This window comes from Nocardia sp. NPDC059180 (assembly GCF_042754945.1).
Classification (GTDB): Bacteria; Actinomycetota; Actinomycetes; order Mycobacteriales; family Mycobacteriaceae; genus Nocardia.
Genome location: NZ_JBHZBU010000011.1, coordinates 56,398 through 112,498 on the forward strand (window position 1 = coordinate 56,398; position 56,101 = coordinate 112,498).

Here is a 56,101-nt window from a genome sequence, read left to right on the forward strand (position 1 = left end):
CGTTCTCCGCCGTGTCGCCGACGTCGCCGCCGGAGATGAACCGCTTGACTCCCTCGATATGCCAGGAGCCGTCCTGCTGCTCGATCGCCTTGGTGCGGCCGGCGCCGACGTCGGAGCCCGCATCGGGCTCGGTGAGGACCATGGTGCCCTGCCAGCCCTTCTCGAATCCGCGGGTGGCCCAATGCTGCTGCTGCTCGGTGCCGATGTTGTAGAGCACAGCTCCCATGACCGGACCCATGTTGAAGAACGAGGCGGACGGATTCGCGCAGGTGATCATCTCGTTGACCGCCCACACCAGCGCTGACGGCGCGGGGGTACCGCCCATCCCTTCGGGTAGGCCGAGCCTGCTCCAGTCGGCCTCGCGCACCGTCTCCAACGTCTGCCGCAGCGCGTCGGGCACGGTGACGCTGTGGTCGGCGGCGTCGAAGCCCACCGGGTCGCGATCGGCGGCCGCGAACGATTCGGCCACCGGACCCTCCGCCAGGCGCTTGACCTCGGCCAGGATCTCGCGGACGGTGTCGGAGTCCAGGTCACCGTAGGCCCCGGTGTCGAGCAGTTTGTCCAGGCCGAACACCTCGAACAGGTTGAACTCGATATCGCGCAGGTTCGCCTTGTAATGCCCCACCGCGTCCTCCTCGACTTACCGCCCCGCGGTCGCACGACCGTGAAGGGGTTTCCGGCTGCTGACAACTACGAATCGAAGCTTTCCGCACCCCTGAGAGCTACGCAACCGTAGGCGCGGGGCGACCTCACCGCGCCTACCCGGGACGGTGTGCGCAAGGTTTCACCTCACGGCAACGCACGAAACCGACTGGTCATCGAGAGATATTCCGGCGCAACAACTTCTGTCTAACGTTTCGCAGCACGAATACAGGCTCTGTATACAACCCGGTCGACGTTCGTGACCGGCGCGAACAGCAGGTATTCGGTGCGGCACCCCTGCGGAGCCGCCGCCACAACTGATGAGTGAGAAGGGTTCGCGCATGTCCGATTCCTCCCGATCCGGCCGACATCGCGGCTCCGTCCGATCCCGCACGCTCGAGGCGCTGGTGGTGCCGACCGCATTGGCGTTGACCGGTGTGCTGCTGAGCGCGTGCGGCGCCAGGGACGACGCCACCGTCGACGGCGCGAACGCCGTCTCCTGCGTCGACACCACCAAGGACTCGATCAAGATCGGTTCGCTGCATTCGCTGTCGGGCACCATGGCCATCAGCGAGGTCACCGTCGCCAATTCGACCAAGCTGGCCGTCGACCAGATCAATGCCGCAGGCGGTGTGCTCGGCAAGCGGATCGAGCTGGTGCCCGAAGACGGTGCATCGGATCCGAAGACCTTCGCCGAGAAGGCGGAAAAGCTCATCAGCGCCGACTGTGTCGCGGCCGTGTTCGGCGGCTGGACCTCGTCGAGCCGCAAGGCGATGAAACCGAAGTTCGAGAGCCTGAATTCGCTGCTCTACTACCCCGTCCAGTACGAGGGACTGGAGGACAGCAAGAACATTTTCTACACCGGCGCAACCACCAATCAGCAGATCGTGCCCGCGCTGGACTACCTGAAGCAGAAGGGCGTCGGGTCGCTGTACCTGGCCGGCAGCGACTATGTGTTCCCGCAGACGGCCAACCGCGAGATCAAGGCATATGCGGCGGCCAACGGGATCGAGATCAAGGGTGAGGATTACACCCCGCTGGGCTCCACCGATTTCTCCACAATCATCAACAAGGTGCGCGCAGCCGACGCGGACGCGATCTTCAACACCCTCAACGGTGATTCCAACGTCGCGTTTTTCCGCGAGTACACCAATGCGGGCCTGACCGCGGCCGATATGCCGGTGGTTTCGGTGTCGATCGCCGAGGAGGAGGTGGCCGGTATCGGCGCGCAGAACATCGCGGGCCAGCTCACCGCCTGGAATTACTACCAGACCGTCGACACCCCGCAGAACAAGGCCTTCGTCGACGCCTACAAGGCCGCCTTCGGCGCAAGCAAACCCACCTCCGACCCGATGGAGGCCGCCTACACCTCGGTGTACCTGTGGAAGAACACCGTGGAGAAGGCGAACTCGTTCGCGGTAGCCGATATTCAGGCCGCCGCCGACGGCGTGAGTTTCGAAGCCCCCGAGGGCCTGGTCACCATCGACGGGACCAACCACCACATCACCAAGACCGCCCGCATCGGTGAGATCCGCCCGGACGGCCTCATCTACACGGTGTGGGATTCCGGTCAGCCCATCGAGCCCGACCCCTACCTCGACACCTACACCTGGGCCGAGGGCCTGAAGTAGACCGACGACTGCGGCGGCGGATGCCGACCGCCGCCGCAGTTCCGCAGGAAATGGTTCGCGGCCTGGTCTTTCCCGATGCTCACGCCTGATTCGACGAGGCATCCGGCGACAGCGTTCGGAAAAGACCCATGAGGGGGCCGCGAACCCACCGACGAGATACGGAGCTCTTGATGGAAGTCGTTGTAGGCCAGCTCTTCACCGGGCTGAGCCTCGGGTCGATCCTGTTGCTCGCCGCGCTGGGTCTCGCACTGACCTTCGGTCAGATGGGCGTGATCAATATGGCGCACGGCGAGTTCATTATGGCCGGTTGTTACACCACCTACGTTGTCCAGCAGGTGTTTTCCTCGGCCGGTGTGTCGTTGCTGGTCGGGTTCCTTGTCGGCGGCGCGTTGGGGGCGGCGCTGGAGATGGGGCTGATCCGCTGGATGTATCACCGCCCGCTGGACACCTTGCTGGTCACCTTCGGTGTCGGCCTGGTGTTACAGCAGCTGGCGCGCGATATCTTCGGTGCGCCGGCCAAGAACGTGCTGGTGCCGGAATGGCTCAGCGGTGGCGTCACGATTCTGGACGCCGTGGTCCCCAAGACCAGGATCTTCATTCTTGTCCTCGCGGTCGTCGCGGTGACGGTGCTGGCGATCGTGTTGAAGACGACACCGCTCGGGCGCCGGATTCGCGCGGTTGTGCAGAACCGCGATCTCGCCGAAACAAGCGGGGTGTCCTCGCGTTTCACCGATATCAGCACCTTCTTCATCGGTTCCGGCCTGGCCGGTGTTGCCGGTGTCGCGCTGACGTTGATCGGTTCGACCAGCCCCACCATCGGACAGAGCTATCTGATCGATGCGTTCCTGGTGGTGGTGATCGGCGGGCTCGGCCAGATCAAGGGCACGGTGATCGCGGCGTTCGCGCTCGGCCTGCTCAATTCCTTCATCGAGTACTCCACGACTGCCTCGATCGCGAAGGTGATCGTCTTCGTGATCATCGTGATCTTCCTGCAGGTCCGCCCGCAGGGCCTGTTCACGGTCCGGACAAGGAGTTTGGCATGACCATGTCCTCACCACGATGGTTCGCGAATTCCTCGGTGCGCGTCTGGGGCGGTTTCGCGATTGCCGCGATCCTGCTGTTCGCGGTGGCTCCGGCGATACTCAGCGATTTCCGGCTGAACCTGCTCGCGAAATTCCTGTGCTTCGCCATCGTGGCGGCGGGCATCGGATTGGCTTGGGGCCGGGGCGGAATGCTCACTCTCGGCCAGGGCGTGTTCTTCGGTCTCGGCGCCTACATCATGGCGATGCATCTACAGATGGCGGACGCGACGCGTCTGGGAAACGATGTCCCCGACTTCATGGATATCGCGGGCATCCGTGAACTTCCCGCATACTGGCAGCCTTTCGCGTCGGCGCCGGTGGCGATCATCGCGATTCTGGTCCTGCCCGGGGTGGTCGCGGCGGTGCTCGGCTACGGCGTGTTCAAGCGGCGGGTCAAGGGCGCGTACTTCGCGATTCTGAGTCAGGCGCTGGCCGCGGCGCTGGCGATTCTGCTGACGGGCCAGCAGACCATCGGCGGGTTCACCGGGCTCTCGGATTTCCGGGCGTTCTTCGGGTTCAAACTGTCCGATCCGCTCAACCGCCAGATGCTGTTCTTCATCGCGGCGGGCACTCTGCTCGCGGTGGTCGCGGTGGTGCGTCAGCTCATGCGCAGCCGGTACGGGGAGCTACTGGTCGCGGTGCGTGACCAGGAGGAACGGGTACGTTTCCTCGGCTACGACCCGGCCAACGTCAAGATCGTGGCGTATGTGGTCGCGGCGTTCTTCGCGGGAATCGCGGGCGCGTTGTTCACCCCGATCGTCGGCATCATCTCCCCCGCCGACATCGGGGTCGTGCCCTCGATCGCCTTCCTGATCGGCGTGGCCATCGGCGGCCGGACCACTCTGCTCGGTCCGGTACTCGGCGCGATCGGTGTGGCATGGGCACAGACGGCGCTGTCGGAGCAGTTCCCTTCGGGCTGGACGTACCTGCAGGGCGTGCTGTTCATCGTGGTGGTCGGGTTCGTGCCCGCCGGGCTGGCGGGATTGTGGCCGATGCTGGGGCGGTTCGTCCGCGAGCGCAGGCCGAAACGCGAGGACAGCGTGTCGGCACCAACAGATCTGCCTGCGCAACCGTTGCCAGTGCGCACCGAGGAGAAGGTGGAGTCGCGATGATCGAGCACGAACCAAAACGCGGCGGCAATGCGGGAATGTCCAGCGAATACCTCGAGGTTCGCGGCCTCTCGGTGAGTTTCGATGGGTTCAAGGCAGTCACCGATGTCGATCTCACCGTTTTACAAGGCGATCTGCGATTCCTCATCGGCCCGAACGGCGCCGGAAAGACAACACTGATCGACGCCATCACCGGCCTCACCCCCGCGACCGGATCGGCGCAGAAGACGGGTGTCGAGCTGCTTGGCAAGAAGGTGCATCAGATCGCACGCCTGGGCGTCGGGCGCACCTTTCAGACCGCGAGTGTCTTCGAGCAATTGAGCGTCTTGCAGAACCTCGACATCGCCGCCGGTGCAGGACGTTCCGCGCTGACATTGCTGCGGCGGCGCAAGTCGGTGCTGCCGAGCATCGAAGAGGCGCTGGAGATCACCGGCCTCGGCGCGCTCCGTGACCAGCCTGCGGGCATCCTCGCGCACGGCCAGAAGCAGTGGCTCGAGATCGGCATGCTGCTGGTGCAGAACGCCTCGGTGCTACTGCTGGACGAACCCGTCGCAGGCATGAGCGCGCAGGAACGCGAGGAGACCGGAAAGCTGCTGCACCGTATCGGCGGTGAACGAGTCGTCATTGTGGTCGAGCACGATATGGACTTCATGCGCTCGTTCGCCACCTCGGTGACGGTGCTCGCCGGTGGGCGGGTTCTGAGCGAGGGAACTGTGGAGCAGGTGCAGGCCGATCCGAAGGTGCAGGAGGTCTACCTCGGCACCGCCACGGCCGCTACCGAATCGAACGACGAGGAGAGCGCCGATGCTCGAATTGGCTGATATCCATTCCGGTTATGGCCGGACCGAGGTGATCCACGGCGCCTCATTGACGGTGCCCGACGACAGTGTCGTCGCCATCATGGGACATAACGGCGCGGGGAAGACGACCCTGCTTCGCACGGCTGTCGGCCTGCTGACCAGCAAATCCGGCACCATCACGTTCAATGGTGAGGTGATCACCAGACTCTCCCCGTCGCGCCGGGTGCGTCGCGGAATCGCCTATGTCCCGCAGGGGCAACAGAGTTTTCCACAGTTGTCCACAGCGGAGAACCTCCAGGTGGTGGCCGATGGCCGCACACGCGGCAAGGCGTTGATCGACGAATCACTCGATCTGTTCCCCGCCTTGCGGGAGCTGCTCACCCGCAAGGCGGGCCTGCTGTCGGGCGGACAACGTCAGCAGCTCGCCATCGCCCGGGCGCTGATCACCGAACCGAAACTGCTCATCCTGGACGAGCCGACCGAGGGGATCCAGCCGTCGGTGGTCGCGGAAATCGAACGCACCATCATCGAGCTGACCAGGCGCGGCGGGTTGAGCGTGCTGCTGGTCGAACAGCACATCGGGTTCGCTTTGCAAGCGGCCCAACGCTATTACGTGCTGGAATCGGGCCGGATCACCTCCTCCGGCGAGGGTGGCGCGGGCGCGGAGAGCGTCGTCCGTTCAGCGATGGCGATCTGAGTCGCCGTGACGCGACGGGGGCGGGTCCCGCTGAGTGCGCAGGTATATGAGGCGGTGCGGCGCGATCTGGCCGAGGGCGCGCTGGTCTCGACCGAACGGCTGGGCGAGGAACGCCTCGCGGACAGTTACGGGGTCTCACGCACCCCCGTCCGCGAAGCGCTCGCGCGGCTGCTCGCCGACGGTCTGGTGGAGCGGCGCACCGACGGGATGTACCCGTTCCGTCCGCGCCTGGACGAACTCGATCAGCTCTATGAGCTGCGCAATGTGCTGGAATCCAGGGGTATCCAACGTGCGCTCGGGGAACCGACGCATGACCTCGGCATGGTCGGCGCCGAACTCGAACACTGGCGTCAGCTGGCCGAACAACCGCCCGAACCCGGGCCCGCGCTCATCGCCGCCGACGACCGGTTCCACATCGTGCTGCTGCGATCGGCGGGCAACGCCGCCCTCGCCGACGCGCTGGCCTCGGTGCAGGTCCGGGTCCGGCCGGTCCGGACCATGGATATGCCGACACCCGACCGGATCGCCGCCATGACCGCCGAGCACATCACCATCGCCGAACAGCTCCTGGCAGGAGATCGCGCCGCAGCGCTGGAAACGCTGACCACACATATCGATTCGTCGCGCGCGCATGTCATTGCGCGGGCGAAGACGGCACTGCATCTGACGAGGTTGGCGCAGGTCGTGCGCGACTGACCGAGAGCGCGGCTGCACTCGGGCCGCTCACGCCGCCGACGGCGCTCGGCCGACGCGCCGTCTACAGGCCCGGCCTGATCGCCGCCACGACGAGCCAGACCGACGGCGGTGGTGCGGGCGCGAGGGTGGCATCGCGGGCGTCGAGGGCATCCCTGTCGACCGGCTCAGCAGTCCGCCTGGAACGGCCAGCATTCCACCCGAGCTCGCGGCACCATCCGGTCATTCGGCGGCAGTGACGGCACTGTCGCCCGGCTGTGGGGCGTGGCAGTCGCCACGGACGTCGTGGTGGCAGTCGGTTCGACGTCGGGTCGGTCGGTGAGCACCGCCCGCACGATGACGCCGAGCACCACGAGCATCCCGAGCACGGCGGCGGTGAATACCACCCACGCGGTCGCGGTCTGCCTGCCGCTGGCTTCCGGTTTCCGCTCCCGGGGAGGAGCCGGGCGCGCGGGTATGGGCACCGGTTTCGGGGCGGCGGCGTCGAAGCCTGCGGCGAGCAGTTCGTCGCGAGTCGGGCAGATATCGCTGCCCGAGGATCGAGTCAGCGCCGAGGCCGCCGCGTGCACTCGATCCGCGGTCCATGTGCGTGGGGCGGCGGCGAAATTCTCCAGGTAGATCCGGAACTCGGTGGTGTCGGTGGTGTTCGCGACCACCACGTCCAGACCAGGACGCAGGGTGGTGCGCGCGGGCCGGACCACCGCACCGCGAAACGGCACCAGCACTACGGCGCCGCAGAGGTGGCCTGGATCTTGTAGCGAACGTTCCAGCGCCGTCTTCACCTCGTGCACCGCGTTTTCCAGCTGGTCGGAAACGCTGACACCGTCGGGTTGATCGAGATCGACGGGCTGGGAGCTGATGGTCCACGGCCCGACGGTGCCGATCTCGAGAATGCCGCTCTGTCTGCGCCGGAACCCGCGCGCCTCGAGCACGGTGACCCCGCGCGGCGTCCAGACGACCGCGTCCACCTGCCGCTTCCCGCGCTCGGCGCCCACCTGTAGATCGATCAGCGCCAGACCGGTGCTCGGCAACCTGCGCAGGCATTCGACGAATTCCCGTTCGGGCGCGGAGAGTTCCGCCCCCGTCTCGATCTTCACCAGCATCGTGCACAACCCCTGACGCGCGTCCCGATCCAGTCACCGCCATGCCCCACTCGAGTAGATAATGACGCGCAACCCCCACCAGCACCACCCCAACGGGAAACAACGGCCGCGAGTGGCACCTCAGCGCGGGGCGTTCTCGCAGTTCGCCGCTGCCAGGTGCCACTCGCGGGCGTTCAGACCCACTGGACGAGTTGGAAGATGATGCCGTTGGGGTCGGCCATCTGGAAGTAGCGTTCGCCCCACTCCTCGGTCTCGATCGGGGTGACGATCGGGACGCCTTCGGACTGGAGGCGGGCGTACTCGGCGTCGATGTCCTCGACGACGAACGCGACGAGCAGTCCTTCGCCCGCGCTACCTGCCGCGCTGGCCGGCTTGAAACTCTTCAAGCCGGTGCGCAGGAAGACGATGTTCATTCCTGCGTCGGGGTGGGCGAGGGAGACGAATCCGTCGGCCGACATCTGCTCGGCGAACCCGAGGTGGTCGATGACGAACGTCGCCGAGGCCTGCGGATCGGCGACGTTGAGCGAGATGACGGAATCGGTGATGCGCATGAGGTGCTCCTTCGGTTCATTTCTCTCTACTAAGTACGTTATACTTTGTAGAGAAATTTCCAGGCAGGCGCATTGTGATGTAACTCACATCAGAGGAGGTGGCGGTGCCGAACGAGCGGAGCAGTGCGGGTGATCCGGTGCGGACACTGGAGCTGCTGTGGCGGGTCCCCAACGCGTCCGCCCGCGGACCCAAGCAGCGCAGCAGTGTCGACGAGGTGGTCGCGGCGGCCATCGAGATCGCGGACGCCGACGGGATCGGCGCGGTCACCATGCGCGCGGTGGCCACCCACCTCGGACTCACCCCCATGGCCACCTACACCTACGTGCCCGGCAAGGCCGAGCTGATCGATCTCATGCTCGACGCCGTCTACCTGGCAATGCCGCGCGCCGACCTGAGCGAGCTGCCCTGGCGTGAGCGGGTCGCCGCCATCGCGGCCGAGAACCGCACCATGCTGACCGAGCATCCGTGGGTGGCCTACATCCCCACCACCCGCCCCGCGCTCGGCCCCGGCCAAACCGCCAAGTACGACCACGAACTCCGGGCCTTCGACGAGCTCGGTCTCGACGACGTCCAGATGGACGCTGCCCTGACCTACCTGCTCGGCTTCGTCACCTCGGTCGCGCGCATCGCGAGCGACACCGCCCGCGCCGCCGCCGACAGCGACCGAACCGACACCAAATGGTGGGAACGCACCGCACCCCTACTCGAAACCCTCATCCACCCCGAGCGATACCCGCTGGCCACACGCGTCGGAGCCGCGGCGGGGCAGGCGCACGATGCCGCCTACAGCGCAGATCATGCGTATGAATTCGGGCTCGCGCGAGTGCTGGACGGCCTGGCCGAACTGATCGAGCGCACCTGACAAAAAGAGCGTTCAGCGACTGCCTCGCCGGGAAGAACCTCGCTGCGACTACATCTGGTCGCGTTGAATCCGCAGCGCGGTGATCGTCGAGGCCAGCCCCTCGTATTGGTTTGTCAGCAGGACGATTTCGATGAGGCGGCGGTCGTCGTAATAGGTGGACAGTTGTTCCCACGCCGCGTCATCGATATCGCGGGTGGTGACCAGTTGGTCGACGACGGTGAGCAGAGCACGGTGCTTATCGGACCATCCATCCGCGCTCGGACCGGTGCGCACTCGATCCAGGATCTCCGGGGTGACGCCCGCACGCTTGCCGAGCTTGATGTGGTGGTCCATCTCGTAGTCGCACGCGCGCAGCTGAGCCACCCGCAGGATGACGAGCTCGGACTCGTGCCTGGTCAGCTTGCCGCCCGGCATGAGCTTGCCGGAATAGTGCAACCAGCCGCGGAACAGTCCACCGGTGCGGCCGAGCGTGCTGAACAGGTGTGCGTCGGCCGTGCCCGCGGCCCGCGAGAGCACCTGCCAGACCACCCAATTGATCGGCCCCAGCTGACGCAATCGTCCCGGGGAAACACGTGGTTGCGACGTCGAAACCATCCTGCTCGCCTCTTTCGCGAAATGGGCGCACCTTGTCGCGGCATCGGCACGACCGGGCACGCTGGCCGTGGCCGAGCCTACCCGTGCCGAGCGAAACACTCCGGTGTCGTCCGGCGCGCACGCGGCGCGTCGGACGACACCGGATCTCACTCAGCGGGGCTGTGTCGCGTTGAAGAACTGGATAGCGGCGGCGACACCGACCGGAACACCGATCGCGATCATCCCAGCGGCCGCACCCAACGTGATCCCCACTGCGGCACCACCGATACACAGACCGACCGGGCCCGCGAAGAACGTCGGCACCACCAACGGCGCGCCGATGATCGCGCCCGCCACACACCCGAGCACGCCACCGATCAACGAACCGAGCAACGTACCGACCGCCGTCGCCAAACCGAACTGCGTCGCCGCCGTGCCCAACGCGGTGTTGAAATCGACCGGCTCATCCGCGACCGTCGCGAGCATTGCCGCGGGCCGGGCCTGCGCGGGATCGGTACTGGGCGTGAAGGTGGCCGTATTCCCTTCCACCCGAGCGGCGATCGGCCATTCCATACCGTCTTTCAGGTAGGTCAGCGGCATACCCGCGACCAGACGGCCCTGATCGTCGAGCACTTGGAACTGGGCCCCCTGCGTGGTCAACGATCCGGCTTCGGTCCGCAGCACCACGGAGTTGTCCACGACACTGGCCGTGTACTTGATACCTGGCAGCACATCGGTCTGCACCACGGTGCCCGGCTCGGGTGCGGGGGCGGGTACCGCACCCGCACTCGCTCCGGTCGCCACCACAGCAGCGACAGCCAGAGCGGAGACAGCTAGTACCGACTTAATCGACATGGTTCGAACGCTTTCCCTCGGTGAATCCCCAAAACTCTGCGGACAGAGAATCGGTCGTGGCCTCGACCGGGCCGGAACACATGACAACATTCGGATTGATTCCCTTTGTTTACACGATGCTAAATCGGTGTCAACGTATGTGTCCGGCAGGTGAACTCGCAGGAAACGGAGAAAGTGCGGCAACCTGGATCCCGCACCACCGAGCAGTTGTGGAATCGCGACCGGCACCGAGCACGAGCACCTGAGAACGACCGCGAACAGCAGCAATTCCGGCGGGTGCGATTCGCGCACCGGACGACAGCTGTTCACCGAGCACCGAAGAGCGCTGCGCGCAATGCGAAACACCGGCCATGCCCGAGGCAACCGCCTCGCGCGTGCGGTCCGCGGCGTCTGGACGCTTGCCGGTGTCACAGGCGGCGCGGCAGCACCGGTACGCGCGATAGCACCATCGTGTCCGCGACCGCCGACAGCCACTGCACTGGCCGCCGCCGATAGTGCGCGCGGGCCCTACTGCCCGAGCAGTTCCGATACCGAGACGAACCGGTACCCGTCGCTCCGCAGCGCCGCGACAATTCCGGGGATCGCAGCCAGCGAATTCGCGCGGTTCCCATACATGACGTGCAGCAGGATGATCGAGCCAGGACGCACCTCGGCCACGGTTCGCTCGACGATTTGCTCGGAGCTCGGCCCACCGGCCGAGTCCGGCTCGACGTCCCACATCACCGTCGTCCGATCCCGGTCGGAGAGGTATTTCGGCAGCGTCCACAGCTTCTTGCCGTAGGGCGGGCGAAAGGTGATCGGTCCCTGATACCCGGTCTTGCGGATCTCGTCATCGGTGCGGCCCACCTCCTCGGCAACGGTGCCCGGCGAGACGAAAACCATGCGCCGATGCGAGTAGGTGTGGTTGCCGATCTCGTGGCCGGACATCGCGATCGCCGCACCGAACTCCGGGTGCGCGGCGAGATCGCGGCCGAGGAGGTAGAAGGTGGCCCGCACGTCGGCCTCGGCTAGCACCTTCAGCACTTCCGGCGTGTTGGTGGTCGGACCGTCGTCGAGGGTCAATGCGACCACCTTCGCGTCGGTGTCGACGCGATCGACAATCCGGCCGGCCAGCTGGAAGGTCCGCGAGTTCATCAGGTAGTAGCCGCCGACGGCCAGCACCACGACGACCACCAGAGCCACCGCCGGCCCGACGAGCAGGCGACGTTTCATGTCCAGCCGTTCATCGGTTCGGCCACACCTCTTTCCGCTGCGCGACCGCGTCCGCGGATTGGCGCGCACCAGCCTCGTAGGCCGGTTGCAGGGCTGCGCCGCTGAACAGGTCGGTGCCGAACGCGTCGATTGCTCCTGCGTCGGGGACGATCGAAATCTCACGGGCACAACCGTGTTCGCGGTCGGTGCGGGCACGCGGGTACACGTGTGCCAGCGGCTCCGTAATCACCACGACATCGGCCCCACCAGCCAGCTGATCCCGACCGGACCGCCCCCGCCGAGCACTAGCGCAATCCGGTCCCGTTCGACCACAGCATCAGGCATATAGGCAGGCTAACGAAGGTGGGCCGTACCCGCTGTGGAACACGACTCCGGCCGCTATCGCCCACCGAGCGCGAAAGCCTCCGCGTAGATCGTCGCCAGCAGCGAGTCCGCGTCAGGTACGGAGTGTTCGTCCGATGCCGGGGGCGCGGCCGCCGCATGCGGTGCACCGGCCACGACAGCAGAAATCGCTCTCATCCACGGCGTAGTGGTGGGCTGCGTCGAGGGTGTCGGCAGCGGCGCAGCCGCGGCGGGCCACTGAGCGTCGGGCGGCGCTGGAACCGCAGACCACGGAGTAACGGGCGCAACCATTTCGGCAGGTGGTGATACGGACTCGGGCGCAGAGGCAACCCCTTCCTGCGGCGGTGGATCCATCTCCGGCGTAGACCCAGCCGATGCCCACCGCGGCCGACCCGCCGCGGGCGCAGATGGAAGCGGTACTCGCGGCGGCGGAACCGGCTCGGGCGCAGCAACAACCGTCTGCCTCGGCTGTGGAACAACGGCAAACGGAGCCGGTGGCGGCACGGGAGCCGGCGCGATCACGATGGGTGCCGCAACCGCACCGCCGACGTCGATGGATATGTCGAGTGCACGCCCAGCGTCGTCGGGCTCCTGTCGCTGCGGAGGTGTCGAGCCCGACGGCTGCCGGTGCGATTCACGATGCTCATCGAATTCCGCACGCAACTTCCGGAGTTCGGCAGTGAGCCGGTCGGCGCGCCCGGCGGTGTCGCCTGTTGCCGTGATCGCCTGGGTGAGGATCTGACTGCCTGCCGTGAACGCGTTGTGCAGCAGGTCGAGGGCGTGACGGTCGGCGTTACCGCTCGGGGTTTCGGCAGCGGCCCGGTTCGCGTTCGCGATCACCGTGGACACCGCATCGCGCCCCTGCTCTGCCACATCGGCGCTTTCCGCGACAATGGCCGCGACCTTGCGATCGAGCACGGCGAATCCGGCGATCGCGGCATCGAGTGCACGGGCCCTCTCGGCATATTCGGCAATTCCGCCACGTGCAGCATCACCGATGGGTGGTGGCGGTACCGGCGCCGGCGCAGCACTCGCGGAACCAGATCCGAAGCTGCGCCAGACATCGCACAGGTAGCCGGGCAACCGTTGATAGGAATCGGCGATCGGCCGCGACAGCTCGGGCGGCATCCGCAGTCCGCCCATCGCCACCGGACAGCCGCCGTTGCCGATGTCGACGGTGTCGATCGTGACGGGTGGGCGGGCCTGCGGCGAGACCTCATAGCCGCCGAACCCGCCGCCCAGCGCACCGAGCAGACTGCCCTCATATTTGTTCCAGGGCAGCAGGGTTTTCGCTGCACCCGTTTCCACGCGACGCGCGGCACCCGCAGGCAGGGCTTTGGTCGCGGCGGCGGTGATCCCGTCTTTGAGGAGTTTGCCGCCGAGGTTGGCCGCCCATGCCCCACCTGCCGCACCGATCCCTGCCACCAGCGCTTCTTCTGCCGCGCTGCCTGCGCCGCGATCATCGCCGACGACGCCGCCGAAGAATGATCCGGCCGTCGATCCGAGCATCGCGCCGGGCGGACCGAGAACAGCGGCGCCGACCATCCCGCCGACGAACGACCCGGCATCGGCCCACGTGAATCCGAGAAAACCCACGCGATGACATTAAGTTCGATTTCCCCCGCCTCGCCGCGTCCATTGCGACCTTCATGCGCACCGGGGGGATTAATTTACGCTTCGGAACCAAGAAAATGGGCGACACCCTGCCGGATGCCGCCCATATTCTCGACTATTTCATTCTATTGTGCGCCCCACCTCACCGGACAGCCGTCGAATTGAAGAACTGAACAGCAGCCGCCACGCCGACCGGCACCCCGATCGCGATCATGCCCGCCGCCGCACCCAACGTGATCCCCACCGCGGCACCACCGATACACAGGCCGACCGGACCGGCGAAGAACGTCGGCACCACCAGCGGCGCACCGATGATCGCACCGGCGACACAGCCGAGCACCCCGCCGACCAATGACCCGAGCAATGTCCCGACCGCCGTCGCCAGGCCGAACTGTGTGGCGGCAGTGCTGAGAGCAGTATTGAAGTCGACTGGTTCACCCGCGGTCGGCTGCAACATCTCCGCAGGCCGGGCGTCCGCTGGATCGGTACCAGGGGTGAAGACAGCGGTATCGCCCTCGACCCGCGCCGCGATCGGCCACTCCTTACCGTCTTTGAGATAGGTCAGCGGCATGCCCGCGACCAGACGGCCCTGATCGTCGAGCACCTGGAACTGAGCCCCCTGCGTGGTCAACGAACCAGAATCGGTCCGCAGCACCACCGAGTTGTCGACGACGCTCGCCGTGTAGTGGATACCGGGCAGCACATCGGTCTGCACGGCACTGCCGGGCGCGGGATCGGGTGCGGGCGCGGCACCCGCGCTCGACGCGGACGCGACCAGGGCGGCCAAAGCGAGAACGGAGATTGCAGCCGACTTTATCGTCATGAATTCGAACACTTTCCTCTAGCCGAAACTGTGGGTCCGAACAGCCGCACCAGGGCGCCTGAACAGACGACTTAAATAACAGCACAACGGAAATCGAGGATCGGTATGAAAAACGATAAATCGGCGGCCCGGAGCGTCAAGAGGGCATAAAGAAGCCGCCTACCGCCCACCGAGGAAGGATTGCGCGGGCACGAAAAGCTCATGGCCGGACTCGAACCGGGCCGACACACCATCCGGTCGCCAATCCACCGAGCGCAGCACCAGATCGGAACTGCCGGTGATGGTCAGACTCACCCCGTGTGAATACACGAGGCCCGGATCGCGGCTCACCCGGATCTCATCGGGCAGACGGCGATGCAGCAGCCCACTCTCCCGCTGCACCACCCCGAGGTAGTAGGTCAGGCCGTCGGGATAGCGCACGCTCGTCGGCAGCGCCTCCGTCTGCCGAATCTCGGTGTGGGAAAACGCCGTATCGATGAGCACGCCTGCCACCGACGCCACGATCGCGAGGGCCACCACCAGGAACGACCACACAGACGAACGCGACCCGGCGCGGTGCGGTGGCACCGGCGCCGGGTCGGCGGACATCGATCGGTTCGCGATCAGAAGTTGATCATGTGCCCGGCGAGGCCGTGGATGGCCTCCTGCAGGGCTTCACTCAACGTCGGGTGGGTGTGGACGTTGCGGGCGAGTTCGTTGACGGTCAGGTCCCACTTCTGGGCCAGGGTCAGCTCCGGCAGCAGTTCGGAGACGTCGGGGCCGATGAGATGGCCGCCGAGCAGTTCACCGTGGGTGGTGTCGGAGATGAGCTTGACGAAACCGTTGGGATCGCCGAGGCCGTGTGCCTTGCCGTTGGCGGTGAACGGGAAGGTCGCGACCTTCACGTCGTAGCCCTCGTCGCGGGCCTGCTGCTCGGTGAGACCGAAGCTGGCGACCTGCGGCTGACAGAAGGTGGCGCGCGGCATCATCCGGTAATCGCCGAGAGTGAGGGTCTCGGCGCCGCCGATGGTCTCGGCCGCGACCACGCCCTGCGCCTCCGCGACGTGCGCCAGCTGCAGCTTGGCGGTGACGTCACCGATGGCGTAGATGTGGTCGACGTTGGTGCGCATGTAATCGTCGATGGCGATGGCGCCGCGTTCCAGCGCGACGCCGGTGTTCTCCAGGCCGTAGCCCTCCACCCGCGGCGCGAAGCCGACGGCCTGCAGCACCTTGTCGACGGTGACGGTTTCCACCGAGCCGGACTTGTTGTCTTTGATGCTGACGGTGACCTTCGAGCCGTCGTCATCGATGCTCTGCACGGCCGCACCGGTGGTGATGGTGATGCCGAGCTTCTTGTACGCCTTGGTGATCTCCTTGGAGACATCGGCGTCCTCGTTGGGCAGCGCGCGGTCGAGGAACTCGACGATGCGCACATCGACACCGTAGTTCTTCAGCACGTAGCCGAACTCCATGCCGATGGCGCCCGCGCCAACGATCAGAATGGATCCGGGCAGTTCGCGGGTGAGGATCTGCTCCTCATAGGTGACGACGTTCGCGCTCAGCGAGGTGCCGGGCAGCAGTTTGGTGACGGTGCCCGTCGCGATGATCACGTTGTCGAAGGTGACGGTGTCGGTGCCGCCGTTGCTCAACGCCACCGAGAGGGTGTTCGGGTCGGTGAAGGTGCCGAGACCGTCGTACTCGGTGATCTTGTTCTTCTTCATCAGGAAGTGGACGCCCTTGACCCGGCCGTCGGCGACCTTGCGGCTGCGGTCGAACGCCGCGCCGAAGTCGAAGGACGCCTCACCCGAGATACCGAAGGTTTTGGCTTCCTTGGTGAAGATATGAGCCAGCTCAGCGTTGCGCAGCAGCGCCTTGGATGGAATGCAGCCAACGTTCAGGCACACGCCACCCCAGTATTTCTGCTCGACAATCGCTGTTCGCAAGCCGAGTTGAGCGGCCCGGATCGCGGCGACGTAACCGCCGGGACCAGCGCCGAGAACGACGACATCGTAGTGGGAAGTCACGGCACCGAGCCTAACGCTGTTGCTGGAAGTTCACTCACCTATCCCCCGCAATGGTGAGGACTCCGCGGCTACTCGCGAGTAGTTCTGTCGACTACTGGAAGGGAGATACCGTGGTGCGCGTGGTTACCGGCCGACTCGGTGGCATCGAACCGACCGATGCCGCTCCCTCCGACCAGGTCGGATCGAACACCCGCTCGCGGCCGACCCCAGGCCCGGCGAACTCCGGTCCGCCCGCCGCCGACTCGCTGACCGGAACCGCCTCCACCCAGTTGATCCGCTTGGTCCGCGATGCCACGCTGCGCGCCGGTGTCCCCGCCGAGCGCCTCACTGCCATCCATGGCGTCGCCGACGACGACCTGCGCGGCGAACTCGATCGAGTCCCGATGCGCTCACTGATCCAACTGTGGGAGCTGCTCGCGGGCGCCGGGCCGGGCGCCGGTCTCGCTGTCGTCGCCGACGCTCCGCACGGCCGGCTCAGCACCTGGGACTATCTCGTCACCACCGGCGCGACGCTCGCCGATTCCCTGGCCGCCGCGCAGCCGTACCACCAGCTGGTCACCGCCGCGACCGAGGGCTTCGACCTGCACCACGACGGCGAGCTCACCATCGGCTACCGCACCGGCGCGGGCGATCCGGCGGTGTCGTCGGTCATCAACGAGTACGTGCTCGGCTACTACCTGCGCCGAGCTCGCGAAGGGTTGGGCCGCCCCGTCGTACCGGCCCGAATCACCTTCAGCCATCCGGCTCCGCGCGAATACCTCACGCTCACCGAAGCATTCGGCACCGATCGCATCGATTTCGACGCGCCCGCCGACACCATCACATTCACCGAAGCCGACGCCACCGCTCCCATGGCTCGCGCCGATCCCGCCCTTGCCGGGCTGCTGCGCAGTCATGCCGAGCTGGTCCTCACCTCGGCACGTCCGATCGCCGGGCCGCTCGATGAGTTCCGCACCGCGCTCGCCGCCGCCATCGACACCGGCGCGCCCACCCTGGCGGAGGTCGCCGCCCGGTTGGCGATGAGCCCACGCAGCCTGCAGCGACGGCTCGCCGACAACGACACCACCTGGCGTCACGAACTCGATCTGCTGCGCTACCGCCGAGCCGAGGAACTACTGGACTCCGGGCTGACCACCGCCACCGTCGCGACCCGGCTCGGCTTCACCGACGATCGCGCACTGCGCAAGGCATTTCAGCGGTGGAGTGGCGGATCGCCCGGGGCCACCCGTCGTCGTTGACCTTCGGTGCCTTCACGTTGTCGCGTAAGGACCGGTTCGTGGCACGCGCGGACCTGGGACCCGGCCCGAAACCGCCATAACTTCTACGTATCCGGACGAACAGTCCGCAGAACGAGAGGCGCAACCGTGCAGATCCACACGCAGCAAGACCAGTCCGCCGCCGCAGGGGTTTCCGCCCAGCAGGGACACGGGGTGCCCACCACGACCCGCGAAATCCGGTTGGCTGCAAGGCCTTCCGGCGCTCCGACCGCCGAGAACTTCGCGCTCGTCACCACCCCGATCCCCGACCTCGTCGACGGCCAGATCCTGGTCCGCAACACCTGGATGTCGGTCGACCCATACATGCGCGGCCGCATGGACGACAAGCCGTCCTACATTCCGCCGTTCCAGCTGGATGAGGCGCTGGAGGGCTCGGCGTTGGGCGAGGTGATCGCCTCCCGCTCGGCCGATATCCCGGTGGGCGCGACCGTCACCCACTTCGCGGGCTGGCGCGAGCACGCGGTGATCGACGCCGCGACCGCGACGGTGATCGATCCAGATCTCGCCGAACCACATCACTACCTGGGCGCCCTCGGGACCACCGGACTCACCGCCTACGCGGTCCTGACCGACGTAGCACCGATCAAGCCGGGTGACACGGTGTTCATCTCCGCGGCGGCCGGTGCGGTCGGCAGCGTCGCCGGACAGATCGCGCGAGCACTCGGCGCGAGCCGGGTCATCGGCTCGGCGGGCGGGCCGGCCAAGACCGAGCTGCTGACGAAGGAGTTCGGCTTCGACGCCGCCATCGACTATCGCGCAGGCGACCTCGCAGGCCAGTTGGCCGAGGCCGCACCCGGTGGCATCGACGTCTACCTCGACAGCGTCGGGGGCGAGCACCTGCGGGTCGCGGTCGAAGCGATGCGCCCACGCGGCCGCGTCGCGCTGGTCGGCGCTATCAGCGGCTACAACGGCGACTCGACCCAGCGGGGCCCGGACCTGTTCCTGGCCGCCACCAAGGAGGTGACGCTGCGCGGAATACTGGTGAACAGCTACTTCCCGATCTTTGGCGAGTACATCGCCAAGGCCGCAGGCTGGCTGGCCGACGGCACGATCCGGACAAAGGAGACCGTCTACAACGGGCTCGACCAGGCACCGGCCGCCTTCCTCGGTGTCCTGGCCGGCGCCAACACCGGGAAGATGCTCGTCAGGCTCGGATGAGGCGGATCCCGGCTGCTTGCTGCTCACTGTCACCGGGCCACTTATCGACTCGCCGGCGACGCCGGTGCGGCTGGCCATCATCCTGCCGATCGTCGTCGCGGCGATGACGTGGATCGTGATGACTTTGCTCACCCGCCGCTGCGCCGAGTGGCCGGCACGCTGAGCTTCAGTCCTGCCAGACCCGCTCGGCGATGCGACGGAAATTGCCGCCGAACACCGCGGCCCGGTCGGAGTCGGTGAAACCACGCGCGGCGAGCACCTCGTCCAGGCCGGCGACCTCCGATATACCGAGCACGTCCTCCGGTGGGGTCCACTGCAGTGGGCCCCACTTGGTGTACGCCTCGGAGAAGGCGCCCGGGTTGGTGCGGAGTTCGTGGTTGAAGTCGTCGGCGTCGAAGGAGTAGTCCGAGCCGATACCGATGTGGTCGATGCCGACCAGTTCGGCGCCGTACACGATGTGATCGGCCATCGCTGCCACCCGCTCGGCACGTTCGTGCTCGCCATTGTGTCCGAGGAAAATGCCGACGCCGTTGATGCCGACGACGCCGCCCGTGTCCGCACAGGCCTTGGCCTGATCGTCGGTGATGTTGCGCGGGTGCGCCCACACAGTGTCGAAGTTGGCGTGGCTGTAGACCATCGGGGTGTCGGTGTGCTCGGCCAGATCGAGTCCGGTCCGGCGGGAACAGTGCGAACCGTCGACGAACACGCCCGCCGCGTTGAGCGCGCGCACCAGATCACGGCCGTAGGAGGTGAGTCCGGTGTCCTCGGTGTCGAGGCAGCCGCTGCCTGCGGCGTTCGCGTGGTTGTAGGTGGGCAGCAGGGAGCGGACGCCGAGATCGCGGAAGCGGGCGACGTTGTCCAGGTCGCCATCGAGCGGGCCTGCGTCCTCCAGGTCGAAGGCGAGTGCGATGGTGTCCGGGTCGCCGATCTCGGAAACCTTCGTGACCAGCCGGAATCGGCCGTCGGCAAGGGCATCGGCACGGAACTTGTGCAGCAGCGCGAAGACGTCGGCACTCGACTGCGGCGAATAGCCGACGTTCACCGACAGGTACGAGCCGAGCGGATACCGCGCCAGCTCGGTGATGTCGGCGGTCGGCAGCAGCGGCAGGCAGCTGTGCTGCTCCCACAGAAACGGCGGCACGGCAACCTCCTGGATCGTTCACCATTCGAGCAGCTCATCCTATGTCTCGAAGCAGGCCGCACCGGGTAGCCGCGTGGCGGTCATCACCACTCGGCAACAATGTGGGGATGAGCGGCGTTGACGAGAGAGTGACCGACCCCTATCTCTGGCTCGAAGAGGTGACCGGCGAAGCCGCCATGGACTTCGCCCGCGCGCACAACGAGGTCGTGGTCGAGCGTTTCGCCTCGACCGACCGGTTCACCGAGCTGCAGCGCCGCATCCTCGACATGCTCGACACCGACACCAAGATCGCCTATCCCGGCCGCCGCGGCAGCTGGCTCTACAACTACTGGCGCGACGCCGAGCATCCGCGCGGGCTGTGGCGGCGCACCACCTTCGCCGAGTACGCCACCGACAACCCGGACTGGGATGTGCTGATCGACCTCGACGCACTCGCCTCCGACGAGGACGAGAACTGGGTGTGGGGTGGTGCGGGTGTGCTGCGTCCGTCGCAGAGCCGCGCGCTCATCTCACTGTCGCGCGGCGGCGCCGACGCCAAGGTGGTGCGCGAATTCGATCTGGAGACCAGGAAGTTCATCGCGCCAGAGGACGGCGGATTCTTCCTCCCCGAGGCGAAGTCGCAGATCAGCTGGATCGATATCGACTCGGTGTATGTCGGCACCGACTTCGGCCCCGATTCGCTCACCGACTCCGGTTACCCGCGCATCGCAAAGCGCTGGCAGCGCGGCACCGCGTTGTCCGAGGCGGCGACGGTATTCGAGGGCGAATCCGGTGACGTCGCCGTGTCGGCAGGCTACGACCGCACTCCGGGTTACGAACGCCACTACCTCGGTCGCGCCACCGACTTCTTCAACGAAGAGGTGTACCTGCTCGAATCCGACGGCACCTGGCGCCATCTGGAGACGCCGTCCGATGCCAGTGAGTCCTGGTACAAGGATTGGCTGCTGATCCGCCTGAAGTCGCCGTGGGCGATCGAGTCGACCACCTATCCTGCCGGTGCGTTGATCGCCATGAATTTCGAGGAGTTCCTCGCCGGTGGGCGCGATTTCGAGGTGATCTTCGAGCCCGACGCGCACACCTCGCTGCACGGCTACGGCTGGACCGAGAACCATCTGCTGCTGGTCACCCTGGAGGACGTGCAGACCAAGCTGTACGTACTCACTCCCGGCGTGGATGGCTGGCGCAAGGAGTCGCTGGCCGACACTCCGCCGATGTCCACCACCGGCGTGATGAACCTCGACCCGCTCGAAGGTGGTGACGAATTCATGCTCACCACAAGCGGATTCATCACACCGACGACACTGCTGGCAAGTTCGGTCGGCGGCTCCACCACCCGGCTCAAGAAGGAACCGGGCTTCTTCGACTCCGACGGCGTCGAGACCGAACAGTTCTTCGCCCGCTCCGATGACGGAACCATGGTGCCGTACTTCGTCATCCGCCACCGCGACCACAAGGACTCCCCTCAACCGACGGTAATGTCCGGCTACGGCGGCTTCGAGGTCTCGCGCACCCCCGCCTACAGCGGCGCCTCCGGCATGGGTTGGCTCGAACGCGGCGGCACCTGGGTGATGACCAATATCCGCGGCGGCGGCGAATACGGCCCCGAATGGCACACCTCGGTCCAGAAAGCCAACCGGCACAAGGTCTACGAGGATTTCTCCTCCATCGCCCGAGACCTCGTCACCCGCGGCATCACCACCCCCGAACAGCTCGGCGCCGTCGGCGGCTCCAACGGCGGCCTACTCATGGGCGTCATGCTCACCCGCTACCCCGAACTGTTCGGCAGCATCGTCTGCCAGGTCCCGCTGCTCGACATGAAGCGCTACCACCTGCTGCTGGCCGGCGCCTCCTGGATGGCCGAATACGGCGACCCGGACAACCCGGAAGAGTGGGAGTTCCTCGGCAAGTACTCCCCCTACCAGAACGTCCGAGCCGACAAGCCTTACCCGCCGATCTTGCTCACCACCTCCACCCGCGACGACAGAGTCCACCCCGGGCACGCCCGGAAAATGGCGGCTTTGCTGGAGGAGCTGGGGCACAAGGTCTGGTACCACGAGAACATCGAAGGCGGACACGGCGGCGCGGCCGACAACAAGCAGTCGGCGTTCCAGGCGGCTTTGATCTACGAGTTCTTCACGCAGACGTTGGTGGAGAAGAACGGGTAAGCACCCGGACACCCAGTCACCGCCCCAAGCGGTGTGGCCATGACACCGCGGTGCACTGCACCTTCGCCTCAGCCCGTCCGCACATCGATTACTGAACTAGTTTCGAACTATTGCTATCATGATGGCATGGCTACCCGGACCTTCCCGTTCTCCACCTTGATCAACAAGCAGACCAGCGTTTTTCCTGCCCTGGACGATGCCGACGTGATCCTGGAGCGGAGGGACGCCGAGAATCTGGTGCTGATGCGGTCCGAACGATTCGACGCAATGGTGAAAGGGCTCGGACTGGCAGCACGGTCACTCGCGATCGTTGCACGAGCAAACCGTGCGCTGGCCGAGGAAGTGTTCGCTGAGGAACTGCCCTGGCTGGTGTGGCTCCCGCCGGAAGCCAGGCCGACATGCACCGCCGAGCTACTGGATCACCTCTTGGCAGGAGCGGAGACAGGGCTACTACTCCCCTTTGCTCGCGCACTACGGGAGTGGCAGTCGACGGCGGAGGTCTATTCAGATCCGGAACTGGCCCGCCGTCTGCGCGGCCCGTTCGACACCGCAGACGCAGCCGAACCCGACCGACCGGGTTCGGCGGATGACTGAGAAACTGGGCCGCGGCGACGAAGCGCGGCGCCCGACGGGCTGGACCGTCCGATTGGTCGATCGACAGGCGGCGGCTGGGTGGAGTGCGCTGCTGAGTCAGGCCCGCGAAAACCTCGATCGGGCATGGGTGGCGATAACCGCGGATCCTCGATCCCGTGACCAGCCGATGCGGCAGCATCCCTTGAAATTCGACCTCGGTCGAGTGGTCGTCGATGGTATCGAGCTGGACCAATGGCAGTACGAAGTCACCGGCGGGGGGCGGATTTGGTATGCGATTGATGATGCGCGGCAAACCATCTGGGTGACGCAAGTAGGCACAGGTCACCCTCGGGCGACGGACAAGCGGAGGCGCTGACAGGACCGCAGGTCGGCTCTCGGCTACGTACTATCCCAACGGATCCTTGCCGCCCAGGAACATTTCGAACGACTTGTAGTCGTCGATGCTCGCGAAGTGCCGCGAATACAGGTCGACGGTCGTACCCGAATCCAACGGCTCGGTAGCCCCGTTCACATCGACTACCGCATACAGCCTGACGAAACTGCCGTCCTCGGACTCGTACTCCTCGATACGAGCGTGACGCTCGGCCAGTTCGCGAGCCTGTTCGAGATCCTCCGCCCACATGAGCACGAAATCCTCGCGATAGTAGACACCGCGCCCACCTACCTTGCCCAGTTCATAGATGATCAACGCAATGTAGGGGTTGCGGATTTCTGACGAGCGAGTGCTCAGCGGATCTGTCACGTCCCGATTGTCCACCCGTGAGTCGGCCCCCGAGTTCAGCCGCGCCTTTTACCGGTCTGCGCACTGTCGAGGTGTGCTCAGAGAGCCTCGGCGCCCGTACGATCCGGGCCGCTGGTCTCCCCTATCAACATGCGCAGGGTGAGCGAATGCTTCTCCGGGGCAACGCTTCGAGTGCCGTCGCTCCGCCACGGTCAGATGCCGGCCACGGACAACACCCGAAACGGAGTGGTAGGGGTTCCGGGACCGAGTGGACCACCCTTGTCGAATTGCGACGCCACCACCAGGGTGCGGTCGCCGATGTGAACCAGTGTGGTTGGGGTGGACAGGGATTCGTCGGTTACGACATCGGTCCGGGTGGCGGTGGCGCCGTTGTCGGTGAGGGTCCAGCGGGTGAGGGTGTTGTCGGTGTTGTGGGCGGCGCGCAGGGTGGTGTCGTGGAGGTCCAGGCCGTCTCCGTGGGAGAGTTCGCCGCCGATCAGGGTGACCTTGCGGATGGGGGCGGTGGCTGCGGTGAGGTCGACGCGGTAGAGGTCGCCGCCGGTGGAGTCGACGACCAGTAGGTAGGTGCCTGCGGCGTCGGCGGTGATGCCGTTGAGGGTGTAAGCCTCGGGGCCGTGCGGTTCGAGGGCCGGCTTCACGTCGTAGGCGGGGGTGAGTTCGCCGCGTCCACCCTGCGCGATCGTGCGGACCAGGTCGTCGGGAGTGACCCGGTAGACCACCGCGCGTTTGCTGTCGGTGAGGTAGGCAGTGCCGTCGGCGGTGATCACGATGTCGTTGACGAACCGCTCGCCCGCGCCGGTGACGTCGAAGTGGGCCAGCAGGCCGCGCGAGGCGATGTCGTACACGGCAACACCGGTCGTCGAGTCGATCACCCAGAGTCGGCCGTTCCGGTCCACTCGCAACCCGTTCGCGGTCTCGCGTCCGTCGGTTCCACTGGGCAGGAACACTTCGGCGCGTTCGGCACCCGCGGTCGCGCGGTAGATCGTCCCGTCGGCGAAGGAACCGACGTAGACGTCTCCGTTGCGCTCGTCCGTCGCGATTCCCTCCGGGTATACCCGATCGCCGGGCAGTTCGAAGGCTGTACCGATCGCCGGGGCCTGATCCGGCCCTTTCGTCTCGTTGCCGCAACCGGCGACGACGAGTCCGGCCGCAGCGGCGAATAGCGCAGCCGACCAGCGGTGAGGCAGAGCGTTGGACATGATCCGAGCCTTTCTTCGAGCCGACCGATGTGCAGTCACATCAGTGAACGGGCACGAATGTAGATTAGAGTTCTAATAACAGTCAAGACTCTAATTAAGCGAAGGGTGGATACGATGCCATGTATGACGCCCATGCCCGCCGCCGAACGCATCGGTTCGTACGTCAAACGCGCCGAACAAGCGCTGAACGCGGCCAAGACCACGGCGCTGAAACCGGCGGGCGTCACCGTGGCGCAGTACGCCGCCCTGCTGCACTTGGATGAGAATCCGGGCATCTCCGCCGCCGCACTGGCTCGGCTGTGTGGGGTGACGCCCCCGACGATGAACACGGTGCTCACCAACCTGGTCGACCGCGGCCTGATCGAACGCACCCCGCATGCCTGGCACAAGAACGTGCTGGAAACCCGGCTGACCGGCGCGGGAGAGGCGGCGATGCACGAGGCCGACGCCCGCGCGATCGCCGTGGAACGCGCCGTCGCGGCGGGATTGACCGAGACCGAACGGCAGACGCTGATCGATCTGCTCACCCGCTGCGCCGAGCTCTTCGACTCGACCCGGTCCGATGCGACCGCCACGTGACGCTATGGCCGATCTCCATCGGGCAGCGGGCGTGCTCTACGACATCGACGGAGTGCTGGTCACCTCCTGGCGAGCGCTTCCCGGCGCGCCCGGGGCGGTGCGTAGCCTCGCCCAGCAAGGCCTGCGCCGCGCTTTCCTGACCAATACCACCTCACGAACCCGCGCCGAGATCGCCGAACGTCTGTGCGCGGCAGGCATCGAAGTAGCTGTCGACGAGATCGCCACCGCAGCCCGGTTGACCGTCGAATACCTGCGCCGCAACCATCCGGACGCCCGCACCTGGGTGCTCAACCACGGGGATATCGACGCCGACCTCACCGATCTGCGCCTGGTGGACTCCGATCCCGAAGTAGTCGTGATCGGCGGCGCCGGCCCCGAATTCACCCATCGCGCCCTGAGTCGAGTGGCCGAGCTGATGCTCGACGGCGTGCCGGTCGTCGCGATGCAGGGCGGCATGAGCTGGGCGACCGACGACGGCCTGCGCATCGACACCGGTGCCTACCTACCCGGCCTCGAGGCAGCCGGAAACGCCCCGATCACGGTCGTCGGCAAACCATCGGCCACCGGTTTCCGCACCTGCGCGGCGACCATGGATCTGACGCCGGAGCAGGTGGTGATGGTCGGCGACGACTTGCATTCCGACGTGCTGGCTGCCCAGGCTGTCGGCATGACCGGAGTCCTGGTGCGCACCGGTAAGTTCCGCGCCGGTGTGCTGGAATCGTCGGCACGGCAACCGGATCACGTCATCGACTCGGTTGCGGACCTGCCGGGCTTGCTGAGGTTTGCGGTGTAGGTCCCGTTACCCGAGTACGAAGGCGACGAGAAACCCGGCCGCAGTGGCGATCCCGACCCACCACCCACCTTCCCGATATGCCTCGGGCATCAGCGAATCGGCGAGCACCGCGATCGTCGCACCACCCGCGAAAGCCTGGACGGTGCTGATCTGAGTATCGGAAAGATTGTCCGACAGGGCATTCCCCAGCACGGTCACCACGACGAGCACGACGCCGGTGATACTCCACAACGCCAGTGCCCGTCCGGACGCAAACCCGTGCCGGTCCCGCATGAGCGCCGAACCCCCGATGGCCTCGGGCACATTGCCCACCGCCACCGCGACCAACAGGACCACCCCGCCGCCCGCGGACAGCGAAACGCCGAGCGCCGTGTTCTCCGGGATCCCGTCCAGCACCGTTCCGAGCATCAACGCCCAACCGATCGCGGTGGGCCCGAGGCGCTGCTCGATGAACCGGTTCGCGACCACGTACACCGTGGCTCCGGCAAAAAGCGCGGTGCCTGCGATCCACACCCCGGCCTGGACGAAGGCGGGTTCGAACAACTCGTTGGTCACCGCGGCGATCATGGTGCCCGCACCGAAGGCCATGAGTGAGGCGAGCAATGGCTTCGGCAGCGACCAGCGCAGGCCGATGAAGGCGCCGAGTACCAGCGGTACTGCCGTGCCCAGCCCGTAGAGCAGTGCGGTCCCCATTCGGTCACGTTAGGTCAGCGTTCGGGGCCTTCCGAGTTTCCGCGCCGAAACCCTGGAAATAATTCTAGAAATTCCCTTCAAAATCACCCGGCGATGCGGAGCCGTAGGTATCGTCCGATTCGGCAAACAGCCAGTGACACTGGCCAGGTAATCCACGATCGGAGTTCGTGTTTGACAGGTGTTCCATCCGACGTGCTCGGACAGTCGCTCGCGTGCCGCCGGCGATGGGGAAGGCTGGTGTATGTCGAACATTTCGCCTGCCCCGGCGCCATGAGCGAATAACGAGCCGACGCAGACTTGCCAACTCGGCCGACGCGCGGTCGGCCGCCAGTTGCGGCGAAGGGCCCGATCCATGACGAGGGGATCGGGCCCTTCGGTATTGTCTGCCCCAATGTCACAGGATGCGAATACGGGACGAATGTATGCCGGGCAACCCGTAGAGGACCGGCAACGCCAGCGGCGTGCGCGTTTTCTCGAATCCGGTCTGACCGTATTCGCGCGCGACGGTTACGCGAACAGCTCGGTGGGCGCTATTTGCAAGGATGCGGGTTTGTCCTCCCGTCAGTTCTACGAGGAGTTCACCGGCCGCGAATCCTTGCTCATAGAGCTGTACGAGCAGATACATCGAGATTCGCGCGCCGCGGTGGAGGCAGCGCTGGCGGAGCGATCCGAGGCCACCGCGGTGGAGAGCATCGACGCCGCCGTCCGCGCGTACGTGGAATCCATCGGCACCGACCCACGCAAGGCCAGAGTGGCACTGGTCGAGGTGGTCGGCGCCGGACCCAAGGTGGAGAAGTTCCGGCTGGAACTGCGCCGCATGTGGGGTTCGCTGCTCGCCGGTGCGGCCGAGGACGCCGCCATGCACGGCGAGATCCCGCCCGGCGACTACGAGATGCGGATGCTGGCCATCATCGGCGCGGTCAACTATGTGGTCGACGAATGGAGCGGCTCGGATCCGCGCCGTCCGCTCGACGACGTGATCCGGGTGCTCAGCCGGGTGATCATGGGTGCGGTCGGAGCGTGATCGAAGACCCCTGCTCCGCGTAGCCTTGGCGCGTGGAGACCGTACCGATCCAGATGCTCGATGGCAGCACCCTCCCGGTGCGGCTGCTCTCGGCCACGGGTGCGCATCGTCATCCCGTGACGCCGGATCTGCCGCGCCCGGTCGTGGTGATGGTGCCGGGGCTCGGCGTCCCGGGCGAGTACTACAGCTACTTCGCCCGGCTACTGTCCGAACGCGGCTTCGACGTGGCGATCGCCGAGCTACGCGGTAACGGCGACAGCACTCCCGCGCCGGACTCGTCGAGCACCTACGGCTACCACGAGCTGGTGTCGGTGGACTTCCCGGCGATGTTCGAGGTCGTGCGAGACCGCTTTCCGGACAGCACGCCCTATCTGCTCGGCCACAGCATGGGCGGCCAGCTCGGCGTCATGTACGCCGCACGCATCCGCGGACGCCTCGGCGGACTCATCCTGATCGCGTCCGGGACGCCGTACTACCGCGGCTACCGCGGACTGTCCAGCCCTGGCATGCTGGTCGGCACCGCCGCCGTCTCCCTGACGGCGAACCTGGCCGGCTTCTGGCCCGGCGACCGCTTGGGCCCCGCCGGTTACGGCCGCCAGTCCAAGGTCCTCATCTCCGATTGGGCCCGCCTGGCCCGCACCGGCCGCTTCGTCCCGGTCGGCGCTGACATCGACTACGAAGAACGCATCGCCCGCCTGAAGCTCCCCGTCCTGTCCATCACCATGACCGGCGACGACCTCACCCCCGAATCCTCGGCCCGCCACCTCCTGGAAAAGCTCCCCAACGCCGACATCACCACCTGGCGGGAAACCCGGCCGCTTGGGCACAACGGGTGGATCCAGGATCCGAACTCGACCATCGATCGGATCGAGAAGTGGTTGCGGGATCGGTGATTCAGCCAGCGGCGGCGGCGTTCGTCGGTCTGATGCCCACGCGGCACCCGCCTGGGTGATCCGCTTGGCGTCAGCGCCCCGACTCGGTCCCGTCAATCAGTGACGTGATATTCCCCGCCAGTGCCTCATGCCTGAGCCACGACTGCTCGAGGGTTCATCCGCTGCCCACCACAACGGACCAGCGCGCGAACGACAAGCGCGGCCATACTGTTTCCACATCACCCAATCCCATGAGTGCGTGCAAGGTCAGTGGGTCCAGGTGGACGGGTGCCGGCGTGATCAACGCGTCGACATCAGCGGCGCGCATCTGATCAACGGGGGTGAGTATCGAACTCGGATCCGACCAGATCAGGCGGTAGCCGAGCCTCGTTCGCGATTGCTCGGCCGCGCTGCGTTACCGACCAGCGGATTCCGTTGGGAGCGCCCAAGATGAGCCCGCGCTTCTCCAGCCGGACTATCGCCCATCGGGTGCGGCATCGGCTGAGTTTCGATTGTCTTGCGATCTGATCCGCAGTCAGCATCCCGCCCGCTAGAAGCACACTCAACACTGCCAGTTCGGCTGTGGTTGGTCCGAAACGCATCGAAACTCCTTGTCGGTCCGTACTGATGTCGGCAGAGCGTGTGAAAGCTCGGCGAAAGACGTGATCGCGACGGCGCCGGGCGTACATCTACGTTCGCCGTCGAACCAGGTGTCGCACGAGTGGTAGGCGGGTGGCATCGGATCGTCGCAGCTCGCCCTGTGACCAGGACGAATACCACTAGTGGCAGAGGGGTGGCATTCGGTGCACAACGATGCGCGGTGCGGGCATCGGTGGCAGGGTTGATGCCATGTCAGCGGACACGGGTCGACTGATCAGGCAGCTTCGTGCCGCCAAGGGGTGGAGTCAGGGCAGGCTCGCGGGCGAGTTGTCCAGATCATCGGGGTGCAACATGACCCGTGAATACATCTCGCGGCATTGGGAATCCGGCAAGACCGAGCCGTCGCCGTTCTGGCTGCGGCACCTCGCGGCGGTGTTGGATTGCCCGTTAGAACTATTGGAGACCGATGTGAATCGTCGCGAGTTCCTATCCCACCTGGCCGCGACGTCGATCGCGCCGGTCGTGGCGTCCGATCTGCTGTCCCAAGGGTTTTCCACGCGCCCGCATGACAGCGGTCCCAGTGTGGACGAGTGGGAAGAGACGTTGGTGCGGTATGGATCCGACTACATGAGTCAGGGGGCCGCGCAGATTCAGCAGCGGCTGGCCGCAGACCTGGTGGTTCTGCAACAGCAGCTGGACTCCCCGCGAATGTGGGCGGTTGCGGCTCGGCTGATGACACTGTTCGCCAAGACCTATCCGGGCAGCGATGGCAGGAAGGCGATTTCGTGGTATCGGATGGCGGCCGAGGCGGCCGATCGATCCGATGACGGCGATATCCGTATCTGGGTGCGTGGGCGAGCCGCGATCGCGCTCGGATATGAAGGGGCATCGCTTCCCGTTGCCCACATGTTCGCGGATCAGGCGCTTGCCATCTCCGGACAGCACAGCCTGGGCAGGCTCAATTCGATCTGGGGGAAAGCGCACGCGGCGGCGATTCAGGGTGATCTTGCTACGGCGGGCGATCTGATCGTTGCGGGGCGACGCGAGTTCGACGTGTCGTACTCGGAGGAGCAGACCTCGGACTACGCGGTGCCGTGGTGGCGAGTGAATGTCTTCCTGTCTCTGCTCGCCGCACGCCTCGGCGACGAGAAGCTTGCCCTAGAAGCGCAGGAGAACGCCCGCGCGGAGCTGCCATCACAATTGCCACGATTCGCCACCCACCTCGATATGCACCGCGGCCTGATGCTGGTACGTGCGGGAGACCGAGACGAGGGCATACGCCTCGCCCGCACCGCGCTCGAAGCCTTACCTCCAGAGAAGCATTCGCTCACTTTGCGCATGCTCATGGCGGAGATCAGCGGACCGGATCGTGCGGGCGCCGAAGCTCACTGAGCGCACTCGACGCCGTCTATCCTTCGTCGCAGCTGGTGTCATTACGATCGCGCATATGACGTCCGCGCGCGACTACCAGGAGCTACACCACCTCGTAGACCGGCTTACACCCGCCCAGGCTCGGCGTCTCCGGCTAATCGTTTCGGAGGATCCCGCGCTGTCCACAGCCATTGCGGCCCCACGCGACGACGAGGCCGTGCCTGATGCACTGATCGCCCTGTCCGGCATTTGGGATTCCGGTGAGGCCGACACTGCCGGGCGGCACGACCAGATCAAATACAGATCGTGACGTTGCGGCCGTGCACCCACTGCTCAAGCGTCGAGCTCGGTGAAAGGAATCTTCACCGGGAATGGCTCACTCAGGACGAGCACATCCTGGTGCGGTTCGGCGCGCCGGTAGGCTCCGCTCGCCCAGTCCAACCGGTACTCCTGGATGATTTTGATCCGCAAGTCGTCGTCGAAATGCACGACCAGGTAGACCGGGATGCCTTCGGCCGCGTACTCGGCGCGCTTGTCGACCGTATCGACATACTCGGAACCGGGCGAGACCACCTCGACTACCAGTAGCAGGTTCTCGGACGAGAGTTTCTCGTCCCGTGGAATACACCGGTGGACGACAACATCGGGCCTGCGGAAGGAGAAGCCGGGGGTCTTCGGCCGGGTCCGTTGGTAGTGCATCTCGAAGTCTGTGACTACACGGATGCACGGCTCACTCGGGCGCGCGGCATCGAATCCATTCGCCAGACGACGCGCGACGATGTTGTGCTCCGCGCTCCCGCTCTGGCAGAAGATCACGTGGCCATCGACTACTTCGATCTGCCTCTGCACCTCGTCGGGAAGCGCGTCGTAACCATCCTCGGTGATAAGCAGCATCTCGGGGTCGGTCACCCAGGCGGGCAGCGTGCTCATGGCAGACCTCATTCTCCAGGGGTGCGAAGGCGCCATCTTATGTCGACAGTGTTTGCATGGCGGACGTCTGCGGCGGTCGATGCAGCACAACGCCGAAGGCCGGCCCACCAACTGGTGGACCGGCCTTCGGATTCAGATGTACTACCAGGAGGCAGGACTCAGAAGTCCATGCCGCCCATGCCGCCGGTCGGGTCGGCGGGAGCGGCCGAGGCCTTCTCCGGCTTGTCGGCGACGACGGCCTCGGTGGTCAGGAACAGGGCCGCGATGGAGGCCGCGTTCTGCAGGGCCGAGCGGGTGACCTTGACCGGGTCGGCAACGCCGGCGGCCAGCAGGTCCTCGTACTCGCCGGAGTCGGCGTTCAGGCCGGAACCCGCGGGCAGGTTCGAGACCTTCTCGGCGACCACGCCGGGCTCGAGGCCGGCGTTGAAGGCGATCTGCTTCAGCGGAGCCGACAGCGCGACGCGCACGATGTTCGCGCCGGTCGCCTCGTCACCGGTGAGCTTCAGCTCGTCCAGCGCCGGAGCCGACTGCAGCAGGGCCACGCCACCACCGGCGACGATGCCCTCTTCGACGGCAGCCTTCGCATTGCGGACGGCGTCCTCGATGCGGTGCTTGCGCTCCTTGAGCTCGACCTCGGTCGCGGCACCGGCCTTGATGACCGCAACACCGCCGGCCAGCTTGGCCAGGCGCTCCTGCAGCTTCTCGCGGTCGTAGTCCGAATCCGAGTTCTCGATCTCGGTGCGGATCTGCGCAACGCGGCCCTTGATGGCCTCCGCGTCGCCTGCGCCCTCGACGATGGTGGTCTCGTCCTTGGTGACGACGACCTTGCGCGCGGTGCCGAGCAGCTCGATACCGGCGGTCTCCAGGTTCAGGCCGACCTCTTCGCTGATGACCTCGCCACCGGTGAGGATGGCGATATCGGCGAGCTGAGCCTTGCGGCGGTCACCGAAGCCAGGCGCCTTGACGGCGACGGACTTGAAGGTGCCACGGATCTTGTTCACGACCAGGGTCGACAGGGCCTCGCCCTCGACGTCCTCGGCGATGATCAGCAGCGGCTTACCGGCCTGGATGACCTTCTCCAGCAGCGGCAGCAGGTCCTTGACGGTCGAGACCTTCGAGCCGACCAGCAGCAGGTACGGGTCCTCGAGGACCGCTTCCTGACGCTCGGGGTCGGTGACGAAGTAGCCCGAGATGTAGCCCTTGTCGAAGCGCATACCCTCGGTCAGCTCCAGCTGGAGGCCGAAAGTGTTGCTCTCCTCGACGGTGATGACGCCTTCCTTGCCGACCTTGTCCATGGCCTCGGCGATGAGCTCACCGATGGACGCGTCGCCCGCCGAGATACCGGCGGTGGCAGCGATCTGCTCCTTGGTCTCGACCTCCTTGGCGGTGTCGAGCAGCTTGGCGGTGACGGCCTCGACGGCCTTCTCGATGCCGCGCTTCAGACCCAGCGGGTTCGCGCCGGCCGCGACATTGCGCAGGCCCTCGCGCACCAGCGCCTGGGCGAGCACGGTGGCGGTGGTGGTGCCGTCGCCCGCGACGTCGTCGGTCTTCTTGGCGACTTCCTTGACCAGCTCGGCGCCGATCTTCTCGTACGGGTCCTCCAGCTCGATCTCCTTGGCGATGGAAACACCATCGTTGGTGATCGTGGGGGCGCCCCACTTCTTCTCCAGCACGACGTTGCGACCCTTCGGGCCCAGCGTCACCTTGACCGCGTCGGCGAGGCTGTTGAGGCCCCGCTCGAGGCCGCGACGGGCCTCTTCGTCGTACGCAATTGTCTTGGCCATTGCGGTGAGATCCTCCAAGTAATGAGGCTGACACACAGGATGACCGCATTGTCGGGCCACCCTATTTACGCTGGCCAGGCTCGGTGCCCGCGACGGACGACCAGGGGTGTCTCGGATACCCGATCTCACCGTCCCGACCTGGCACTCACGGGTAGAGAGTGCCAAAGCCCTTTTTAGCACTCGAGGATGACGAGTGCAAGGTAGATCCGGGCAAGCCCTACATCCGATCGGTGACGCGCAGCGCCAGCGCGAGGAACGCATCGGCGCGCCGCTCCTCCGGCGACCGCGGCTCACCATCGTCGACGGTGACCAGCTCGGCGTCGTTGATCAGCAGTTCGGCCTCGACCCGCATGATCGCCCGGATGAACGGCGGCGCCACCTCGGGCGGCAAGTCGCCGTTGACGATGTAGCTGCCGTCGTCGAGCGATTCGGTCGCGACATAGGACAGCGCGCGCAACAGATCGTCGCGCCGTTCCCCTGCGATCAGGTCGGAGTCGGTGTCATCCGCCATTGCTATAGGTTACCGGCAGTACTGCCGAGGGTGCCGGACCTGGCGGGCAGGGACCCCCTTCGGCGAGCTTCCGCATTCGTTCTTTCACCGACACCCCCTGCCCGCGATACCGTTATTCCGACTCGGACCGGCCGGCGACGATTCCCGCCAGCAGCTCCCCGAGGTGGGTTTCGGCGGCAACCTTGTCCGCCCCGAGGCCGGACAGCAGCCCGGACCCGTTCTCCTGTTCGAGCAGGGCCAGCAAGATGTGCTCGGTGCCGATGTAGTTGTGCCCGAGCCGCAACGCCTCGCGATAGGTCAGCTCCAGCACCTTCTTGGCGTCGGCGTCGAACGGAACCAGCGCGGGCATCTCATCCGAAGCAGCGGGCAGCGCGGCGGCAGCAGCGTCGCGCACCGACTCCATGGTCAGCCCCTGCGAAAGCAATTCCCGCATGGCCAGACCCTCGGGCTCGGAGAGCAGCGCGAGCACCAGGTGCGGTGTTCCGATCTGCGGGGTGCCTGCGGCACGGGCCGCCTCCTGCGCCGCGACCACCACGTTGCGGGCCCGGGGGGTGAAGCGAGCGAAACCGTCATTCGGGTTCATAGCCGCCGCATCGCCTGGCGCCTTGGGCACGAACCGCTTCTGCGCGGCCTGCTTGCTGACGCCCATGCTGACGCCGATATCGGTCCACGAGGCGCCGGAGCGGCGAGCTTGGTCGACGAAGTGGCCGATGAGATGGTCAGCCACCTCGCCGAGATGACCGGCGGCGACCATCGCATCGGCCAATTGGTCGAGGACATTGTCGGGACGGGCCTTTTTGATGCCTTCGATGAGGTCGTCGAGTTTGAGCGAAGAAGTCATGCGTCAACCATAGGTTGACGATCCCATAATCGTCAACCGCTAGTTGACGCGACTTTACTTCGCTCCCGCCCCCGCCGCGGCGAAGCGAACGATCGCCTCCTTGAACCGAGACGCCGTCCGCCCTGTCAGTACCGTCCGTCCCGGGGTGTCATCGGCATGCAAGAACTGAATGACGCCGTCGCTGCGGCCCAGGCTCAGGCACTGGAAGTGATACCGGAACTTCAGCTCGCCCGGCTCCCGGCCGCGCAGCCGCGCGGTGATCACCTCCGCGACATAAGTCCCCGTCGGCAGCGCGGTCGCGCACGCCATCCGCAGCTCGCGGTCGCCGGGCCCGGCGACGACGGCACTGTCGCCTGCGGCGTACACGTTCGGATGCGACAGCGAACGCAGTGACGCGTCGGTATGCATCCGGCCGTGCGCATCCACCGCAAGCCCCGCCCGCGCCGCCAATTGCGGCACAGCGAAACCGGCGGTCCACACGGTCGCGGCAGAGTCGATCGAGGTGCCGTCGGCCAGGCGCACCGTGTCTGCGGTCACCTCGATGACCTTCGAGTCGGTGTGGATGCGCACTCCCAATCGCTCCAGGACGCGCCGAATGTGCGCCTGGGCCCGCGGCGAAAGCCATGCCCCAGGCTCCTCGGTGCTGATCAGCACTACCCTTGTGCCGCTGCGGGATTCGGCGAGTTCGGCCGCAACCTCGATTCCGGTCGATCCAGCGCCGACCACGACGATCGGGCCGTCGGCGGGTACCCGGGCCACCGATTCCGGCGTCGCTACCGAGTAGGCATGCTCGGCCACGCCCGGCACGCCTGCGTCATCGGCAATGCTGCCCAGTGCGTAGACGAGCGTGTCGTAGGCGAGTGGTTCACGACCGTCGAACCGCAGCAGCGAACGGTCCGCATCGATCTCGCTCACCCGACCGTGCACGAACCGGATCCGCTTGGGTTCCAGCAGTTCTCGCAAATCCCATGCGCGGGTCTGCTGTCCGGCGAAGCGCTGGTGCAGCCGCACTCGTTCGACGAAATGGGTACGTGCGTCGACCACGGTGACGGTGGCATCCGGCGCCTTCCTCGCGAACCGTCGCGCGGCGGCCAGTCCCGCGTATCCGGCGCCGAGGACGACGATTCGATGCTGTGCGCTCATGGTGGGACTCCTCCAGTGCTGGGGATGGTGACACCTTTCAGACCAGATGCCCCGCCGATCCCTGACAGCTCTGCGCTATGAGCCCGGTCACAGGGCGGTACCGAATTCGCCTGAACCGGAGGGCCTGCGTGGTGACGCTCCGGCGGTGGCGCGGCCGAAATGGGCGAGCTTGCCGGGCGCCACCACCAGACGCAGTGCGGTCACCACGGTGCCGTCGGTGTCGGCCGTGCACACCGCCATGGGCGCACCGTCCGACCAGGCGCACACCGCGGGCGACCCATTGACCTCGACGAGCTCGATGGTGACGTCGGGAGTCACCCAGCTGAACAGCTTGGTCAGGTAGAGCGCCACCTTCGAAACGCCGACCACCGGGCGACGCGCCACACCCGCCATACCAGCACCATCGGCGACCGAGACCACATCGGCGGCGAGCATCTGCTCCAATGCGGCGATATCACCGTCACGGGCGGCGGCGAAGAACCGCTCCATCAGCGCGCGCGCGTGTTCTGCGGGAATATCGAAGCGCGCCTTGCCGTCTCGCACTCGACGACCTGCCCGGTGAAAGACCTGCTGGGAATTGGCCTCGGACAGCTCCAGCATTGTGGCGATTTCACGATGTGTGTAGCCGAACGCCTCACGCAGCACGAACACCGCACGCTCGACGGGCGAGAGCCGTTCCAGCGCGGTGAGCAGCGCCATCGAGACGAGCTCACGCTCCTGCGCCGATTCCAGTGGGCCGAGTTCACCCGCACCGGTCGGCATCGGCTCGGGCAGCCATGGGCCGAGGTAGGTCTCCCTGCGTGCGCGCGCCGAATCCAGCCAGCTGCGGCACAGATTGACCACCACGGTCGTCAACCAGGCCTGCGCCGAACGGATCTCGGTGCGATCGGCACCATCCCAGCGCAGGTAGGTCTCCTGCACCGCATCCTCGGCCTCGGTCGCCGAGCCGAGCATGCGGTAGGCGAGGGAGAACAGGCGTGACCGCTCGGCCTCGAAGTCAGCCAGACCTTGCGCGTCCACTACGCCACCTCCCGCGCCATCAGCGGCGACGACACCGAGCGCTCAGGTCTCGACGCCGTCCTGTTTCCGGGATTCGACGCCGTTCTGTTCCCGCTTCCCTCCCGGACGACGCAGCCGTAGCCGCGACGATCCGCGCATCGCGGGACGCCGGATCGCCGGACGCCTGATCGCCGGACGACGCCGCGCCGCACGCCGCTGGGCGCGCCGCTCAGCGGGCTTGTGCTCCCAGGTCTCGGGCCGGGCCGCGACCCAGCGCTGCGAGTACCAGGCGAACGGAATATGGCCCAGATACAGCACGATCAGCACCAGCAACAGCACGATCGGGTAGGTGACCAACGCGGCCGCGGCCGCGGCAACGAGGACCAGCAGACCGGCCGCGGCCTGCGGCGCCACCGACACCGACTTCATGGCCAGCGTCGGGATGGTGCTCACCGCCAGCAAGGCCGAGAAGACGGCCCATGCGGAAACGGCGCCGAAGCCGACCCACCAGCCGTCACCGAATTGCACATACAGCGCGATCGGGGCGAGGGCGATGAGCGCGGCGGCCGGTGCGGGTACGCCGACGAAATACTCACGCGCCCAATCGGGCCGGGTGTCGTCGTCCATCAGGGTGTTGAACCGGGCCAGCCGCAACACGATGCTGACCGCGAACAGCAGGGCGATGATCCAGCCGGTGCTGTTGTCGCTCAGCAAACCGATATAGAGCACGAGCGCGGGCGCGACACCGAAGGAGATGGCATCCGACAGCGAGTCCAGCTCCGCACCGATCTTGGTGGTGGCCGCAAGCATTCGCGCCAGGCGCCCGTCGAGGGTGTCGAACACCGCGGCCGCGCCGATCATGGCGAGCGAGGTCGCGAATTCGCCGTCGAGGGCGAATTTCACTGCGGACAGTCCGGAGCACAGCGCCATGATGGTCACCATGCTCGGCAGCAACCGGATCGACCGGCGCCGCCGTCCGGCGGTGTCCTGCTCCATCATGACCCGGCGGTCGGCAATACGGCCAGGACGGTCTCGGCGCCGATGGTGCGCTGACCGACCTCGACGAGCAGTTCGGTGCCCGCCGGGAAGTAGGTGTCCACCCGCGAGCCGAAGCGGATCAAGCCGTAGGTGTCGCCGATGGTGAGCACATCACCGGGCTTCGCGTCGCAGACGATGCGGCGGGCCAGTAGTCCGGCGATCTGCACGACCACGATCTGGGCACCCGAGGGCGTGTCGATGACCATGCTGTTGCGCTCGTTCACCGAGCTGGCCTCGGGCAGATCGGCGGAACGGAACTGACCCGCCTGATGCTGCACCTCGCGCACGGTCCCGGAGACGGGGACGCGCTGCACGTGCACATCGAGCACGGACAGGAAGATGCTCACCCGAGGCAGCGGCTGATCGCCGAGGCCGAGTTCGGCGGGCGGCACCGCGGTGTCGACAAGGGCGATCTCACCGTCGGCGGGCGCGACGACGGCACCGGCGCGGTTCGGCGGCACCCGGTGCGGATGCCGGAAGAACGTCGCGCAGGCCGCCGCGGCCGCGAGCCCGCCGCGGCGCACCCAGCGCCGCTTGCCGCCGAGAACAGCGACGGCCAGCGGCGCCGCGACGAAGGGCAAACCGGCAGGGTGCAGCGGTGGGATCGCGTTGCGCACCAGATCGGCGACATGGCCGAGGCCGGTGCGTTCAGGCGTGCCGGGCGGGGTGGGACGGCGTGCCACAGGCTCCTCTTTCGTGCTAGGTGCAAGACGAACGCGCCGTTCGAGGCCCGTCACTGCGACGGTCTCGCGGCCCGTCGACGGATGACAACTTCTCGTCGAACGGGTTCGGCGCAAGCGTTCACACCTTACGGGAACAGAGCCCGTGGCACCCGGTGTCAGTGAGCCGAACGTCGCCCGGTGAACAGTTTGACCAGGTAGAGCAGGATGCAGGCGCCGGCGAGGCAGGTGAAGAAGCTGAAGAACCAGCCCGCGCTCTCGACATCAACGCCAACCAGCCACAGCACGAAACCGCCGAGCAGGCCACCGACGATGCCGACCACGATATTGAGCAGAATGCCCTGTTGAGCATCGGTTTTCATGATCTTGCTCGCGATCCAGCCCGCGAGCCCCCCGATGATGATCCACGCGACGATCCCGATTCCGAGCATGGCGTCCTCGAATCATTGTTGGGCACGCCGCCGGTCGCGGCGTGTGCCAGGGATATACCCGGGTCATTGTGAGAATACGCACTCCGGTGTACCCCCGGTAGCGCTAATATGAGGGAGCCTCATGTCTACGGATTGCGTAGTACCAGCTGATGCGTAGCTATCGACCAGTGAGGATCCACATCGATATTCGGGGACAGCCCGGCGGCTGTGCCGCAGGTACATAGGAGACGCACCATGGCTGCTCGATTCGCCCAGACCACTGGCGCAGAGCACACGGCGATCCTCGGGCTCGGCGTTTATCGCCCGGCACGGGTGGTCACGAACGACGAGGTAGCGGGCCCGATCGACTCGAGCGACGAATGGATCCGGACCAGGTCCGGCATTCGTACCCGGCGCTTCGCCGATGATTCCGAAACCATCATGAGCATGAGCGTCGCGGCCTCGCGCGGCGCGTTGGAGTCGGCAGGCGTCGATGCCGACCAGGTCGATTGCGTCATCGTTGCCACCTCGACCCATCTGCTCCTCACTCCGGCCGCGGCACCGCAGATCGCCACCGAGCTCGGCATGAACGGCGCGGCCGCCTTCGATATCTCCGCCGGTTGCGCCGGCTTCTGTCATGCGCTCGCGCTCGCCTCGGATCTGGTGCGGGCGGGCACCTCCAACCACGTGCTGGTCGTCGGTGTGGAGAAGCTGACCAACACGATCAATCCCACCGACCGTTCCACCGCGTTCCTGTTCGCCGACGGCGCGGGTGCGGTCGTCGTCGGCCCCTCCGACGAGCAGGGCATCGGCCCAACGGTGTGGGGCTCGGACGGCACCCAGCATCACGCCATCCGCCAGGACAAGGACTGGATGGAGTTCTTCGCCGAGATCGACGAGAAGGGCCTTGACGCCGTCCGGCCCTATATGGCGATGGAGGGCACGGCGGTGTTCCGCTGGGCGGCGCATTCGCTGGAGAAGGTGTGCCGCGAGGCGATCGATCGCGCGGGCCTGTCCACCGACGATCTCGACGCGATGATCCCGCATCAGGCCAACGGCCGGATCATCGAGATCATGGCCAGGGTGCTCAAGCTCCCCGAGGAGTGCGCGCTGGCCAACGATATCGAGGAGACCGGTAATACCTCGGCCGCCTCGATCCCGTTGGCGATGGAGCAACTGCTGCGGTCCGGCCAATCGAAGCCGGGCGATACCGCCCTGCTCATCGCGTTCGGTGCGGGCCTGTCCTGGGCCGCGCAGGTGGTGGCGCTGCCGAACTGGCAGTCGTGACCGACCCGGCTCAGGCGACGAGGCGGGTGCGGTTTACGCGCCCGCCTCGACGGTCGTCTTGATCTTGCCGAGGGTCTCGTTCATGCCGTTCAGCAGCGCGTCCTCGAAGACCTGCTCGCCACCGAGCATTCCGTTGATGGCCTTGCGCACGATCCAGGTGACGCCGTTGGGCACGTCACGGCGCTCGATCAGCCGGGTGCCCGCCTCGGTGGGCTCCAGGGTGTAGCTCCAGACGGTGGAGTTCTCGTTCATCCGGAAGGCGAAGGCCTGGTTCGGTTCGAAGCGGACGATGCGCGAGGTCGTCGGCCAGCGCTTCCACCCGTCTTTGTTGAAATTGAGCGTCCAGGTGCCCGCCTTCGGGGTGCCGAGCGGCATCATCCGGATGCACTGCGGGCTGAACTCCGGCATTCGCTCGAGGTCGGAGACGACCGCCCAGACCTGCTCCGGGGGTGCGGCGATATCGATGGCGGCTTCGAGATTCTTCGGCAAGACTGCCTCCGGTTATATGAGACTGTGAGTTACGCACATCATAATCGGGAAGAGGACCAGGTCACATTTTCGCATGTCTGGGGCCCTGGATGTAACGACCGGCGCACAATGGGGATAGACGAGAGACACAGCCACCAGCGAACCGCCCGCAACGTGAGGTGATCGGCCGTGAACCTGCGCTCCCTGCTTCATCGTCATCCGCCGCAGTCGACCCGTGCGGCGACCCGCCTTCCGCAACTGCCCCTGATCGAACCCGAAGGCGAATCGACCCCGCGTGTCGAGGAGCGCCTCGAAAGACTGCTCACCCCAACCGAACTCGATCTGGTCCTGCATCACCGCGTGTGAGCGGCCGGTCCGCTCCGACGACAGCCACCTCGGCGAGACTTCATACTCGTGAGGTGAGTTCCCCCGCTGCACCCAAGCCGGCCATCCTCAGCGTCGATGACGACCCCGGCGTCTCCCGGGCCGTCGTCCGCGATCTGCGCCGCCGCTACGGCGCCGACTACCGCATCCTGCGCGCGGAATCGGGCCCGCAGGCACTCGAGGCCCTGCGCGAACTCAAGCTGCGCGATCAGCCGGTCGCCGTCCTGATCGCCGACTACCGCATGCCGGGCATGGACGGCATCGAATTCCTCGAGCAGGCCATGGACCTGCATCCGTATGCGCGGCGGGTGCTGCTCACCGCCTACGCCGACACCAATGCCGCGATCGATGCGATCAACGTCATCGATCTCGACCACTACCTGCTCAAGCCGTGGGACCCGCCGGAGGAAAAGCTGTACCCGGTGCTCGACGCCCTGCTGGAGGCGTGGCGCGGCAGCGACCAGCGGCCGGTGACCGGGACCAAGGTGATCGGCAACCGCTGGTCACCCCGATCGTCGCAGGTCCGTGAGTTCCTGGCGCGCAACCAGCTGCCCTACCGCTGGTATCTGGCCGATGAACCGGAGGGCGCGCGGCTGCTGGAGGCCGCGGGCGCCGACCAGCGCCGCTGTCCTGTGGTGATCACCGCCGACGGGCAGGCGCTGCTGCAACCGACCGACAGCGAACTCGCCGCCGGTGTCGGGCTCAGCACCGAACCGGTCGACGATTTCTACGATCTGATCGTGGTCGGTGGTGGCCCTGCCGGATTGGGCTCGGCCGTGTACGGCGCATCCGAGGGTCTGCGCACCGTGCTGGTCGAGCGCACCGCCACCGGCGGACAGGCGGGGCAGAGTTCGCGTATCGAGAACTACCTCGGCTTCCCCGACGGATTGTCGGGTGCGCAGCTGGCCGATCGGGCGCGCCGCCAGGCCGCCAAGTTCGGCGCGGAGGTCATTACGACCCGCGAGGTGGTCGGCCTGGAGGTCAACGGTTCGGCGCGCACCGTACGCTTCGCCGACGGTGGACGGCTGTGCGGGCACACCGTCATCATCGCGACCGGGGTGGACTATCGGCGTCATCCGGCGCCGGGCGTCGACGAATTCACCGGGCGCGGGGTGTATTACGGCTCGGCGATGACCGAGGCCGCCGAATGCGCCGAACACGACGTCTACATCGTCGGCGGCGCGAATTCGGCGGGTCAGGCCGCGATGTTCCTGTCACGCAATGCGCGCACGGTGCATCTGGTGGTGCGGGCGGCTTCGCTGGAGCAGTCCATGTCCTACTACCTGATCCAGCAGATCGCGCAGACGCCGAACATCCGCGTACACACCCGCACCGAGGTGGTCGGCGTCGACGGCGATGATCACCTGCACACCATCGTGCTGCGCGATAACGAGACCGGCGCCGAGGAGAAGGCCCCCACCGAGCGGCTGTTCCTGTTCATCGGCGCGGCACCGCAGACCGACTGGCTCGACGCCGTGGTGCAGCGTGACGACGCCGGCTACGTACTCGCGGGCCCCGACCTGCTGGTCGACGGCGCGCGCCCGGCCGGCTGGGAACTGCCCCGGCCCCCGCACCACCTCGAGACCAGTGTGCCCGGCGTATTCGTGGCCGGTGACGTGCACGCCGAATCGGCGAAGCGGGTGGCCTCGGCCGTCGGCGAAGGCGCGATGGCGGTCATGCTCGTGCACCGGTACCTGGCGTAGGAGGATCCAGACGTGGGCAAAGAATTGATCTGCGATCCGGCGGAACTGCGCACGCTGTTCCTGTTCGAGAAGCTCGACGACGAGCAGTTGGCCTGGTTGTGCGCCGACGGCCGGATCGAGCGGATCGAACCCGGACCGGTCTACCGCGAGGGCGATCCGGCGACCTGCTTCTACGTGCTGATGGACGGGGAGGTGCGGTTGACCAAGCTGTCCGGTGGTCAGGAGATCGAGATGATCCGCACCGATCATCGCGGCTCGTATGCCGGAGCGTGGGCGGCCTATCTGGGCGAGCGCGCCGATCAGCACTATGGCGGCTCGATGTATGTCACGCGCCCGTCGCGGTTCTTCGTCGTCGACGCCACCACCTTCTCGCGGATGATGCACGAATGGTTCCCGATGGCGGTGCATCTGCTCGAGGGCGTCTTCTTCGGCCAGCGCAACAGCAACGCACGCATCGCCCAGCGCGAGCGGCTGCTCGCACTCGGTTCGCTGTCGGCAGGCCTGACCCACGAGCTGAACAATCCGGCCGCCGCAGCGGTGCGCGCCACCTCCGGTCTGCGCGATCGAATCGCGGGTATGCGGCACAAACTGGCCATGATGGCCCAGGGCAAATTCGACACTGCCTCGCTGGAAGCGCTGGTGCGCTTGCAGGAAGAGGCCGCGGCCCAGGTCGCCAAGGCCCCCGAGCTGACGCCGATCGAGGCCGCGGACCGCGAGGATCTGCTCGGTGAATGGCTCGACCGGCACGGCATCGCCGACGGATGGGATCTCGCGCCGAACTTCGTGCAGGCCGGATTCGACGCCGACTGGCTCGACCGGGTGGCCGCGACCCTCGAAGACTGCACCCCGCAGGTGCTCGAAGGCGCGATCCGCTGGCTGAACTACACCATCGAAACCGAATTGCTGATGAACGAGATCGCGGACTCGACCACCCGCATCTCCACGCTGGTCGGTGCGGCCAAACAGTATTCGCAGATGGACCGGGCCCCGTTCCAGGTGGTCGACCTGCACGAACTGATCGACAGCACGCTCGTGATGCTCAACCGCAAGATCGGCGACTCGATCGAGGTGGTCAAGGATTACGATCGCGCGCTGCCCCCGGTCCCCTGCTACGCGGCCGAGCTCAACCAGGTGTGGACCAATCTGATCGACAACGCTGTCTACGCGATGGACGGATCGGGCACCCTGACTATCCGCACCAGGCACGACAACGATTGCGCCGTCGTGCAGATCAACGACTCGGGCCCCGGCGTACCCACCGAGGTGCGCGATCGCATCTTCGAACCGTTTTTCACCACCAAACCGGTCGGTGAGGGCACCGGCCTCGGCCTCGACATCTCGTTCCGGATCGTGGTGAACAAACATCGCGGCGATATCCGGCTCGAATCCCGGCCGGGCGACACCACATTCACCGTGTGGTTGCCGCTGCACCGCGAAGAGGACGAACCCGCGAATCTGGAATCGACAGGAGATCCGGCATGACCGAGTTACCCCAAGGCATCGATCCGACCGTTCCACCGAGTGGTCCCGGCTGTGTGGAATGCGAGGCCGCCGCGGGCTGGTGGGTGCATCTGCGCCGCTGCGCGCAATGCGGACACGTCGGCTGCTGCGACAGCTCCCCCGCACAGCACGCGAGCAAGCACTCCGCGGTGACCGGCCATCCCTTCATCCAGAGCTATGAGCCGGGCGAGGACTGGTACTGGGATTTCCGCACCGAGGAGATGTTCAGCGGCGGACCCGAACTGGCGCCGCCGCGTCAGCATCCCGAGGAACAGGGCGTGCCGGGCCCTCGGGCGCGGGTTCCCGCCGACTGGCAGTCGCTGATCAACCGCTGAGCTGCGGCGATCCGAGCTTTCAGCGATCGATAAGGCGACAGCAAGGCCGATACCCGACAGTAGGGAACGCACCTGCCCGTGCGCCCGACGGGCGCTCGATCCTGTGAGGCTCCCATGTCGAAGAACCGTCCCTACCCGGTACGCTGCACCGGATGCGCCGGAGGCTCCGGCGCCGCTGATCACCGGGGAACCCACGATATGAAGCGAATTCCTGCGACGATTCTGTCCGTCGGCGCGTTGGCTCTCGTGCTGGCCGGCTGTGGGCCGGACGAGGCCACCGAGGCGAACGGGCTGCGCAAGGGCACCACCGACACCTCGACCGCCGCCACCACGACCGCGGCGACAACCACGACCGAGTCGAGCGAAACCACGGGCACGCCCACCACGACGCGCTCCGGGGAAAGCACGTCCGGCACGGCCTCGCAGACCACGTGCGCGGAGTTCCGGGAACTCGACATCGCCGGGGAGAAGGCCCTGATCGAGCAGATTCTGGTCGAGCACCCGGAGAGCCCGTTCGTCGGCAGCCCCAATGTCGCGCTCGGCACCGCGAAGCTGGTCTGCCTGTCCGATGAAATGGCCGACGTTCCGGTCGCCGAAGCCGCGGGCATCGTCGAGCCCTGATCCAGACCGTTCACGAAGACGCAACCATCGGGTACACCCCGATGAGCCGGTTCGCGGCCCGGCTCGTGTTTCCGCTGCCACCGCGCACGCCGAAGGCAAGCGCGGAAGCGGAAACGCGAGCCATCAAAAGGGCCGCGAACACGCGGCCCCAGCGGCCCTGAACACAGGCAGAATGGTTGCGATGGCTGACTTGGCTTTAACCGCGCGTCTGAATCCCTCCGCTGCCGACGCCCGCCGTGGCGTGGTGCGACTGCATGCCGAGGTGCTCACCGCGCTCGGGCTGCGCGAGTGGGACGGGATCACGCTGGTGGGTTCCCGGCGGACCGCCGCGGTGGCCGGTATCGCACCGGCGGGCACGCCGGCGGGGGTGGCCCTGCTCGACGATGTGACGCTGTCCAATGCCGGATTGCGGGAGAACGCGACCGTGGTGGTGTCGCCCGCGACCGTCTATGGGGGTAAGCAGATCTCGGTGAGCGGCTCCGCGCACGCCACCGGATCGATCCCGGCGGCGACGCTGCGGCAGGCGCTGCTCGGCAAGATCGTCACCGTCGGTGACACGGTCTCGCTGCTGCCCCGCGATCTGGGACCGGATCTACCGTCGTCGGCGGCGAGTCAGGCCCTGTCGCGCACCTTCGGCATCGCCTGGACCACCGAACTGCTCACCGTCACCGCCACCGATCCGTCGCCGGGACCGGTGAGCGTGCAGCCCAATACCGCGGTCGACTGGGGGCCGGGTGCCATCGCCGCGGCGGCGGGCCGCAACGGTCACGCCCTCGCCACCGCGGACGGGCGTGAGTCCTCCGCGAATATGACCGCCGACCCGACCGGCACGGTCGCCGCGGCCCGCTCCGCCCCGATACCGGCCGAGGATCTGGTGGGCGCGCACACCCAGGCCGCCAAGCTCGCCGAATGGCTGACGCTGGCACTCGACGAGCCCGACCTGTTGAAAACCCTTGGTGCGTCGCCGCATCTCGGTGTGCTGATCACCGGCCCTGCGGGCGTCGGCAAGGCGACGCTGGCCCGCGCGGTCACCGCACCGCGCCGCATCATCGAATTGGACGGTCCGGCCGTCGGCGCCGCCGAGAGCGGCGCCCGGCTGCGCGAGGTGGCCGAGGCGGTGGCCGCGGTGAGTTCCGGGCAGGGCGGGATCCTGCTCATCACCGATATCGATGCGCTGCTGCCCGCGACCGCCGATCCGGTGGCCACGCTGATCCTGGATCAGCTGCGCGCGGCCATCGCCGAACCCTGTGTCGCTTTCCTTTCCACCACTGCTCATCCCGCCGACCTCGATTCCCGGCTGCGTGCCCCCGACCTCTGCGATCGCGAGCTGGCGCTGACGCTACCCACCGCCGCGGTGCGCCGGGCACTGCTGGAACAGCTGCTGCGCAAGGTGCCGACCGGGGAGCTGAAGCTCGACGACATCGCCGCGAAGACACCCGGTTTCGTAGTGTCGGATCTGGCCGCGCTATGCCGGGAGGCGGCCCTGCGCGCGGCGTCGCGGGCCAATCGCGATCAGGCCGAACCGGAGCTGAACCAGCAGGATCTGCTCGGTGCGCTCGAGGTGATCCGGCCGCTGTCGCGCTCCGGGATGGAGGAGTTGGCCATCGGCAGTCTCGGTCTCGACGATGTCGGTGATATGGCCGAGACGAAACAGGCACTCACCGAGACGGTGCTGTGGCCGCTGCGGCATCCGGATTCGTTCGCCCGGCTCGGCATCGAGCCACCGCGCGGTGTGCTGTTGTACGGCCCACCCGGATGCGGCAAGACCTATCTGGTGCGCGCGCTGGCGGGCAGTGGCCAGCTCAGCGTGCATGCGGTCAAAGGCGCGGAGCTGATGGACAAATGGGTCGGCTCCTCCGAGCGGGCGGTGCGCGAGCTGTTCCAGCGAGCGCGTGATTCGGCGCCGTCGCTGATCTTCCTGGACGAGGTCGACGCCCTCGCGCCCCGTCGTGGTCAGAGTTCGGACTCCGGCGTAGGCGATCGGGTGGTTGCCGCGCTGCTCACCGAGCTCGACGGGGTCGAACCGTTGCGTGAGGTGGTGGTGCTGGGTGCGACCAATCGTCCCGAGCTGATCGATCCAGCACTGCTGCGCCCCGGTCGGCTGGAGCGGCTGGTTTTCGTGCCGCCGCCCGATGCGCAAGCCCGGCTGGCAATTCTGCGAACAACCGGGCGTTCGGTACCGCTGGCCGCCGACGTCGACCTGGCCAGGCTGGCCGAGGAGCTCGACGGCTACTCCGCCGCGGACTGCGCCGCACTGCTGCGCGAGGCCGCACTCGCCGCGATGCGCCGCGATGTCGCCGCCGCCGATGTCACCGCAGCGGATCTGGCCTCGGCGCAGTCGGTGGTGCGGCCGTCGCTGGATCCCGATCAGGTCGAATCCCTGCGCCGCTATGCCGAAGCGAGGGTCGACAACCGCTGAGTACGGCAGCGTTCGTCGCGTCGGCTCGGCACACCCCGGGCAGCGGTACCCGACCGGATTCGTACCGGATCTCACCGGCACCGGAAGATTTGCGGAGGCATAGCCCGTTCGGCCGAATATGGCGGAACACATAGGTACCTGGACGCAAGTCCTACTATCCGCCCACGTAGGATAGGACCGCACACCCCGCCGCACCGACCCGACGGAGTGAAGTTTGCTCGGAATTCTGCTCGCCCATGCCTTTGCCGCTGTCTTGGCACCGCTGTGCGTTCGGGCGATGGGGCGAAACGCCTTCTATCTACTCGCCCTCGTTCCCCTCGGCTGCCTGAGCTGGGTCTTCGCGAATTGGAACGAGACGAAGCAGGTCCGGCTCAGCTGGGCGCCGAGCATCGAGATGAACATCGACCTGCGTTTCGACTCGCTGGCCGCGGTCATGTGCGCACTGGTTCTCGGGATCGGGTCACTGATCCTGTTCTACTGCGGGCGCTATTTCGACGACTCAGAACCACGCCTCGGAGTGTTCGCGGCCCAGATGGTCGGCTTCGCGGGCGCCATGTTCGGTCTGGTCACCAGCGACAACATGGTGTTGCTGTTCGTCTTCTGGGAGACCACAACCGTCCTGTCGTTCCTGTTGGTCGGCCACAACTCCGAACGCACCGAAAGCCGCAAGGCCGCCATCCAGGCGCTGCTGGTCACCGCCGCGGGCGGACTCGCCATGCTGGTCGGCATCATCATCCTCGGCCAGGTCAACGGCAGCTATCTGATCTCGGATCTGCTTGCCGCCGAGCAGCCGCCGAGCGGGCTCGCGGTGAACGTAGCGGTGGTGTTGATCCTGGTCGGCGCGCTCAGCAAATCCGCCATCGTCCCGTTGCACTTCTGGCTTCCCGGCGCCATGGCCGCACCCACCCCGGTCAGCGCGTATCTGCATGCCGCGGCCATGGTGAAGGCCGGTGTGTATCTGGTCGCGCGGCTGGCGCCGGTGTTCGCCAACAATCCGGTCTGGCATCCGATCGTGCTGGTACTCGGCGGCGCTTCCATGTTGCTCGCCGGCGTGCGCGCCCTCCAGGTCAGCGACCTCAAACTGGTGCTGGCCTTCGGCACAGTCAGCCAGCTCGGCTTCCTGATCCTCATGGTCGGCATCGGCACCCCCGATGCCGCGCTGGCAGGGGTGGCGCTGATCGTGGCGCACGCACTGTTCAAAGCGTGCCTGTTCATGGTGGTCGGCATCGTCGACCACGGCGCGGGCACCCGTGACCTGCGCGCGCTGACCGGCCTCTGGCGACGCGCGCCCATCCTGTGCGGTGTGGCGATACTTGCCGCATTGAGCATGGCGGGCATTCCGCTGATGGTCGGATTCGTGGCCAAGGAGAGCGCGCTCGATGCGACCCTGCACGCCGGTATCCTCACCGAGCCCTCCCGCTTGCTGCTGACCGGTGTCGTCGCGCTCGGCTCGATGCTGACCGTCGCCTATAGCGCGCGCTTCATCTGGGGCGCCTTCGGCGACAAGCCCGGCGTCACCGAACCGCAGTGGCACCGGCCGGGCGCGCTGCTGCTCGGCGCACCTGCGCTCCTGGCCGCGGGCAGCCTGATCGCGGGCCTGGCCGCACCCGGCCTGGACAAGTTGATCAGCCCATACGCGCGATCGATACCGGGAGTTCTCGACTCGCATCTGCTGCTGTGGCACGGCTTCAACGAAGTACTCGCCCTGACGATCCTGATCATTGCGGCGGGCCTGGTCCTGTTCCGGTTCCGCGGGCAGATCGGCGAATCCCCGCGCCCGATGCTCGGCAACGCCGACCGTGCCTACGACGCCACGCTGCGCGGGATGGACAAGCTGTCGCTGCGGATGACCGGCTCGGTGCAGCGCGGTTCGCTGCCCGCCAGCCAGGCGATCATCCTGTGCACCCTGATCATCCTGCCGTCGGTCGTACTCGCCCTCGGTACCAGGACCGGGGTCCAGATGCGGTTGTGGGACTCGCCGCTACAGCTGGCGATCGGCGCGATCATGGTGGCCATGGCGCTCGGCGCGACGGTGCTGCGCAACCGCCTCGCCAGCGTGCTTGTCGTCGGGGTCACCGGCTACGGCTGCGGCGTCATCTTCGCGTTGCACGGCGCACCCGACCTCGCACTCACCCAGTTTCTGGTGGAAACCCTGACGCTGGTGGTGTTCGTGCTGGTCCTGCGGGCCTTCCCGGCCGAGATCACCGGCGAGCGCAGCGCCGGATTCAATATCAGGCGCGCGGTGCTCGCGGCGTGTGTCGGCGTCACCGTCACGGTGCTCGGCGCGTTCGCGGTAGCGGCCCGCAGCACGACACCGATCTGGCAGCGCATCCCGGACGCGGCCTACGAATTCGGCGGCGGCAAGAACGCGGTGAACGTGCTGCTGGTCGATATCCGCGCTTGGGACACCCTCGGCGAGATCTCGGTACTGGTCGTGGCGGCCACCGGCGTGGCGTCGCTGGTGTTCCGCAGCCGCCGCTTCGGCAGCGCGCCACGTGCGGCGGACGCACCGAACTACCGGCCGGGGCTGGTGAGCTGGCTGCCCGCGGGCAGGCTGGTCGATCGGCGCGAACGCTCGATGGTCATGCAGATCACCACCCGGCTGGTGTTCCCGACCATGATGGTGCTGTCGGTCTACTTCTTCTTCTCCGGTCACAACGGCCCCGGCGGCGGTTTCGCCGGCGGGCTCACCGCCGGATTGGCGCTGGTACTGCGGTATCTGGCCGGTGGACCTTATGAACTCGGTGAGGCGTTGCCGGTGGAGGCCGGGCATCTGCTCGGCGCCGGCCTTGCCCTCGCGGCGGGCACCGCGACCACCTCGGTGATCCTCGGCGCGCCGCCGCTGTCGTCGGCGATCCTGGAGGTCACGCTGCCGGTGCTCGGCCACGTCAAGCTGGTGACCTCGCTGTTCTTCGATCTCGGCGTCTACCTCATCGTCGTCGGGCTCGTCCTCGATGTCTTGCGCAGCCTCGGTGCGCGCCTGGATCACGAACTGGCCGAATCGCCGGAGCCCACCGAGGTCAGGGAGGCGGTCAAATGAGCATGAATCTGACTCTGATGATCGTCATCGGTGTGCTGGTGGCGTGCGGTGTGTATCTGATCCTCGAGCGGGCCGTATCGAAGATGCTGCTCGGCATGATCCTGTTCGGCAACGCGGTGAACCTGCTGGTGCTCACCATGGCGGGCTCGGACGGGAAACCACCCATCAGCGGCGCCACCGATGACGCCCATGAGGAGATGGCCGACCCGCTGGCTCAGGCCATGGTGCTCACCGCGATCGTCATCACCATGGGCCTCGCGGCCTTCGTGCTCGCCCTCGCCTACCGCTCCTTCACCCTGACCACCACCGATGACGTCGAGAACGACCCGGAGGATGTCGGGATCGCGGCCAAGCGCGAGCAGGAGGATCCCGAGGAATGAGCTTGCCGCCCGACCTGCTGCCGGTGCTGACACCGCTGCCGGTCCTGATCCCCCTGCTCGCCGCCGCGACCACGCTCGTGTTCGGGCGTCGTCCGCGCACCCAGCGGCTGGTCGCACTGATCTCGCTGTCCTCGGCGGTGGCCGTATGCGCGGTGCTGTTGTTCCTCGCCGACCGTGACGGCACGACCGCGTTGCAGGTCGGCGGCTGGGAAACCCCGATCGGTATCACGCTCGTGGTGGACCGGTTAGCGGCCGCGATGGAGCTGGTGTCGTCGATCGTGCTGCTCGCCGTGGCCGTCTACGGTGCGGGCCAGAACATCCGCGACGCCGACACCAAACAGCCGACCTCGATCTTCTGGCCCACGTATCTGGTGCTGAGCGCGGGCGTCTCGATGACATTCCTCGCAGGCGATCTGTTCAACTTGTTCGTCGGCTTCGAGATCCTGCTGGTCGCCTCGTTCGTGCTGCTCACCCTCGGTGCGACCGAGGAACGGATCCGCGCGGGCGTGTCGTATGTGATGGTCTCGATGCTGTCGTCGATGATCTTCCTGACCGGTATCGCGCTGGCCTACGGCGCGACCGGAACACTGAACATGGCCCAGCTCGCCGTCCGGATGGACGAGGTACCGATCGGCGTCCGCAATGCGGTGTACGCGGTACTGCTGGTGGCCTTCGGCATCAAAGCGGCGGTGTTCCCGCTGTCGAGCTGGTTGCCGGACTCCTATCCGACTGCACCCGCCCCGGTGACCGCGGTCTTCGCCGGTCTGCTGACCAAGGTCGGCGTCTACTCGATCATCCGCACATACACGCTGATCTTCCCCGACGGCGGCTTCGACAATGTCCTGTTGATCTCGGGCCTGCTGACCATGCTGGTCGGCATTCTCGGTGCGATCGCGCAGAGCGATATCCGACGGCTGCTCTCGTTCACCCTGGTCAGTCATATCGGTTACATGGTGTTCGGTGTCGGTCTCGCCAGCAGGATGGGGTTGTCGGGTGCGGTGTATTACATCGCCCACCACATTCTGGTGCAGACGGCGTTGTTCCTGGTGGTCGGCCTGATCGAACGACAAGCCGGATCGGTATCGCTGCGCAGGCTCGGCGGTCTGGCCGCGGCGAGCCCGCTACTGGCGATTCTGTTCCTGGTCCCCGCGCTCAATCTCGGTGGCATTCCGCCGTTCTCCGGATTCGTCGGCAAGGTCGCCCTACTGCAAGCGGGCGCCCAGAACGGCAGTGTGCTGGCCTGGGTGCTGGTCGGTGGCTCAGTCCTCACCAGCCTGCTCACCCTGTACGCCGTGGCGCGGGTGTGGAGCAAGGCGTTCTGGCGGCCGCGGGCCGATGCGCCCGAGGGCCATCTGGCCGCGGCGACACTGCCAACGCTGGTGGAGGATTCCACCGACATGCTCTACGACGAGCGCACCCACCCCGGCCGGATGCCGTCGCTGATGGTGACCTCCACTGCCGCGCTGGTCGGCGTCGGCCTCGCACTGACGGTATGGGCAGGCCCGATCCTGAACATCGCCGACCGTGCCGCCGACGACCTGCGCGATCGCAGCGTCTACATCACCGCCGTGCTCGGATCGGAGCCGCGATGAGCCGCGAGACCGTGATCCGGATCGCCATCCTGCTGTGGCTGGCAGCGGTGTGGGTGGCGCTGTGGGGCAGGCTGAGCGCCGCCAATGTGATCGCCGGGCTGGTAGTCGGCGCGCTCATCATGGTGACGCTGCCCCTGCCGCGGGTGCCCGTCACCGGGTGGGTGCGGCCGATACCGTTGCTGCAGCTGTTCGCCGTCAGCGTGTACTACGCGCTCGAATCGAGTCTGCAGGTGGCCTGGTTCGCGGTCCGGCCCGCACCGCCACCCATCTCCGGCGTGCTGCGCGTCTATTTCAGCTTCAAATCGGATCTGGTGCTGGTGTTGTGCACCAATCTGCTCAATCTCATCCCCGGCACCATGGTGCTGGAGCTCGATCGCGAACGCTGCGTGGTGTACGTGCACGTCATGGATGTCGGCAGCGATAAGGCGGTGGACAAGTTCTACCGCACCACCAGGCAATTGGAGCGACTGCTGATCGCGACATTCCAGCGGCCGGCGGTCGCGGCGAATGTGACACGGGAGGTGAAACCATGATCGTCGTCGCCGTGACGGCCGCGATCCTGTTGGTGGCGGCCGCACTGATCACCGCCTACCGCACGCTGGCCGGGCCGAGCACCCTCGACCGCGTGGTCGGCATCGATTCACTGGTCGCCATGGCCATCTGCGGGCTCGCCGTGTGGGCCGCCTACAGCCGCGACACCACCGTGGTGCCCGCCATCGTGGCGCTGGCACTGGTCGGATTCCTCGGCTCGGCCGCCGTCTCCCGATTCCGAGTGCAGGACGACCGATGAGCACCCTCCTCGATTGGATCTCCGGCATCCTCATCGTGCTCGGCGCGGCGCTGGCGTTCACCGCGGCCATCGGCATCGTCCGGTTCCCCGACACCCTCATGCGCATGCATGCCGCCACCAAGCCGCAGGTCATCGGCCTGAATCTGGTGCTCGCGGGTACGATCATCCGGGTCTACGACAGCCCCGACGCCTGGATGCTGGTGCTCGTCGGCCTGTTCACCCTGCTCACCGCCCCGGTGATCGCGCATCTGATCGGCCGCACCGCTTATCGCGAACAGCGGCACCGTGACGGGCTGCTCGCCGTCAACGAATTGGGCAACGAGCTGGACCAGCGGCCGGGGAACTGATCCGCCGGTCGGCTGACAGTCCCGATCCGAACCTCGGCGACAGCTACTCGGCCGAAACCGCGACCGACTCCATCTCCTCGGCCCGCACCTTCTGCCTGCGCGCGAACCAGGTCCCATGGAAGGCCGCGGCCACGGCCGCCAGCAGCGCCAGCACGACGGTGCCCGCGAGCACCGGGTACTCCGCCATCGGCACGGCCAGGTAGCGGTAGGAGATCAGCAGCGCGGCCAGTACGAACGCGCCTCCGGCGACCAGCCGGATGCGGAACCAGCCCCAGCCACGCTCGGGGTCACGCAGCGCCGACTCCACCGTGAGGCACAGCACCGCGCCCGCGACCAGATCGACGCCGTAGTGGTAGCCGAAGCCGAGCGTCGCCGCCAGCGTGCACAGCAGCCAGAACATGCCGCCCCAGCGCAGCCAGCGCGGTGCCAGGCTGCCGTCGGCGGCGCGGCGGGTGTGCAGGAAGACCGCGAGCGCCCACGCGGTGTGCATGGACGGCATGCAGTTGCGCGGTGTCACGGTGTCGAAGTCCAGGGCCGACGGATTGCGGTCGATCGGCGGCACCACCTGCGGCCAGTAGTTGCCGAGCTGGAACCCGGCACCGTCGGCGCCGAAGGCGAACATCGGGCCGACCACCGGGAACAGCACATAGATCAGCGGACCGACCAGCCCGAGCACCAGGAATGTCCGCACCAGGTAGTGGCCCGGCCAACGTCCGGTCGACACCACCCCGCGCAACTGCCACACCGCGACCACGATCGCCGCGGCGGGCAGTTCGATGTAGACCCAGTGCAGCACCGCATCCACCGACGGGCCGAGGGTCTCGAGCACCCGGCCCATCACCCACGACGGGTCACCGAGGGCGTGATCGGCCAGCATGACGTACTCGTCGAGGACCTGCGGCTGGGTCAGGATCGTGACGTTCAACCAGACGTCACCGACCTTGGTGGCCAGAATCAGCAGCGCACCCAAGGCCGCCGCGTGCAGGGCGTTGCGGCGTTCGGTCCCCTCCCAGCGCACCAGCGCGAGCACCGCGATCGCGGTCAAGACGATCACCGGGCCGTTACCCACCGTGAACGGGTCCCCCGCCAGCATCCGGCCGCCCGCACAGACGGCGTCGATCGCCACCGCGACGCCCGCCGCGATGATCCGGCGCCGGGTCGGCAACCCGACCAGCGCCAGCGCCAGCCCCGCCCACGGCACCGTCATCGACTTGGGTGTGCCCGCGTAATCACGCCACAGGCTCTCCAGCGGACCTTCGAAACCCTGCACAAGGGCGAGCACCTGAAGGGTGATCAGCAGGGCCGGTACCGCGGCGATCGCGGCACCCATGGCGAGGACTCGAATCCGGGTACGCGGCACCGGCAATCGGTCCGCGTCGCCAACTCTGGAGTTCGGGTCTTCGACTAACACATCGACCATGTTAAACGGCAGGTGAACGTCATCCCCCCGGCCGACTGAACGTCAGCCGACAGCAGCCGTATCGCCTACTGATCGAGCTCCTTGACGAGCTCGTCCACCACCGCGACGAGATCACCCTGCGCCGCGGCCGCCACCTTGCGCTGACGCTGGTAGGAGGCCCCGCGCGTGGGAATCTCGGCGATCGAGGCGAGTTCGTCGGCGCAGCCGAGCAGTTTCGCGGTCGGCTCCAACCGGTTCAATAGCTCGGCGAGATCATCTGTGACGAGTCGCTCATTACTGTCGGCGTCGACGATGACGATCGCGTCCAGCCCGTAACGCGCGGCCCGCCACTTGTTCTCCTGCACATGCCACGGCGGCAGGGTCGGCAACTGCTCACCGTTTTCCACCCGGCGATCCAGATCGACGATGAGGCAGTGGATGAATGCCGCCATCGCGGCCAGTTCGGCGCGGGTGGAGATGCCGTCGCAGACGCGGACCTCGATGGTTCCCCATTTCGGTGCGGGCCGGATATCCCAGTGCATGCCGCCGAGTTGTTCGAACACACCGGTTTTGAACTGGTCGTGCACGAAATACTCGAACTGGGTCCAGTTCTCGAACTGGAACGGCAGGCCCGCGGTGGGCAGCTGCTGGAACATCAACGCGCGGTTGCTCGCATAACCGGTATCGGACCCGGACCAC

59 protein-coding genes (2 of these 59 running past the window's edge) are annotated in these 56,101 nt (G+C 66.7%); 32 read left to right on the forward strand and 27 right to left on the reverse strand.

What is annotated here, in order from left to right; genetic code table 11:
• Positions 1-625: the beginning of an acyl-CoA dehydrogenase gene (locus ACFXNW_RS27350; RefSeq protein WP_379420667.1), read on the reverse strand. It extends 1,202 nt beyond the left edge of the window; the window shows 625 of its 1,827 coding nt (coding positions 1-625); its start codon is at positions 623-625; the stop codon falls past the left edge of the window.
• Between the two features lie 358 nt (positions 626-983).
• Here ACFXNW_RS27350 and urtA point away from each other — a divergent pair, with 358 nt between their 5' ends.
• The 6 genes from urtA (at position 984) to ACFXNW_RS27380 (ending at position 6,657) form a co-directional block, all read left to right on the forward strand.
• Positions 984-2,273: an urea ABC transporter substrate-binding protein gene (urtA, locus tag ACFXNW_RS27355; RefSeq protein ID WP_379420668.1), complete on the forward strand. Its 1,290-nt coding sequence runs from the start codon at positions 984-986 to the stop codon at positions 2,271-2,273.
• Positions 2,274-2,443: 170 nt separating this feature from the next.
• Entirely contained in the window at positions 2,444-3,316 is an 873-nt protein-coding gene (gene urtB / locus ACFXNW_RS27360; protein WP_379420669.1) for an urea ABC transporter permease subunit UrtB, read from the forward strand.
• 2 nt (positions 3,317-3,318) lie between these two features.
• Positions 3,319-4,467 carry an urea ABC transporter permease subunit UrtC gene (gene urtC / locus ACFXNW_RS27365; protein WP_379420837.1) on the forward strand — a complete coding sequence of 383 codons (1,149 nt, stop codon included), beginning with the start codon at positions 3,319-3,321 and terminating at the stop codon, positions 4,465-4,467.
• Positions 4,464-5,285, forward strand: a complete 822-nt coding sequence (gene urtD, locus ACFXNW_RS27370; RefSeq protein ID WP_379420670.1) for an urea ABC transporter ATP-binding protein UrtD — start codon at positions 4,464-4,466, stop codon at positions 5,283-5,285. The genes urtC and urtD overlap by 4 nt, the downstream gene beginning before the upstream one ends.
• A complete protein-coding gene (gene urtE / locus ACFXNW_RS27375; protein WP_379420671.1) occupies positions 5,269-5,961 on the forward strand; it encodes an urea ABC transporter ATP-binding subunit UrtE in 693 nt (230 codons plus the stop codon). The genes urtD and urtE overlap by 17 nt, the downstream gene beginning before the upstream one ends.
• 6 nt (positions 5,962-5,967) lie before the next feature.
• Complete coding sequence (locus ACFXNW_RS27380) at positions 5,968-6,657, forward strand: GntR family transcriptional regulator (RefSeq protein WP_379420672.1); 690 nt, start codon at positions 5,968-5,970, stop codon at positions 6,655-6,657.
• Positions 6,658-6,821: 164 nt separating this feature from the next.
• Here the strand turns inward: ACFXNW_RS27380 and ACFXNW_RS27385 are convergent, their stop codons facing one another.
• On the reverse strand, positions 6,822-7,757 hold the full coding sequence (locus tag ACFXNW_RS27385; protein ID WP_379420673.1) for a nuclease-related domain-containing protein: 936 nt from the start codon (positions 7,755-7,757) through the stop codon (positions 6,822-6,824).
• Positions 7,758-7,930: 173 nt separating this feature from the next.
• A complete protein-coding gene (locus ACFXNW_RS27390; RefSeq protein ID WP_379420674.1) occupies positions 7,931-8,308 on the reverse strand; it encodes a VOC family protein in 378 nt (125 codons plus the stop codon).
• 104 nt (positions 8,309-8,412) lie between these two features.
• Here ACFXNW_RS27390 and ACFXNW_RS27395 point away from each other — a divergent pair, with 104 nt between their 5' ends.
• Positions 8,413-9,171, forward strand: a complete 759-nt coding sequence (locus ACFXNW_RS27395; RefSeq protein ID WP_379420675.1) for a TetR/AcrR family transcriptional regulator — start codon at positions 8,413-8,415, stop codon at positions 9,169-9,171.
• Between the two features lie 48 nt (positions 9,172-9,219).
• Here the strand turns inward: ACFXNW_RS27395 and ACFXNW_RS27400 are convergent, their stop codons facing one another.
• The 8 genes from ACFXNW_RS27400 to lpdA form a co-directional block, all read right to left on the reverse strand.
• Positions 9,220-9,765 carry a carboxymuconolactone decarboxylase family protein gene (locus tag ACFXNW_RS27400; protein WP_379420676.1) on the reverse strand — a complete coding sequence of 182 codons (546 nt, stop codon included), beginning with the start codon at positions 9,763-9,765 and terminating at the stop codon, positions 9,220-9,222.
• A 150-nt stretch (positions 9,766-9,915) separates the two neighbouring features.
• Positions 9,916-10,599, reverse strand: coding sequence for a hypothetical protein (locus ACFXNW_RS27405; RefSeq protein ID WP_379420677.1), 684 nt, complete (start codon positions 10,597-10,599; stop codon positions 9,916-9,918).
• Positions 10,600-11,106: 507 nt separating this feature from the next.
• Positions 11,107-11,811, reverse strand: a complete 705-nt coding sequence (locus ACFXNW_RS27410) for a polysaccharide deacetylase family protein (RefSeq protein WP_379420678.1) — start codon at positions 11,809-11,811, stop codon at positions 11,107-11,109.
• Between the two features lie 10 nt (positions 11,812-11,821).
• Complete coding sequence (locus ACFXNW_RS27415) at positions 11,822-12,043, reverse strand: hypothetical protein (RefSeq protein WP_379420679.1); 222 nt, start codon at positions 12,041-12,043, stop codon at positions 11,822-11,824.
• A 146-nt stretch (positions 12,044-12,189) separates the two neighbouring features.
• A complete protein-coding gene (locus tag ACFXNW_RS27420) occupies positions 12,190-13,749 on the reverse strand; it encodes a hypothetical protein (RefSeq protein WP_379420680.1) in 1,560 nt (519 codons plus the stop codon).
• A gap of 160 nt (positions 13,750-13,909) precedes the next feature.
• Positions 13,910-14,590 carry a hypothetical protein gene (locus ACFXNW_RS27425; protein WP_379420681.1) on the reverse strand — a complete coding sequence of 227 codons (681 nt, stop codon included), beginning with the start codon at positions 14,588-14,590 and terminating at the stop codon, positions 13,910-13,912.
• Positions 14,591-14,749: 159 nt separating this feature from the next.
• Positions 14,750-15,178, reverse strand: coding sequence for a hypothetical protein (locus tag ACFXNW_RS27430; protein WP_379420682.1), 429 nt, complete (start codon positions 15,176-15,178; stop codon positions 14,750-14,752).
• Positions 15,179-15,192: 14 nt separating this feature from the next.
• Positions 15,193-16,593 (reverse strand): dihydrolipoyl dehydrogenase, encoded by a 1,401-nt coding sequence (gene lpdA / locus ACFXNW_RS27435; protein ID WP_379420683.1) that lies wholly within the window; start codon positions 16,591-16,593, stop codon positions 15,193-15,195.
• Positions 16,594-16,712: 119 nt separating this feature from the next.
• On the opposite strand from lpdA, the gene ACFXNW_RS27440 reads away from it, so the two are divergent.
• The 3 genes from ACFXNW_RS27440 to ACFXNW_RS27450 all read left to right on the forward strand — a co-directional run bounded on the left by ACFXNW_RS27440 (position 16,713) and on the right by ACFXNW_RS27450 (position 19,191).
• Positions 16,713-17,831 (forward strand): helix-turn-helix domain-containing protein, encoded by a 1,119-nt coding sequence (locus ACFXNW_RS27440; protein WP_379420684.1) that lies wholly within the window; start codon positions 16,713-16,715, stop codon positions 17,829-17,831.
• Positions 17,832-18,023: 192 nt separating this feature from the next.
• Positions 18,024-19,028, forward strand: coding sequence for an NADP-dependent oxidoreductase (locus ACFXNW_RS27445; RefSeq protein ID WP_379420838.1), 1,005 nt, complete (start codon positions 18,024-18,026; stop codon positions 19,026-19,028).
• Positions 19,029-19,044: 16 nt separating this feature from the next.
• Positions 19,045-19,191 carry a hypothetical protein gene (locus tag ACFXNW_RS27450; RefSeq protein ID WP_379420685.1) on the forward strand — a complete coding sequence of 49 codons (147 nt, stop codon included), beginning with the start codon at positions 19,045-19,047 and terminating at the stop codon, positions 19,189-19,191.
• Positions 19,192-19,194: 3 nt separating this feature from the next.
• Here ACFXNW_RS27450 and ACFXNW_RS27455 read toward each other — a convergent pair whose 3' ends face one another.
• On the reverse strand, positions 19,195-20,169 hold the full coding sequence (locus ACFXNW_RS27455) for a dipeptidase (RefSeq protein ID WP_379420686.1): 975 nt from the start codon (positions 20,167-20,169) through the stop codon (positions 19,195-19,197).
• 107 nt (positions 20,170-20,276) lie between these two features.
• Here ACFXNW_RS27455 and ACFXNW_RS27460 point away from each other — a divergent pair, with 107 nt between their 5' ends.
• The 3 genes from ACFXNW_RS27460 to ACFXNW_RS27470 all read left to right on the forward strand — a co-directional run bounded on the left by ACFXNW_RS27460 (position 20,277) and on the right by ACFXNW_RS27470 (position 23,283).
• Positions 20,277-22,334 (forward strand): prolyl oligopeptidase family protein, encoded by a 2,058-nt coding sequence (locus ACFXNW_RS27460; RefSeq protein ID WP_379420687.1) that lies wholly within the window; start codon positions 20,277-20,279, stop codon positions 22,332-22,334.
• 126 nt (positions 22,335-22,460) lie between these two features.
• Complete coding sequence (locus ACFXNW_RS27465; protein WP_379420688.1) at positions 22,461-22,928, forward strand: hypothetical protein; 468 nt, start codon at positions 22,461-22,463, stop codon at positions 22,926-22,928.
• Positions 22,921-23,283 (forward strand): hypothetical protein, encoded by a 363-nt coding sequence (locus ACFXNW_RS27470; RefSeq protein ID WP_379420689.1) that lies wholly within the window; start codon positions 22,921-22,923, stop codon positions 23,281-23,283. Before ACFXNW_RS27465 ends, ACFXNW_RS27470 begins: the two co-directional genes overlap by 8 nt.
• Before the next feature lie 30 nt (positions 23,284-23,313).
• Here ACFXNW_RS27470 and ACFXNW_RS27475 read toward each other — a convergent pair whose 3' ends face one another.
• Positions 23,314-23,670 carry a DUF4288 domain-containing protein gene (locus ACFXNW_RS27475; RefSeq protein WP_379420690.1) on the reverse strand — a complete coding sequence of 119 codons (357 nt, stop codon included), beginning with the start codon at positions 23,668-23,670 and terminating at the stop codon, positions 23,314-23,316.
• Between the two features lie 191 nt (positions 23,671-23,861).
• Positions 23,862-24,869, reverse strand: a complete 1,008-nt coding sequence (locus ACFXNW_RS27480; protein WP_379420691.1) for an SMP-30/gluconolactonase/LRE family protein — start codon at positions 24,867-24,869, stop codon at positions 23,862-23,864.
• Positions 24,870-24,992: 123 nt separating this feature from the next.
• Here ACFXNW_RS27480 and ACFXNW_RS27485 point away from each other — a divergent pair, with 123 nt between their 5' ends.
• Positions 24,993-25,448 (forward strand): MarR family winged helix-turn-helix transcriptional regulator, encoded by a 456-nt coding sequence (locus ACFXNW_RS27485; protein ID WP_379420692.1) that lies wholly within the window; start codon positions 24,993-24,995, stop codon positions 25,446-25,448.
• Positions 25,449-25,452: 4 nt separating this feature from the next.
• Entirely contained in the window at positions 25,453-26,241 is a 789-nt protein-coding gene (locus ACFXNW_RS27490; RefSeq protein ID WP_379420693.1) for an HAD-IIA family hydrolase, read from the forward strand.
• Between the two features lie 6 nt (positions 26,242-26,247).
• Here ACFXNW_RS27490 and ACFXNW_RS27495 read toward each other — a convergent pair whose 3' ends face one another.
• The gene (locus tag ACFXNW_RS27495; RefSeq protein WP_379420694.1) at positions 26,248-26,934 is read right to left on the reverse strand and encodes a ZIP family metal transporter; all 687 of its coding nucleotides are present in this window, start codon (positions 26,932-26,934) and stop codon (positions 26,248-26,250) included.
• A gap of 418 nt (positions 26,935-27,352) precedes the next feature.
• Here ACFXNW_RS27495 and ACFXNW_RS27500 point away from each other — a divergent pair, with 418 nt between their 5' ends.
• The 4 genes from ACFXNW_RS27500 to ACFXNW_RS27515 all read left to right on the forward strand — a co-directional run bounded on the left by ACFXNW_RS27500 (position 27,353) and on the right by ACFXNW_RS27515 (position 31,111).
• Entirely contained in the window at positions 27,353-27,958 is a 606-nt protein-coding gene (locus ACFXNW_RS27500) for a TetR/AcrR family transcriptional regulator (RefSeq protein WP_379420839.1), read from the forward strand.
• Between the two features lie 32 nt (positions 27,959-27,990).
• Positions 27,991-28,851 (forward strand): alpha/beta fold hydrolase, encoded by an 861-nt coding sequence (locus ACFXNW_RS27505; protein WP_379420695.1) that lies wholly within the window; start codon positions 27,991-27,993, stop codon positions 28,849-28,851.
• Between the two features lie 828 nt (positions 28,852-29,679).
• The gene (locus tag ACFXNW_RS27510) at positions 29,680-30,822 is read left to right on the forward strand and encodes a helix-turn-helix transcriptional regulator (RefSeq protein ID WP_379420696.1); all 1,143 of its coding nucleotides are present in this window, start codon (positions 29,680-29,682) and stop codon (positions 30,820-30,822) included.
• Positions 30,823-30,877: 55 nt separating this feature from the next.
• Positions 30,878-31,111 carry a hypothetical protein gene (locus ACFXNW_RS27515; protein ID WP_379420697.1) on the forward strand — a complete coding sequence of 78 codons (234 nt, stop codon included), beginning with the start codon at positions 30,878-30,880 and terminating at the stop codon, positions 31,109-31,111.
• Positions 31,112-31,134: 23 nt separating this feature from the next.
• Here the strand turns inward: ACFXNW_RS27515 and ACFXNW_RS27520 are convergent, their stop codons facing one another.
• From ACFXNW_RS27520 to ACFXNW_RS27560, 9 genes are all read right to left on the reverse strand, one after another.
• Positions 31,135-31,731: a Uma2 family endonuclease gene (locus tag ACFXNW_RS27520; RefSeq protein WP_379420698.1), complete on the reverse strand. Its 597-nt coding sequence runs from the start codon at positions 31,729-31,731 to the stop codon at positions 31,135-31,137.
• A 158-nt stretch (positions 31,732-31,889) separates the two neighbouring features.
• The gene (gene groL, locus ACFXNW_RS27525; protein WP_379420699.1) at positions 31,890-33,515 is read right to left on the reverse strand and encodes a chaperonin GroEL; all 1,626 of its coding nucleotides are present in this window, start codon (positions 33,513-33,515) and stop codon (positions 31,890-31,892) included.
• 217 nt (positions 33,516-33,732) lie between these two features.
• Positions 33,733-34,026: a hypothetical protein gene (locus ACFXNW_RS27530; protein ID WP_379420700.1), complete on the reverse strand. Its 294-nt coding sequence runs from the start codon at positions 34,024-34,026 to the stop codon at positions 33,733-33,735.
• A gap of 112 nt (positions 34,027-34,138) precedes the next feature.
• Positions 34,139-34,867 (reverse strand): Clp protease N-terminal domain-containing protein, encoded by a 729-nt coding sequence (locus ACFXNW_RS27535; RefSeq protein WP_379420701.1) that lies wholly within the window; start codon positions 34,865-34,867, stop codon positions 34,139-34,141.
• A gap of 54 nt (positions 34,868-34,921) precedes the next feature.
• Positions 34,922-36,010, reverse strand: a complete 1,089-nt coding sequence (locus ACFXNW_RS27540; protein ID WP_379420702.1) for an NAD(P)/FAD-dependent oxidoreductase — start codon at positions 36,008-36,010, stop codon at positions 34,922-34,924.
• A gap of 87 nt (positions 36,011-36,097) precedes the next feature.
• A complete protein-coding gene (locus ACFXNW_RS27545; RefSeq protein WP_379420703.1) occupies positions 36,098-37,030 on the reverse strand; it encodes an RNA polymerase sigma-70 factor in 933 nt (310 codons plus the stop codon).
• A gap of 42 nt (positions 37,031-37,072) precedes the next feature.
• Positions 37,073-38,008 carry a CDP-alcohol phosphatidyltransferase family protein gene (locus ACFXNW_RS27550; RefSeq protein WP_379420704.1) on the reverse strand — a complete coding sequence of 312 codons (936 nt, stop codon included), beginning with the start codon at positions 38,006-38,008 and terminating at the stop codon, positions 37,073-37,075.
• Complete coding sequence (locus tag ACFXNW_RS27555) at positions 38,005-38,730, reverse strand: phosphatidylserine decarboxylase (RefSeq protein ID WP_379420705.1); 726 nt, start codon at positions 38,728-38,730, stop codon at positions 38,005-38,007. Before ACFXNW_RS27555 ends, ACFXNW_RS27550 begins: the two co-directional genes overlap by 4 nt.
• A 155-nt stretch (positions 38,731-38,885) precedes the next feature.
• Entirely contained in the window at positions 38,886-39,158 is a 273-nt protein-coding gene (locus ACFXNW_RS27560; protein ID WP_379420706.1) for a GlsB/YeaQ/YmgE family stress response membrane protein, read from the reverse strand.
• Between the two features lie 234 nt (positions 39,159-39,392).
• Between ACFXNW_RS27560 and ACFXNW_RS27565 the strand changes: the two genes are divergently transcribed.
• The gene (locus tag ACFXNW_RS27565; RefSeq protein WP_379420707.1) at positions 39,393-40,424 is read left to right on the forward strand and encodes a beta-ketoacyl-ACP synthase III; all 1,032 of its coding nucleotides are present in this window, start codon (positions 39,393-39,395) and stop codon (positions 40,422-40,424) included.
• A gap of 33 nt (positions 40,425-40,457) precedes the next feature.
• On the opposite strand, the gene ACFXNW_RS27570 is transcribed toward ACFXNW_RS27565, so the two are convergent.
• Complete coding sequence (locus ACFXNW_RS27570) at positions 40,458-40,913, reverse strand: SRPBCC family protein (protein WP_379420708.1); 456 nt, start codon at positions 40,911-40,913, stop codon at positions 40,458-40,460.
• Between the two features lie 168 nt (positions 40,914-41,081).
• Here ACFXNW_RS27570 and ACFXNW_RS27575 point away from each other — a divergent pair, with 168 nt between their 5' ends.
• The 12 genes from ACFXNW_RS27575 (at position 41,082) to mnhG (ending at position 54,003) form a co-directional block, all read left to right on the forward strand.
• Positions 41,082-41,258 carry a hypothetical protein gene (locus ACFXNW_RS27575; RefSeq protein ID WP_163823487.1) on the forward strand — a complete coding sequence of 59 codons (177 nt, stop codon included), beginning with the start codon at positions 41,082-41,084 and terminating at the stop codon, positions 41,256-41,258.
• A 53-nt stretch (positions 41,259-41,311) separates the two neighbouring features.
• A complete protein-coding gene (locus ACFXNW_RS27580; protein ID WP_379420709.1) occupies positions 41,312-42,979 on the forward strand; it encodes an FAD-dependent oxidoreductase in 1,668 nt (555 codons plus the stop codon).
• A gap of 12 nt (positions 42,980-42,991) precedes the next feature.
• Complete coding sequence (locus ACFXNW_RS27585) at positions 42,992-44,461, forward strand: ATP-binding protein (protein WP_379420710.1); 1,470 nt, start codon at positions 42,992-42,994, stop codon at positions 44,459-44,461.
• Complete coding sequence (locus ACFXNW_RS27590) at positions 44,458-44,814, forward strand: UBP-type zinc finger domain-containing protein (protein ID WP_379420711.1); 357 nt, start codon at positions 44,458-44,460, stop codon at positions 44,812-44,814. The genes ACFXNW_RS27585 and ACFXNW_RS27590 overlap by 4 nt, the downstream gene beginning before the upstream one ends.
• 198 nt (positions 44,815-45,012) lie before the next feature.
• The gene (locus ACFXNW_RS27595) at positions 45,013-45,435 is read left to right on the forward strand and encodes a hypothetical protein (RefSeq protein WP_379420712.1); all 423 of its coding nucleotides are present in this window, start codon (positions 45,013-45,015) and stop codon (positions 45,433-45,435) included.
• 181 nt (positions 45,436-45,616) lie between these two features.
• Positions 45,617-47,854 (forward strand): AAA family ATPase, encoded by a 2,238-nt coding sequence (locus ACFXNW_RS27600; protein WP_379420713.1) that lies wholly within the window; start codon positions 45,617-45,619, stop codon positions 47,852-47,854.
• 214 nt (positions 47,855-48,068) lie between these two features.
• On the forward strand, positions 48,069-50,894 hold the full coding sequence (locus ACFXNW_RS27605; RefSeq protein ID WP_379420714.1) for a Na+/H+ antiporter subunit A: 2,826 nt from the start codon (positions 48,069-48,071) through the stop codon (positions 50,892-50,894).
• Complete coding sequence (locus ACFXNW_RS27610; RefSeq protein WP_379420715.1) at positions 50,891-51,274, forward strand: Na(+)/H(+) antiporter subunit C; 384 nt, start codon at positions 50,891-50,893, stop codon at positions 51,272-51,274. The genes ACFXNW_RS27605 and ACFXNW_RS27610 overlap by 4 nt, the downstream gene beginning before the upstream one ends.
• Positions 51,271-52,866 (forward strand): Na+/H+ antiporter subunit D, encoded by a 1,596-nt coding sequence (locus ACFXNW_RS27615; protein ID WP_379420716.1) that lies wholly within the window; start codon positions 51,271-51,273, stop codon positions 52,864-52,866. The genes ACFXNW_RS27610 and ACFXNW_RS27615 overlap by 4 nt, the downstream gene beginning before the upstream one ends.
• On the forward strand, positions 52,863-53,399 hold the full coding sequence (locus tag ACFXNW_RS27620) for a Na+/H+ antiporter subunit E (protein ID WP_379420717.1): 537 nt from the start codon (positions 52,863-52,865) through the stop codon (positions 53,397-53,399). Before ACFXNW_RS27615 ends, ACFXNW_RS27620 begins: the two co-directional genes overlap by 4 nt.
• The gene (locus ACFXNW_RS27625) at positions 53,396-53,656 is read left to right on the forward strand and encodes a monovalent cation/H+ antiporter complex subunit F (RefSeq protein WP_379420718.1); all 261 of its coding nucleotides are present in this window, start codon (positions 53,396-53,398) and stop codon (positions 53,654-53,656) included. Before ACFXNW_RS27620 ends, ACFXNW_RS27625 begins: the two co-directional genes overlap by 4 nt.
• The gene (gene mnhG, locus ACFXNW_RS27630) at positions 53,653-54,003 is read left to right on the forward strand and encodes a monovalent cation/H(+) antiporter subunit G (RefSeq protein WP_379420719.1); all 351 of its coding nucleotides are present in this window, start codon (positions 53,653-53,655) and stop codon (positions 54,001-54,003) included. Before ACFXNW_RS27625 ends, mnhG begins: the two co-directional genes overlap by 4 nt.
• Positions 54,004-54,046: 43 nt before the next feature.
• Here mnhG and ACFXNW_RS27635 read toward each other — a convergent pair whose 3' ends face one another.
• The gene (locus tag ACFXNW_RS27635; RefSeq protein ID WP_379420840.1) at positions 54,047-55,333 is read right to left on the reverse strand and encodes a DUF5933 domain-containing protein; all 1,287 of its coding nucleotides are present in this window, start codon (positions 55,331-55,333) and stop codon (positions 54,047-54,049) included.
• A gap of 155 nt (positions 55,334-55,488) precedes the next feature.
• On the reverse strand, positions 55,489-56,101 hold the 3' portion of the coding sequence (locus tag ACFXNW_RS27640) for a glutamate--cysteine ligase (protein ID WP_379420720.1). 533 nt of this gene lie beyond the right edge of the window; 613 of the gene's 1,146 nt are visible here — the last part of the coding sequence; the start codon falls outside the window, past its right edge; the stop codon is at positions 55,489-55,491.

Coding starts and splice junctions, on each gene's coding strand:
- ACFXNW_RS27410 (WP_379420678.1), bottom strand. CDS start 11,811: ATGAAACGTCGCCTGCTCGTCGGGCCGGCGGTGGCTCTGGTGGTCGTC.
- ACFXNW_RS27535 (WP_379420701.1), bottom strand. CDS start 34,867: ATGACTTCTTCGCTCAAACTCGACGACCTCATCGAAGGCATCAAAAAG.
- ACFXNW_RS27400 (WP_379420676.1), bottom strand. CDS start 9,765: ATGGTTTCGACGTCGCAACCACGTGTTTCCCCGGGACGATTGCGTCAG.
- urtB (WP_379420669.1), top strand. CDS start 2,444: ATGGAAGTCGTTGTAGGCCAGCTCTTCACCGGGCTGAGCCTCGGGTCG.
- ACFXNW_RS27470 (WP_379420689.1), top strand. CDS start 22,921: ATGACTGAGAAACTGGGCCGCGGCGACGAAGCGCGGCGCCCGACGGGC.
- groL (WP_379420699.1), bottom strand. CDS start 33,515: ATGGCCAAGACAATTGCGTACGACGAAGAGGCCCGTCGCGGCCTCGAG.
- urtA (WP_379420668.1), top strand. CDS start 984: ATGTCCGATTCCTCCCGATCCGGCCGACATCGCGGCTCCGTCCGATCC.
- ACFXNW_RS27620 (WP_379420717.1), top strand. CDS start 52,863: ATGAGCCGCGAGACCGTGATCCGGATCGCCATCCTGCTGTGGCTGGCA.
- ACFXNW_RS27560 (WP_379420706.1), bottom strand. CDS start 39,158: ATGCTCGGAATCGGGATCGTCGCGTGGATCATCATCGGGGGGCTCGCG.
- ACFXNW_RS27515 (WP_379420697.1), top strand. CDS start 30,878: ATGACGTCCGCGCGCGACTACCAGGAGCTACACCACCTCGTAGACCGG.
- ACFXNW_RS27610 (WP_379420715.1), top strand. CDS start 50,891: ATGAGCATGAATCTGACTCTGATGATCGTCATCGGTGTGCTGGTGGCG.
- ACFXNW_RS27565 (WP_379420707.1), top strand. CDS start 39,393: ATGGCTGCTCGATTCGCCCAGACCACTGGCGCAGAGCACACGGCGATC.
- ACFXNW_RS27550 (WP_379420704.1), bottom strand. CDS start 38,008: ATGATGGAGCAGGACACCGCCGGACGGCGGCGCCGGTCGATCCGGTTG.
- urtE (WP_379420671.1), top strand. CDS start 5,269: ATGCTCGAATTGGCTGATATCCATTCCGGTTATGGCCGGACCGAGGTG.
- ACFXNW_RS27430 (WP_379420682.1), bottom strand. CDS start 15,178: ATGTCCGCCGACCCGGCGCCGGTGCCACCGCACCGCGCCGGGTCGCGT.
- ACFXNW_RS27500 (WP_379420839.1), top strand. CDS start 27,353: ATGTATGCCGGGCAACCCGTAGAGGACCGGCAACGCCAGCGGCGTGCG.
- urtD (WP_379420670.1), top strand. CDS start 4,464: ATGATCGAGCACGAACCAAAACGCGGCGGCAATGCGGGAATGTCCAGC.
- ACFXNW_RS27425 (WP_379420681.1), bottom strand. CDS start 14,590: ATGACGATAAAGTCGGCTGCAATCTCCGTTCTCGCTTTGGCCGCCCTG.
- ACFXNW_RS27615 (WP_379420716.1), top strand. CDS start 51,271: ATGAGCTTGCCGCCCGACCTGCTGCCGGTGCTGACACCGCTGCCGGTC.
- ACFXNW_RS27485 (WP_379420692.1), top strand. CDS start 24,993: ATGACGCCCATGCCCGCCGCCGAACGCATCGGTTCGTACGTCAAACGC.
- ACFXNW_RS27385 (WP_379420673.1), bottom strand. CDS start 7,757: ATGCTGGTGAAGATCGAGACGGGGGCGGAACTCTCCGCGCCCGAACGG.
- ACFXNW_RS27590 (WP_379420711.1), top strand. CDS start 44,458: ATGACCGAGTTACCCCAAGGCATCGATCCGACCGTTCCACCGAGTGGT.
- ACFXNW_RS27465 (WP_379420688.1), top strand. CDS start 22,461: ATGGCTACCCGGACCTTCCCGTTCTCCACCTTGATCAACAAGCAGACC.
- urtC (WP_379420837.1), top strand. CDS start 3,319: ATGTCCTCACCACGATGGTTCGCGAATTCCTCGGTGCGCGTCTGGGGC.
- ACFXNW_RS27540 (WP_379420702.1), bottom strand. CDS start 36,010: ATGAGCGCACAGCATCGAATCGTCGTCCTCGGCGCCGGATACGCGGGA.
- ACFXNW_RS27595 (WP_379420712.1), top strand. CDS start 45,013: ATGAAGCGAATTCCTGCGACGATTCTGTCCGTCGGCGCGTTGGCTCTC.
- ACFXNW_RS27600 (WP_379420713.1), top strand. CDS start 45,617: ATGGCTGACTTGGCTTTAACCGCGCGTCTGAATCCCTCCGCTGCCGAC.
- ACFXNW_RS27635 (WP_379420840.1), bottom strand. CDS start 55,333: ATGGGTGCCGCGATCGCCGCGGTACCGGCCCTGCTGATCACCCTTCAG.
- ACFXNW_RS27520 (WP_379420698.1), bottom strand. CDS start 31,731: ATGAGCACGCTGCCCGCCTGGGTGACCGACCCCGAGATGCTGCTTATC.
- ACFXNW_RS27490 (WP_379420693.1), top strand. CDS start 25,453: ATGGCCGATCTCCATCGGGCAGCGGGCGTGCTCTACGACATCGACGGA.
- ACFXNW_RS27480 (WP_379420691.1), bottom strand. CDS start 24,869: ATGTCCAACGCTCTGCCTCACCGCTGGTCGGCTGCGCTATTCGCCGCT.
- ACFXNW_RS27405 (WP_379420677.1), bottom strand. CDS start 10,599: ATGTCGATTAAGTCGGTACTAGCTGTCTCCGCTCTGGCTGTCGCTGCT.
- ACFXNW_RS27625 (WP_379420718.1), top strand. CDS start 53,396: ATGATCGTCGTCGCCGTGACGGCCGCGATCCTGTTGGTGGCGGCCGCA.
- ACFXNW_RS27460 (WP_379420687.1), top strand. CDS start 20,277: ATGAGCGGCGTTGACGAGAGAGTGACCGACCCCTATCTCTGGCTCGAA.
- ACFXNW_RS27390 (WP_379420674.1), bottom strand. CDS start 8,308: ATGCGCATCACCGATTCCGTCATCTCGCTCAACGTCGCCGATCCGCAG.
- mnhG (WP_379420719.1), top strand. CDS start 53,653: ATGAGCACCCTCCTCGATTGGATCTCCGGCATCCTCATCGTGCTCGGC.
- ACFXNW_RS27530 (WP_379420700.1), bottom strand. CDS start 34,026: ATGGCGGATGACACCGACTCCGACCTGATCGCAGGGGAACGGCGCGAC.
- ACFXNW_RS27510 (WP_379420696.1), top strand. CDS start 29,680: ATGTCAGCGGACACGGGTCGACTGATCAGGCAGCTTCGTGCCGCCAAG.
- ACFXNW_RS27495 (WP_379420694.1), bottom strand. CDS start 26,934: ATGGGGACCGCACTGCTCTACGGGCTGGGCACGGCAGTACCGCTGGTA.